Source organism: Paraburkholderia phosphatilytica, from assembly GCF_003443895.1.
Taxonomy (GTDB): Bacteria; Pseudomonadota; Gammaproteobacteria; order Burkholderiales; family Burkholderiaceae; genus Paraburkholderia; species Paraburkholderia phosphatilytica.
In genome coordinates, this window is the sequence record NZ_QQOA01000045.1 from 1 (window position 1) to 57,671 (window position 57,671).

The following is a 57,671-nucleotide window of genomic DNA, read 5'->3' on the forward strand; positions in this document are numbered from 1 at the left end:
CGAGACGAGCGTGCCGATATAGCCGCCATCGGTTGCCGATTTCCGGATCTGCGCGACGATTGCCGGCGTCAGCTGCGGCGGCGTGATCGTGCCGTCAATCACAGGATCGGCGCGAAAACCGTCTTCGGTGATCTCGTTGACGAACGCGTTCGGCGTCCACAGCGACTGCACGCCCTGCCGGTCGACGTTGGGCAGAAACATCACCGCCTGGGTCGCCTTGTAGAGCCGCGTCAGCCCCTCAGGCGTCCAGATGCTGCCGTTGCGCGCACGCACCACCACGGTAATGCGGTTCGCGCCGAACAGGTCGTTGCGGTACTGCTGGAAGGTCTTGATGTACTCGTGGCCGATCGGCATCTGCTTCTCGAAGCCGGCCTCCATACGCAACTGCACGGCGAACACGGCCATGACCGCGGTGAAGATGCCGATCGCGGCCAGCACGATCGCACGATGCCCGAAGAAGAGTTTCTCGAGACTGATGACAAAGCGATTCAACACGGCGCTATCCTTCAAGTAGATCGGCGGTGCGCATCAGTGCGCACCGCCTTGCTGCACTTGCGGCACTAGAAATTGCGCGTCGCGAACATGCCCACGAAATTCCGGTCCGCGTAAGGCTGCCCGACGGTCTGGTGACCGCCGAAGAACGCCGTGAAGTTGATGCCCGCCTGCCAGACCGTCGGGTTCTGGTTGAACAGCACGTAGAAGTTCAGTGACTTCGCGCCCTGCAGGTAGTTGGCCGTGAAGGTCGGCGTATAGCCGTACAGCGCATCGGCGAAGGTGATGCCCGGCGTCACCTGCCAGCCAGGAATCACCGTGCCGTCGTAGGTCCAGTTGAAGTCGACGGTCGCGCCCACCGAGCTCGCGGTCCCTTGCGCCTCGGCGATCGGATAGCCAAGGCCCGAGCTGTTGTTCAGCCACGCGTAGTAGCCCGCGGCAGGCACCTGCGTGACGCTCTGGCCGTTGACCGTGCGCGTCACGCCGCTCGAACTCAGGCCCGGGTAGTAGATCCACGTCAGTTCGGCCGTCAGCACCGCGAGATCGGCGTGCAGCAGCTTCAGGAACGGATACTGGCTTTGCGTGAGGTTCAACTGCCCGTTGATGTCGTACTGGAATTTCTTCCGGTCCACCCACTGCTGGCAATCGACACCCGACACACCGTTCGTGTTCGCATCGAGCGCACCGCCTGCGCCGTAGCAGCTCGACAGCGCCACGGCGTCGCGCGGCCGGTACGACAGCTCCGTGCCGATCGCCCAGTCGCCGAGGCCGAAATTCGCGCTGGCGCCGAACAGCTGCCGGTTCTGCAGATACGAAAACTGGTTCGAACCATTGGCCAGCGTCGACAGCACCGGCGACTTGTCCGTGTAGTTTTCGTAGTAGAAGCCGAAATTCACATCGAGGTTCTTCGGCCGGTAATTGAGCTTGAGACCGAATTCCGGCTTGAACTCGCTCGGCAGCCGGGTCGACACCGGAATGCCGAGCGAGTTGTACGGCGACCCCGCAAACTGCCCGTTCACGAGGCCCTGATTGATGCCCGACAGCGTGGCGGAATTGCCCGAACTGGCGCCCGCGATAGTGCCGGCATCCACGCCGGCCACGTTGAAGTTGTTCGTGCTCACCGTATACGGCACGGCGCCGCGCCCGAAATTGTTGCTCACCGACCAGTACGAGCCGACCGGCGGATAGCGGTTGCCGTTCCATTGAAACTGGTAGTAGCCCTCGGTGCTGAGGCCGCTTCCGAGCCCGGCCGCGAAACTCAGCATCGGCGCGGGTAACAGCGCCTGCTTGAGCTGCGTGCCCGGAATCAGCAGCTTCTGCACATCGACCGAGTTCGTCGCGTTGATGCCGTTCGTCGCGAAGTAGCTCTCGCCCCAGTTGATGACCTGATTGCCGAGCCGCACGTGCGCCGGTTCGCCGCCGATGTTGAAGTCCTTCTCGCCCCACAGATCGAGCAGCTGCGCGTTGTAGACCACCTGCGCCGACGCCGTGCTGGACAGCGGCGTGCGCGCGGTATCGCCGGCGAGGAAGTCGTACATGCCGGTGCCGCGGATCATGAACTTGTAGCCTTCGCTCGGCATCGTCAGCAGCAGCTCGCTGGTCGCGCTCAGATACGTACTGAACGGTTGCCCCTTCCGGTAGTTCAGGTCGCCCATGTCGCCGCCGCCCCACTGATTGACGTTGGCCGCGTCGCCACAGCCGTAGGCGTTCGGGTCGCCCGTCAGCGAACAGCTCGGACTCTTGGTGCGGATGCCGGCACCCGCTGTGAGATTCGATACCCACGAGCCGTTGAGATCGCCCAACCCCGTCGAAAAGTCGTAGCCCCAGGCGCTCGACGACGCGGCACCCAGTACGGCCAGCGACAGCGATACCGACTTGCTAACCCCTTTTGTTTTCATCTGGAATCCTTCACATTGTCGTCACACCGGGCGCGCGTCTCGCCGCGCGCCACGCCTGCATGGCCAGCTTCAGCGTTCGCTGATCGAGCGCAGGTTTTCCGAGGAGTAGTAGTTGGCCGAAAAACGCGGATCGCTCGAGCTCTCGAAGTAGTGCACGTCCTTGCCGGCGCCGATCACGGTCTGGTCGTCCACATAGCGGCCGTTGAGCAGGTTGTATTGCGCGAACGGCTCGATGTCGCAGGTGCCGCCCAGTTCCCAGATCGGAATCGGGTAGCCTTCCTTGGTCTTCCAGAGCTTGCCTTGCGCGTCGTAGTCTTCGCCGACCAGCGCGAGGTACGTGTCTTCGTCGAGGTACAGCACCTTCTTCTGCGACACGTGCCGCATGTTCGACTTCAGCGCCGCCTCGAGCACGTAGACGCGATGCAGCTCATATCGCCGTGCCGAAGGATCGACCTGGTCGTTCTTGAAGACGTCGCTGGTAGACTTCCTGAAGTCGTACATCGCGAAATCGTTGTACGGCACGTACAGTTCCTTCTTGCCGACCAGCTTCCAGTCGAACCGGTCGATGTCGCCGTTGAAGAGCCAGGGTTCGTCCACCGTGTACTGGTTTTCGAAGCCGATCTGCGGCGCGTCGTAGTTGTAGGACGGCATGCGGCGCACGCGGCGCTGGCCCGGGAAGTAGTAGTACGCTTCGGCCTGGTTGTCCGCGAAATGGAAGGTCTGCACCACCGCCTGGCCCGCCATCGCCGCCGGCGAGTCGTAGCCGTAGTAGATCGAGAACAGCGGATCCTTCGCGCCGAGCGTATTGGCGCCCTTCGCGCCCCACGGGAAATACAGCGTCTGGCGGCTCGTTACCGAAATCCAGTCGGTGCTGCCCGGGCGAGGCGACACCATCGTGTAGACCTTGTCCCACTCGGCGCCGACGCCGCGATAGCGCGTCAGATAATTCCAGATCGCCTGCTGCCCGCTTTTGGCTCCGGGGAACGGCAGACCGGGCAGCACCGCGCTTTGCAGGTGATCGCCGGTCGGATCGAGTTTCGCGCCCTCGGCATTCTTCTTGATGTTCTCCTGCACCCAGTCCGGATAGCCGCAATCGCGGTGGGTGGGATAGACGTCCATCCGGTAACCCTTGACCTGCTTGAAGAGCGCGATCTGGCCGGGCGAGAGCTTGTCCGTGTACTTGTCCACGTTCGACGCGTCGATCGAGAAGAGCGGCTTTTCGTTCTTGTACTTCCAGTAGTCGCCGCGGAACTTGCCGTAGCTCCAGCCCGCCTGCGGCGCATCGCGGCCCGCGAAGGCCGGAATCGCGCCGTCGGCACTCGCAGCGCCTTCCGCGCCGGTCGCCGTCGGCGAGCCCGACGATTGGGCGAGCACTCCGGCAGCGATCGCAGTCAGTGCCGCAAGGACACCCGCTCTAGCCAGTCGTTTCATCTCCAACTCCTTCATCGCACGTTTCGTTATGGATTCCGAATTAAACAGGTGTGACAAAGATCGCAGATCTGCTTCCTGTCATGCGCCTGGTTCGTTGGTGGAAATCTAGAGGTAACAAAAAGAACGCTTTAGCCGAAATTGGCAAACGGCATCGGCGAACGGCGGGTGAATACCCGAGTCGGGCGGCCAGCGGACACTGCAGGCAAAAAGAAAGCCCTTGCGATCCGCTCAGGACCGCAAGGGCGCGAGGATGCCGCGTTGCGAACCGCGGCAGTCTTTACGGACTGAAAGGCACTTTCTCGAAACCGGCAGCGAGGCCCTGCACGAGCGCGTCGATCTGCTCGCGCTGGATCACGAGCGGCGGCGACAGAATGATCTTGGTGCCGACCGGCCGCACGATCACGCCGGCTTCACGCGCGACTTCCGCGACGGCCTGCGCGTAGCCGGACGCGGGATCGACCGGTTCGCGCGTCGCGCGGTCGGCGACGAGGTCGAGCGCCACCATCAGCCCCTTGCCGCGCACTTCGCCGACTGCCTCGAAGCGCGCGGGGAAGTCCCGCAACTGCTCGAGCAGATAGCTGCCCTGGCGTTTCGCATTGCCAGGCAGGTCTTCGTCGACGACGATCTTCAGGTTCGCCAGCGCCGCCGCGCACGCCACCGGATGGCCCGCATACGTATAGCCGTGCATGATCGCGCCGGAAAAATCGCTGTTGTTCGCGAACGCCGCCTCGATGCGCGCATTGACGGTCGTGGCGCCGAGCGGCACATAACCGGACGAGATGCCTTTCGCGAGGCACATGATGTCGGGCTTCACGCCCCAGCCCCGGCTGCCGAACAGGTCGCCCGAACGGCCGAAGCCGGTCACGATTTCGTCCGCGATCAACAGCACGCCGTATCGATCGCAGACCTCGCGCACGAGCGGCCAGTAGTTCGCGGGCGGCACGATGACGCCGCCCGCACCCTGAATCGGCTCGGCAATGAATGCCGCGACCGTATCGGGGCTCTGGAACACGATCTCGCGCTCCAGCAGCATCGCGCAGATGCGGCCCAGTTCCTCCGGGTCCTGCGTGAACGGATTGCGATAGAGCCACGGTGTCTCGACGTGAAAGCAGCCAGGAAGGTTCGGTTCGTAGTTGCGCCGGAACACCGTGTTGCCGTTCACCGACGCGCCGCCAAAGTGCGTGCCGTGATAGCCCTGTTTCAGCGAAATGAACTTGGTGCGATCCGGCTGTCCTTCGAGGCGCCAGTATTGGCGTGCGAGCTTCAGCGCGGTTTCGACCGCATCCGAGCCGCCCGAGCTGTACACGACGCGCCGCATCCCCTCCTGTTCGAGCAGACCGGTCAGCACCGACGACAGCTCTTCGGCGCGTGGATGCGAAATGCCGTCGAAGAGCTGGAAATATTCGAGCTCGTCCAGCTGCTTCGTGATCGCTTCCTTCACTTCGCGCCGGTTGTGGCCCACGTTCACATTCCACAACCCCGCCACACCGTCGACGAGCTTGCGGCCGCGGTCGTCGAACACATGGCAGCCGTCGCCGCGCACGATCCGGATCGGTTCGCGCGCCTTCATCTCGTTCGGATGCAGCATTGGATGCCAGAAGCGGGACTCCTGGTAACTCATCGTGACCTCCTTCGTTCGAAACATTCGCGGCACCGCGCCCTGCGATTCACTGCTTCGGGGCTGCGGCGTCGCACGATCAATGCGCGATACAGACCGACTTCAGCTCGGTGAAGCCATCGATCGCCTGGCGGCCGAACTCGCGGCCGATGCCGGACTGCTTGAAACCGCCGAACGGCATGCCCGGATCGAGCGGAATATGGCAATTCACCCACACGGTGCCCGCCTGGATCTCGGGAATCAGGTTGAGCGCGGCCTTCAGGTCGTTGGTCCAGAGGCTGGCCGTGAGACCGTACGGTGTATCGTTCGCCATCCTGATCGCATCGGCGGTGTCGTCGAACGGAATCGCGACGAGCACCGGGCCGAAGATTTCCTCGCGAGCCACGGTGGCGTCCTGGGCGACGCCGGTGATCACGGCCGGCTTCACGTAGTAGCCGTCGCGATCCGGCGTGTCGCCGCCGCATAGCAGCGTCGCGCCTTCGGCACGGCCGCGGGCGATGCTGGCCGCGACGGCGTCGCGATGCCGCGCGGACACGAGCGGGTTGATCTGCGCGGCGGGATCGAGTCCCGGTCCGAGCGTCATCGAACCCGCCGCCGCGGCGAGCGCGTCGGTGATCTGCGCGAAGCGGCTGCGATGCACGTAGAGACGCGATGCCGCGGCGCACACCTGCCCCTGGTTGAAGAACGCGCCGGCCAGCACGCCCTGCACGACCTGGTCGGCGTCGACGTCGTCCAGCATCACGATCGGATTCTTGCCGCCGAGTTCGAGCGAGAAACGCGTCATGTTCTGCACGGCCGCGGTGCCGACGAGCTTGCCGGTGCGCGTCGAACCGGTGAACGAGATCTTGCTGACGACCGGATGCCGGACCAGCGCGTCGCCCGCAACGGCGCCGCCCGTCACGACGTTGAACACGCCCGGCGGCACGCCCGCTTCGCTCGCCACCCGCGCGAGCAGCAACGCTGTGAGCGGCGTTTCGGGCGACGGCTTGATCACGATCGAGCAGCCGCTCGCGAGCGCCGGAATCAGTTTCCAGACGGCGATCATCAGCGGGAAATTCCACGGCACGATGCCCGCGACCACGCCGACCGGCTCGCGCCGCGTGTACGCGGTAAAGCGTGCGCCGGGCGGAAACGGGATCGACACGTCCATCGTCTCGCCGGTGATCTTGGTCGCCCAGCCCGCCATATAGCGGATGTATTCGACCGTCGCGCCAACCTCGACCGCACGCGCGATATTGATCGACTTGCCCTGATTGAGCGTTTCCAGCTGGGCGAACGTTTCGCCGTTCGCCTCGAGCGCATCGGCGAGCTTCAGCAGGATCCGCTCGCGATCCGCGGGCCTCAGCTTGCGCCACACGCCGCTTTCGAACGCGCGCGCGGCGCTGCTGACGGCGGCATCGACATCCGCGGCATTCGCATCGATCACCTGCGCGATGCGGGTGCCGGTCGCCGGGCCGAACACGTCGAGCCGCGCCGACGATTGCCCGGCATGCCAGCCGCCATCGATAAAGAGACCATGTTCGCGCGCCACGAAAGACGCGACCTCGTCGCTGATCGCGACCATTCCACTGCCCTGGCTTTCCATATGCTCCTCGCTCTCCTCGTGCCGCCTTCGTTCGGGAGAACGTGGCGGTGCCAGGACATCATAGAAAGCACAGGAGCGGCGCCGTTAGCCCAAATCGGCACATCTGCGGGATGCATGGAAACGCCTGCGGGTCCGCGGGTTCATGCGTCCCGCGCAGGACTGCGGACAGGTGACAAAACGGGTTCAGGCCGTTGCAGGGATCGGAAAGAGAAGCCTAGTGAAACGTCGAGCGCAGGGACGCGCCGGAGGTTTCGAAACGCTTCGTATCGGAGGGCAGCTCGCCGAACAGCGACTTGTAGTCCGCGGTGAAGTGGCTCAGGTGAAAGAAGCCGAAGCGCGCGGCCGCGTCGCCGATCGACAGCGCCGCGCGCGTCGAGGTCATCAACGCGCGGCGCACCTCCGACAGGCGAATGGCGCGCAGATAACCCAGTGGCGTCGTATTCGCGACGCGCTGGAAGCTGTTCTGCAACGTACGGCGGCTCACGCGCAGCATGCGGCACAGATCGAGCACGGTGACCGGCTCGGTGCCGCCCGCCAGCACGATCTCGCGGCTCTTGCGCACGAGATCGCAACTCACCGCGTCGGTCAGGTCCGCCTTGCGGTCGGACGCGTCGTCGGTCAGCACGTCGAGCAGAATGCCGAGCATCGTATGCCGGAACATCTTCTGCGCGTGCAGCGACTCGAACATGGCCTCGTTCTGCGTCGCCGCGCCGAACGCATCGCCGAGACGTCTGACCGCGTTCGCATAGCACAGCGGATCGGTCGCCAACGGACGTCCACGGCAGCGCTGCGTGGACCACGCGAGCTGCATGCACTCGACCAGTTCGGCGAGTTCGTCGGCATCGAAGGTCAGGATCAGCGTGTCCATGCCTTCGGCGACATGAAACACGAAGTCCTCGCGGCTCGCGAGCGCATGCAGCGAGTTCTGCTCGAACCTGCGCCCTTGCAGCGTCGCGTCACCGGGCACGTGCAGCGGAACCGCGAAGCTCACCCCGCCGACGGGCGCGGCGCCGTATTGCGCGACGCGCTGATTGAAGACCTCGCGGAACACGTGCAGGCGATCGACGACGACCTGCGTCAGCAGGCATTGAATCCGGCCGGACGTAATCTGATAGTAAGACTGATCCCAGCCCGCCAGCGCATTCGCGTGGAGTTGAGCATCGTCGAACTGGGCGATCTGAACCGCCATCCCGAACCACCGTTGACAGGGCTCGCGCGCCATATCGGCACACGTCGCCAGTAAATGGAGCCGTCGAACGCGCGCACCTGCCGGCAGTGCACCGGCTCTGTGCGAACACGCGGACCCTTCAGCATAACGACCGCTGCTGGACGACAGCGTGCAATATCTGCGCCGGGTCGCCTATCGGGATTAATCCGGTTCCGCGGCTCCGCGGTGGGTGAACCAGGCGATGCGATGCGCTGCCGCGCCTTCAACGATGCGAGCGGTCGGTGTCGTGATCGCGATGGCTCTCAGACAAGCGCCGCCTTGTACGAAGCAGCCAGCTCCGCGGCCGCGCGGCTCAGCAACCCGGTATCGCTGCCGACCGCGACGAAGGTCGCGCCCGCCGCGAGATAGTCTTCGGCGATCGGCCGGTCGGCCGCTAGCACACCCGCCGCTTTTCCCGCGGCCCGCACCGCGCGGATACCCGCGCAGATCGCTTCGCGCACCGCCGCTTCGCCGGGCCTGCCGAGATACCCCATCGACGCACTCAGATCCGCCGGCCCGAAAAACACGCCGTCGATGCCGTCGACCCGCGCGATCTCCGCGAGATTCGACATCGCCGAGACCGTCTCGACCTGCACGAGCACGCAGAGTTCGTCCGCCGCGTTCTGCAGATAGCCCGGCACGCGGTTCCAGCGCGACGCGCGCGCTAGCGCGCTGCCCACACCGCGAATGCCGTGCGGCGGGTAACGCGTCGCGGCGACCGCTTCCGCGGCCTGCTCCACGGTGTCGATCATCGGCAGCAGCAGCGTCTGCACGCCGATGTCCAGCAGCTGCTTGACGATCGCGGGGTCGCTGCGCACCGGGCGTACGACCGGATGAGTCGGATAGGCGGCGACAGCCTGCAGTTGCGCGAGCGTGCTGCGCACGTCGTTGGGTGCGTGCTCGTTGTCGATCAGCAGCCAGTCGAAGCCGGTGGTCGCGAGCACTTCAGTCACATAGGCATCGGCCAGCGCGGCCCACAGACCGATCTGCGGTGTACCCGCGGCGAGTGCGCGTTTGAATGCGTTGTGCGGAGCGGACATGGCAATCACTCAGATGAAGTTCAACGCGATCCCGCCGAGCGGACCGTAGTCGACATGGAAGGTATCGCCGGCACGCGCGGCGATCGGACTCGTGAACGAACCACTCAGGATCACGTCGTTCGCGTTCAGGCTTTCGTCGTACGGCGCGATCTTGTTCGCGAGCCACGCGACGCCCGTCGCTGGGTGGTTCAGCACCGCGGCCGCCAGCCCGCTCTCCTCGACCGCGCCGTTCCGGTACAGCAGCGCGCCGACCCAGCGCAGATCGACGTCGAGCGGCCGTACCGGCCGACCGCCGAGCACCACGCCCGCATTTGCCGCGAAATCGGAGATCGTGTCGAACACCTTGCGGGGCGCCTTCGTTTCACGATCGAACTGCTCGATGCGCGCGTCGATGATCTCGATCGCGGGCGTCACGTAGGCGGTCGCATCGAGCACGTCGAACAGCGTGACGCCCGGCCCCTTCAGCGGCCTGCCCAGCACGAACGCCAGCTCGACCTCGACGCGCGGTGCGATGAAACGGTCGGCGCGGATATCCTGTCCGGCTTCGATGAACATGCTATCGAGCAGCGGCGCGTAATCGGGCTCGTCGATCTGCGACGAGCGCTGCATCGCGCGCGAGGTCAGGCCGATCTTGCGGCCCTTGATCACGCGGCCTTCCGCGAGCTTGAGCTTCACCCACTCGCGCTGGATCGCATAGCCATCCTGAATGGTCATCTCCGGATAGGCCGCCGAGAAATGCCGCAGCTGCGTGCGGGTCTTCTCCGCCTGATCGAGCTGCGCCGCGAGTTCGCGAATGGTCTTCTGGTCCAGCATGTTCACTCTCCCTGAAGCGCCCGCGACTTCAGCCGCGCGTGAAGACTGTTGTGCTTCCACGTACCGGCCTCGCTGAATTCGTTGATTTCGAGCGACAGCGCCAGCCCCTGTTGCTCGAACTCAAGTTCGAAGTGCTGTTTGATGATGCCGAACAGCGCGTCGCCCGTCGCTTTCTTGACCGCGTCCGACCGGCCTGCGCCGATCTTCAGGTTCGCGTGCAGGAATGCGGCGTCGGGACGCCCGTCGGCGACGCAGAACTGCTCGCAGCGCAGCGCGCGCACGCGGATACCGCCGGTCGGATAGACCCGTTCGTTGCCATTACGCTGCGCATCGAGGCTGCCCGCAAGCTTCGCGCACAGTTCGCCGATGCTGCGGTCGCCGGCGAGATTCGCGCTGTATTCAAGTGTCAGGTGCGGCACATCGGCTCCTTGTCGGTCGGTCAGGCGGGCAGCGGCATCACGGGGAAGATCGCATTGATCTGCCCCGTGCCGGAGCTGCCGAAATACGGCGTGACGACTTCGGCCTTGCCGGCGTAACGATCCCAGCCGAGCGCGCCCAGCAGCATCGCGGTGTCGTGCATGCCGCCTTCGCCCCAGCACTTCTCGTTGTAGAGCGGCAGCATCTTGCAGAAGGTCGACCAGTCGCCCTTTTCCCACAACGACACGACATGACGGTCGGTCTCTTCGAGAAACGGATCCCAGACCTTGTGCATGAACTGCTCGGCGGTGCCGTTGTTCGCGAAGTGGTGGCTGAGCGACCCGCTCGCGAGAATCGCGACCGTGCCGTCGTAGTGCTCCTCGATCGCGCGGCGCACCGCGAGTCCGAAGCGTGCGCTCGTCTCGAGGTCGTGCCACATGCACCAGCCCGCTACCGATACGGTGCGAAAATGCTGATCGGCATTCATGTAGCGCATCGGCACCAGAGTGCCGTATTCGAGTTCGAGCGTCGTGTCGCTGTGCGCGCGCGTCTTCACGCCGATTGCGTTCGCCGTTTCGGCGATCAGGTGACCGAGCGCGGGGTTGCCCGGAAACGCGTAGGGCATGTTCCGGATGAAGTGCGGCAACTCGTTGCTCGTGTACGTACCCGCGAACGTCGGCGCGCAGTTGATGTGATAGTCGCTGTTCACGAGCCAGTGCACGTCGAACACGACGATCGTGTCGACACCCAGCTCACGGCAGCGCCGGCCGATCTCGTGGTGGCCGTCGATCGCCGGCTGCCGGCAACCTTTGTGAGGTCCATCCAGTTCGGACAGATACAGCGAAGGAACGTGCGTCACCTTCGCTGCCAATGCCAGTTTGCCCATCGCTGTCTCCTTCATGTCTTCGCGCCGCGGCTCGCTTTGCACCGCGAGCTGCGCGTTTTTGCCTGCGGGCGTAGCCGGTCCCGCTCAGACGCCCCAGCGGGGGATGTGGTGCGAGCCGAGCGACACGCAGACGTTTTTCGGTTCGAGGAACACTTCGTAGCTCCACGTGCCGCCCTCGCGCCCGACGCCGGATGCCTTCGTGCCGCCGAACGGCTGACGCAGATCGCGTACGTTCTGGCTGTTGACGAAGCACATGCCCGCTTCGATCCCCGCCGCCAAGCGGTGCGCGCGGCCGGCGTTTTCGGTCCACACATAGCTCGACAGCCCATATGCGATGTCGTTCGCGATGCGGATGGCGTCCGCTTCGTCGTCGAATGGAATCAGGCACGCAACCGGCCCGAAGATCTCTTCCTGCGCGATCCGCATGCGATTGTCGACATCGACGAACACGGTCGGCGCGACGAAGTTGCCGTTGCGCATCGAATCCGGCAACGCGGGCAGATCGAGTCCGCCGCACGCGAGCGTCGCGCCTTCCTTCGGACCCAGTTCGATGTAGCTGCGCACCTTCGCAAGATGCCCCTGGCTGATCATCGGGCCGACGATCGTGCTGTCGCCAAGCGGGTCGCCGACGCTCAGGCGCTTCGCGCGCTCGACAAAGCGTTCCGCGAACGTCGCGTAGATCGACTTCTGCACGAGGATGCGCGAACCCGCCGTGCAACGCTCGCCGTTGTTCGAGAAGATCATGAATATCGCGGCATCGAGCGCGCGTTCGAAGTCGGCATCGTCGAAGATCACGAACGGCGACTTGCCGCCCAGTTCCATCGAGAACTTCTTCAGGCCGGCCGTCTGCACGATCCGGTTGCCCGTCGCGGTCGAACCGGTGAACGACACCGCGCGCACGTAGGGATGCGCGACGAGCGGCTCGCCCGTCTCCTTGCCGTACCCGTGCACGACGTTCAGCACGCCGGCCGGAATGCCCGCTTCCATGGCCAGCTGTCCGAGCATCGCCGCGGTCAGCGGCGACAGTTCGCTCATCTTCAGCACCGCCGTGTTGCCGAACGCGAGACACGGCGCCACCTTCCACGTGGCCGTCATGAACGGCACATTCCACGGCGAAATCAGCGCGCACACGCCGACCGGATGAAACAGCGTGTAGTTCAGATGCGTGTCGGTGGGATAGGTGTGGCCATCCACGCGCACGCACATCTCGGCGAAATAGGTGAAATTGTCCGCGGCGCGCGGCACCAGCTGCTTGCGCGTCTGCGAGATCGTCTGGCCGGTATCCTTCGTTTCGGTCTCGGAGAGTTCGGGCACGTTCTTCACGATCAGCTCGCCCAGCCGGCGGATCAGTTTCGCTCGCTCCGCAGCCGGCTTGTCGGCCCACGCCGGAAATGCCTCTTTCGCCGCCTGCACCGCGGCGGCGACATCCGCGGCCGTACCGCTCGCCACCTCGGCCAGGACTTCCTGAGTCGCGGGATTGACCGTTTCGAAGTAGTCGCGCGCCGCCGCCGGCTTGCCGTTGATCAGATGTTCAATTCGCATCGTGTTCTCCAGTCAGACACACGCCATCAGACGCGGCCAAAGTCCGCGTCCGAAGCAATCGTATTGACGAGACGCCCGAGACCGTCGATCTCGCAGACCACCTCGTCGCCCACCACGACATCGGCAACGCCTTCCGGCGTGCCGGTCAGGATCACGTCGCCGGGCGCGAGCGTCATGAAGCCGCTCAGATACTCGATAAGCGCCGGGATATCCGTGACCAGATCGCAGGTACTGCCGCGCTGCCGAAGCTCGCCGTTGACGTAGGTGCGCAGCTCCAGTTGCGTGACGTCGGCAACATCGGCGGCATCCACGAACCATGGGCCCAGCACCGTGCCGCCATCGCGATTCTTCACGCGCAGGTTCGGACGGTAGTAGTTCTCGAGATAGTCGCGGATCGCGTAGTCGTTCGCGATCATGTAGCCCGCGACATGCTGCATCGCGTCCGCGCGCGGCACGTTCCGCGCGGGCCGGCCGATCACGACCGCGAGCTCGCACTCGTAGTGCATAAACGTGACGTCCGACGGCCGTCGCGTGAAACCGCGATGACCGACCACCGAGCCCGGCCCCTTGAGAAACACGAGCGGCTCCTCCTGCTTGCCGAACTGCAACTCCTTCGCATGCTCCGCATAGTTCAGACCGAGCGCGAAGATCGTGCCGGTGTCGATCGGCGCGAGCCACACCACCTCGTCTTCACGACAGGTGCGGCCATCCGCAAGCCGCACGCCCTGCGCGTCCGGATACGCTTCATAAATCGCGCCCGCATACGCGATGCGTCCTCGTTTCATTGCGGCTCCCCATTGCGTTGAACGGCGCTGACAAACGAGACGCGCAACGGCGCCCAGCCGGCGATCGAGAACACCACCTCGTCTCCGGCGCGCACGATGGGCACGCCGTGCGGCACGCCGAGCGTCAGCACGTCGCCGGGTGCGAGCGTCATGAAGTCGGTTACGTCGGCCAGCAATTGCGCGACGCCGCGCACGGAGCTCGCGGTGCTCGCATGGAACGCTTCGCGCCCCTCGATGCACACGTCGATCGATAGCTCGTCAGGATTCCTGACATGACGACGCGCGACCAGCGCGGGCCCGACCACACAGAAGCCATCGCGCGCGCGAAACCGTACCGACGGCCGGTAGACGCTCGCATGCGGCACAGCGAGGTCCACGACCAGCGTATAGCCCGCGACGTAATCGAATGCGTCGCCGGGCGTGACGCGCGACGCGGTACGCCCGATCACGATGCCGAGCGATGCGCCTGCCTGCAGGCCTTCCGTGTCATCCGGCACCACGATTCGCGCGCCGTGCCCGGCCAGCGTATTGCGCGGCTTCAGATACAGCACCGGAGCCCGTGGCGGCGCCTTGTACGGCGCGGCATGCAACGCATCGCCGAGCGCGGCAAGCGCGGCACGGTCGTTGAGCAACGTGCCGTACACCGAACCGTGAACGGGCGGCTGGCACGCGACGCCTTCCGCCAGCAGCGTGCGCACGCCGGCCGCATCGACATCGCGCGGCAGCGGCTCGTCCGCAAGGTGCAGCCTGTGATCGCAGAGTGTGAACATCGCTGTACGTCTCCCGCTTAATTCACTAACATATTAGTATTATTCTGCCTGCTATGATTCGCCGTCAAGCATCTTCCGCTTTACAGCGGGTTTTCCCGCAGCCCTTTTCCCATTCAATCGATCAGCTTTCACCATGGGCGCTTCGACTGCCAAACGCGCGCTACACCGCAATCTGCCGATGCTGTTGCTGCAGGCACGGGAAAAACTGATGGAACGCTTCCGCCCGCTGCTGAACGCGCACGGGCTCACGGAACAGCAATGGCGCGTGATCCGCGCACTGCACGAGCACGGCCCGCTGGAACCGCGCCAGATTTCCATCCTCTGCACGATCTCGAGCCCCAGCATGGCGGGCGTGCTCGCGCGTATGGAAGCAATGGAACTCGTGACGAAGGAACGTTTCGAAGACGACCAGCGCCGCGTGCGCGTGTCGCTCACACCGGTCAGCGTCGGCATCGTCGAAAGCCTCTCCACCGACGTCGAGGCGAACTATCGCGAACTCGAACGCGATATCGGCAAGCACGTTCTCGAAGACGTCTACCAGGCAGTCGACCGGCTGCTCGCGGAACTCGACTCGAAGTGAGCGACAGGCGGTATCGCGGATCTCAGCTGCGTCATCTCGTCCGCAGCGAACGCTCGGACTCCCGGGTCCACTCTAGGTAAAGCGCGCCGCCCGCGTTAGCCCGAATCGGCAGTCCGTTGCAACGCACGGGGCGATGCTGTTCGAGACACCAGCTCAAGCGCGCCCGAGGCCGCGCCGCCGCAGCCGTTCGCAGGCAACCAGCAGCAGCGTCGAAAACAGCACCAGCACCGTCGCGAGCGCGACGATGGTCGGCGTAATGCTGTCGCGGATGCCGCTGAACATCTGGCGCGGAATCGTCGTTTGATCCGGTCCGGCGAGAAACAGCGTGATCACCACTTCGTCGAACGACGTCGCGAACGCGAACAGCGCGCCGGACAGCACGCCCGGCAGGATCAGCGGGAGCGTGACGCGCCGGAACGTTTCCACCTGCCCCGCCCCGAGACTCTGGCTCGCCCTGACGAGCGCGCCATCGAAGCCCTTCAGCACCGCACCGACGGTCGTCACGACGAACGGCGCGCCGAGCAGCGCATGCGCGACGATGAGGCCGGTGAACGTGCCGGCCAGATGCAGCTTCATGTAGAACAGGTACATCCCCACCGCGACCACCACCAGCGGCGCGACGAGCGGCGACAGGATCAACGCGGTCAGCGCCCGCTTGCCGGGAAACGTCGCACGGTCCAGGCCGAGCGCGCACAGCGTGCCGAGTACCGTCGCCAGCACGGTCGCGCTCGGCGCGACGATGAAGCTGTTGCGGATCGCGCGCCACCAGGTATCGGAGCCGAACAGCACGCGGTACCAGTGCAGCGACCAGTGTTCGACCGGATACACGAGGAACGCATCGGCCGAAAACGACAGCGGCATCAGCGCGACGATCGGCAGTACCAGGTATGCGAGCACGCCGTAGCACAGGATGCGTTGCGCGACGTACCAGGTTTTCTCCGGCCAGCGCGCGTAGGGTTCGAAGACGGGCGTTCGACGCATCTCAGATCTCCGCCGCGGCAGCCGGCCGCGAAGCGGCGAGCATCCGGTACACGATGAAGAGCAGCGCGGTTGCGCCAAGCAGCATGACGCTCAGTGCCGCTGCGAGCCCCCAGTTGATCGTCGTGTTCGTGAAGTACGCGATGTAGTAGCTGAGCATCTGGTCGCCGGCACCGCCGAGCAGCGCCGGCGCGATGTAGTAGCCGAGCGCGCTGATGAACACCAGCAGCGCGCCCGCCGTGACACCCGGGATCGTCTGCGGCACGTACACCCGCCAGAACGCGCCGAACGGATGGCTGCCGAGCGAGATCGCCGCGCGCTGATAGCTCGCCGGAATGCCGCGCATCACCGCGAACAGCGGCAACACCAGGAACGGAATCAGGATGTGCACCATCGAAACGATCACGCCGGTGCGGTTGTAGAGCAGGTTCAACGGTGTGTCGATCAGATGCAGCGACGCCGCGACCTTGTTGATCAGCCCTTCGCGCGGCAGCACCACCATCCACGCCGCGATCCGCACGAGGATCGACGTCCAGAACGGAATCAGCACCGCCATCAGCACCGCGCGCTGCCGGCGCTCGGGCAGCCCGGCAAGCCAGTAGGTCAGCGGATAGCCGAGCAGCACGACGATCGCGGTCACGACCGCGCTGATCCAGAACGTGCGGCCGAGGATCGGCAGGTAGACGCCTTCGTCGTTCGGCAACGGCACGATGGCGCCGTCCGGCGCCCGTGCGTGATCGACTGCGCGCAGCAGGTAGACCGATGTCAGCGGACGGATCGCGCGCGCGATGACCTGCCATGTTGCCTGGTCGCCCCAACGCGGGTCGACCGACAGCAGATCGCGCCGCGCGGTCTCGCCGTCGGGCTGTGCCGTGCCGCTTGCCTCGTCTTCGAGACGATGCCGCGTGCGCAGCAGCAGCACGCGCATGCCCGGCAGATCCTGGTTGAGCCGCGCGGACGCTTCACCAAGCGTGCCGGCGTCGTCTGCCGCGACGATATCGGCCGCGACGGCGGCAAACGCGCGCGGCGGCGGCTGGTTCGTGCCATCCCAGCCGGCGAGCGCGCGCGCCGTCTGCGGAAACGCGACGGCGACGACCGGGTCCCACACTGCACGCGTCAGCAACAGCGCGATCGGCACGATGAAGAACACCAGCATGAACACCGCGAGCGGCGCGATCAGCAGCGCCGCGCCCGCCGGATCGCCGTGCACGCGGCGCCTGCGCGCGGCACGCGGCCGCGCGCGGGACGACTGCGGCGTGGCCTCCGACGCCGATGCCACGCCCGCGCCCATTTGCGACGTACCCGACGGATTCGTCATCGCGCGCACCAAGGTTAGCGCGCGGCCCAGGCGGCGAAGCGCTGGTCGAGATCGTCGCCGTGCTCGTCCCAGAACTGGCGGTCGTTGACGACGCCGTTTTTCGCGTGCTCAGGCGTGTTCGGCAGGTTCTTCAGTTCGTCCGGCGACATCTTCGCGAGTGCCTGCGAGTTCGACGGGCCGCCGGGCTGCAGCGCCAGATACGCTGCCTGCTGGTCCGCGCCGATCGTGTAGTCGATGAACTTCATCGCGTCGTCCTTCATCGGCGAGCCTTTGGGGATGACCCAGTAGTCGTAGTCCGAGATCGCGCCGTTCCACACGATGTCGAGCGGCTGGCCCTGCTTCCGCGCGGTGATGATGCGGCCGCTGAACACGGTCGACATCGCCACGTCCCCCGATACCAGGAACTGCGCGGGCTGCGCGCCCGCGTCCCACCACTGGATGTCCGGCCGCAGTTCGTCGAGCTTTTTGAACGCACGGTCGACGCCCGCCGGCGTCGCCAGCACCTTGTAGACGTCGGCGGGCTTCACGCCGTCCGCCATCAGCGCGAACTCGAGATTGCCGCGCGCCGACTTGCGCATGCCGCGCTTGCCGGGAAACTTCTTCGTGTCCCAGAAATCCGCCCAGCTCACCGGCGCGGTTTTCAGCAGCTTCGCGTTGTACGCGAACACGTTGGCCCATGCGAACAGCCCCACCCCGCAGCGCGTTTTCGCGGCGGGCGCGAGGTGCGCCGCGTCCGGCACCTTCGACCAGTCGATCCGCTCGTACATGCCCGAATCGCAACCGCGGCCCACGTCGGTGGACTCGACCTCGACCACGTCCCAGTCGACCTGATGGCCATCCACCATCGCCTTCACCTTGGCCTGTTCGCCCGAATACGACACCGGCGTCACATCGATGCCGGTCGCCGCCTGGAACGGCTTGATGAACGCTGCCTGCTGCGCGTCGGCGAGCGTGCCGCCATAATTGACCACGGCGAGCGGACGTGCGAGCGCGCCGTGCGACATCTGAACCGCAAAAAGCGCCACCAGTGCGCCCAGCCACTTTTCCTTACGCATGATCCACCCCGTGTCGAATATCCAGCCGTTACGAAAAAATCCGCAGATGACGCTCGGCGAACTGCAGCACCAGTTCGTCGCCAGCGTGCCCCTGCACCCATCCCGCGTCGCCGAGCGGGACCTTGACGAAGCCGTTCTCCTGCCCGTGCAGCGCGAACCGCACGCGCACGTGATCGCCGAAATACAGCGTGCCCGCCGTGCGCGCCCGCACCACGTTGATCGACGGCGCCGGCGCGCAGGCCGCGCCGGACGGCGGCAGCACCATCCGTTCGGGGCGTACGCATGCGCGCACCGTATCGCCCACGTGCAGTTCGCCCACCACCCGGCCGGCGAGCACACCGCCGTCCGGCAGCCCGACTTCGCCGCGCTCGCCATCGAGCGACAGCAAGCGGCCGACGAACACGTTGTTGTCGCCGACGAAATTCGCTACGATGCCGTTGCCCGGCGTTTCGTACAGCGAATCGACGCGGTCGATCTGCTGGATGCGGCCGGCGTCGAACACCGCGACGCGGTCGGACATGGTCAGCGCCTCGCTCTGGTCGTGCGTCACATAGACGAAGGTCAGACCGAGCTTGCTGTGCAGGTCCTTCAGCTCGACCTGCATGTGCTCGCGCAGACGCTTGTCGAGCGCGCCGAGCGGCTCGTCCATCAGCACGAGGCGCGGGTTGAACACCAGCGCGCGCGCCAGTGCGACGCGCTGCTGCTGGCCACCTGACAGGCTCTTCGGCAGACGGTTCGCAAACTCGCTCATGCGTACCATGTCCAGTGCGCGCTTCACGGCGGCGGCCTTTTCCGCCGACGCGACGCGTCGCACCGTCAGTGCATACGCGACGTTCTGCGCGACCGTCATGTGCGGAAACAGCGCATAGCTCTGAAACACCATGCCGATGTCGCGCTTATGCGGCGGCGTGGTGTTGAGCAGCGTGTCGCCCAGCCAGATCTCACCCTCGGTCGGCGACTCGAAACCCGCGAGCATCATCAGGCAGGTGGTCTTGCCGGAACCCGACGGCCCCAGCAGCGACAGGAACTCGCCTTCGTAGATGTCGAGATCGAGCGCTTCGACGACGCGCGTGATGCCGTCGTAGCTCTTGCCCACCTGGCGAAAGCGCACGATCGGTTGGCGGACATCGTTCATTCGGACCTCCTTCTGCTGGAACCCGTGGGCCGGCGAGACGCGATGCCGCTCACGACAGCGCGGCAACCACGAGGTCGCCCATCTGCGACGTGCCGATCTGCTTCGTGCCCGGCTCGGCGATGTCCGCGGTCCGGTAGCCGGACGCGAGCACCCGCCGCACCGCGCGTTCGATCCGCGCCGCCGCATCGGGCTGGCCGAGACTCATGCGCAGCATCATCGCCGCCGACAGGATCGACGCGAGCGGATTCGCGATGTCCTGCCCCGCGATGTCGGGCGCGCAACCGTGCACCGGCTCGTACAGCCCCTTCGTCCCGTCGCCGAGCGAAGCCGAGGGCAGCATGCCGATCGAGCCGGTCAACATCGAGGCTTCGTCGGACAGGATGTCGCCGAACAGGTTGCCGGTCACGATCACGTCGAAGCGCCGCGGCGAATGCAGGAGCGACATCGCGGCGGCATCGACATACAGATGCTCGAGTTCGACGTCGGGATAGTCGCGCGCGACGTCGTCGACGATTTCGCGCCACAGCTCCATCGCTTCGAGCACGTTCGCCTTGTCGACCGAGCACACGCGGCGGCGACGAAGCCGCGCGGTGCGAAACGCGGCGTGCGCGATGCGGCGGATTTCCTCTTCGTCGTAGCGCATCGTGTTGATGCCGACGCGCACGCCGTTCTCAATATGCACGCCGCGCGGCTCGCCGAAATACAGATCGCCCGTCAGCTCGCGCAGGATCACGAGATCGAGCCCGTCGAGATGCGACGCCTTGAGCGGCGATGCACCCGCCAGCTCCGGATACGCGACCACCGGCCGGAAGTTCGCGAACAGCTGCAGCTCGCGCCGCACCGTGAGCAACGCGTCGCCCGGACGCAGTCCACGCGGCAGCGCTTCATAGTGAAATCCGCCTTCCGCGCCGAACAGGATCGCGTCCGCGTCGCGCGCCAACGCCAGCGTCTCGGGCGGCAGCGGATGACCGGTGGCGTCGTACGCGCAGCCACCGATCAATGCATGGTCGAACTCGAGCGCCATGCCTTCGCGCGCAAAGACGTCGAGCACCTTGAGCGCCTGTGCGGTCACTTCCGGGCCGATCCCGTCGCCTGGGAGTACTGCAATCTTCATGAGTTGTCCTGTGTGTGCAGCGTTGACTGGTCCGGCGCGACTGCAAAGCCGCCGTTCGCGCGTTCATAGGCGTCGATGGCCGTCGCATACCGGAGCGTCATGTCGATTTCGTCGCGGCCGAGCAGCAACGCTTCTTTCTGGAACGGGTCGATGTCGAATCCGCTGCGGCAGCCGTCCGGCGCAAAAACGCATTGATTGGGCAGATCGATCCGCACGCGCGCACCCGGCGCGGCTTCGAGCGCGGCGACGAGCGACGCGACGAACGCGGCGTCGGCATTCACCGGCAGCACGCCGTTCTTCAGGCAATTGCCGTGGAAGATGTCGCCGAAGCTCGTGCCGACGAGCGCACGGATACCGAAATCCACGAGCGTATGCACGGCCTGTTCGCGCGACGAGCCGCAACCGAAATTCGGCCCCACCACGAGAATCCGCGCGTCGCGATACGGTGGGCGATTCAGCACGAAGCGCGGGTTCGCCGCGCCGCTCTCCGCATCGAAACGCAGGTCATGGAACAGATAGCGACCGTAGTCCACGCGCTGCGCATGCATGAAACGCGCTGGCACGATCTGGTCGGTGTCGATGTCCGCGGCGGGCAATGGCGCCGCGATCGCATCAAGTTGCGTCAGCGGTTGCATCGCGCAGCAGCTCCCGATAGTCGATCAACCGGCCGGCGACCGCGGCGGCGGCGGCCATGCCGGGGCTCATCAGATGCGTGCGGACGCCGCGTCCCTGACGGCCGACAAAATTGCGGTTCGTCGTCGATGCGATGCGCTCACCCGGACGGCCTTCGTCGCCGTTGATCGCGAGACACATCGAGCAGCCTGGCTCGCGCCACTCGGCGCCCGCCGCGAGAAACACGCGGTCGAGTCCTTCTGCGGCGGCGGCGGTCTGCACGGCGCGGGAACCCGGCACGACGAGCGTCGGCACCTGTACGCGGCGGCCGTCGAGAATCTGCGCGGCCGCGCGAAGATCTTCCAGGCGCCCATTCGTGCACGAGCCGATGAACACACGGTCCACCGGCAGCCCTTCGATCGGCTGTCGACCCTGGATACCCATGTAGTCGAGCGCGTCGAGCACCCGCGCGCGCTGCGCCGGATCCGCGATATCGACCGCGTCCGCCACGCGGCCGTCGATCGGTGCGGACTGCGATGGATTGGTGCCCCATGTAACGATCGGTGCGACCCGTGTCGCGTCGAGCGTGACCTCGCGCGCGAACGCGGCATCCGGATCGCTGCGCAACGTACGCCACTGCGCGAGCGCGTCGTCCCATGCCGTGCCTTGCGGCGCGAACGGACGGCCGCGCAGATACGCGACCGTCGTGTCGTCCGGCGCGATCATGCCGGCGCGCGCGCCAGCCTCGATCGACAGATTGCACAGCGTCATGCGCGCCTCGACGCTGAGCGCGGCGATCGTGTCGCCCGTGTACTCGATCACGTGGCCGGCGCCGCCCGCGACGCCCACCTGCGCGATCATCGCGAGCGCAAGGTCCTTGGCGGTCACGCCGAACGCGGGTGCGCCGCTGAAGCGCGCGCGCATGGTCAGCGGACGCCGCTGCCACAGTGTCTGCGTGGCGAGCACGTGGCTCACTTCCGACGCGCCGATCCCGAACGCGAAGGCACCGAGCGCGCCGTGCGTCGACGTATGACTGTCGCCGCAGACCACCGTCATGCCAGGCAGCGTCAGCCCCTGCTCCGGGCCGCTCACGTGCACGATGCCGTGGCGCGCGTCGTCGAGCGCGAACATCCGCACGTGCTGCTCGCGGGTGAAATGGACGAGCTTTTCGACCAGCTCGCGTCGCTCTGCATCGACGACGTCCATGATCGAGCGGCCGCGCGAGGACGCGTAATGGTCCGCCATCGCGATGGTCGCGTCGGGCTGCCGCACGCGCAAACCCTTGCGGGCCAGCACGTCGAACGTATCGCGCGGCAGGTCGTCGCCGAGATAGTGCCGGTCGATGTAGATGAGGGTGTACCCGTCGTCGCGTTCGTGCGCGACATGCCGCTCCCACAGCTTGTCGAACAGCGTTCGCGGCAGGCTCGTGACTCGATTCACGCAGGCTCCGTCCAGACTGCCGCCTGGCCGGTACGCGCCGCGCCAGACGTTCAGGGTGAATGACTGGAATGCAGTCTGCGCGGATCAAAAATGCCGCTGAAGACGTATCTGGGAACGCTCGCTGCGTGAATCGCGATGGCAGAAACGCGTGGGGTCAATGACAGAGAAACTCGACGAGCAGACGCGTTGCGGCTGACATGTCGTCTTCGTCGCGAACGCACAGCTTGTGCAGACGGTTGGCCCAGGCCTCGTCGAGCGGCACTTCGGCGATATGCATCGCCGCCGCGCGGCCGGTCACGAAGTAGTCGGGCACGATACCGATGCCGAGCCCGGCCTGCGCCATCCGGCACACCGCGTCGAACCCGGCGACGCGGATCCGCGAGCGCAGCGTGCGGCCTGCCTCGGCCGCGAGCCGCTCGGTGAGATTCTGGATCGAGCTGTACGGCTCCTGAAGGATGATCGAATGGTCGAGCAGATCGACGAAACGCACGTTGCGCTGGCCGGCGAGCGGATGATGCTCCGGCACGACGACGACGAGCCGGTCGACGTAGCACGGCATGACCCGCAGCCCGTCCACCGGCTGATCGCCCCAGTAGATGCCGAGTTCGACCGCGCCTTCGCGGACGGCCTGCACGGCGCCCGTGCTCGTGTCAGGCTGCAGCTCGACGGTCACGTTCGGGTAATCGCGCATGAAGCGGCCGAGCGCATCGGGAAAGAAGCCGAACAGCGCGGATTCGTTCGCGGCGGCCCGGACGTGCCCCCGCGCCCCGTTCGATACGCACGAGAACTCGCTCATCTCGACTTCGAGCTGCGACAGGTCGCGCAGAATCCGCCGCGAGTGCCGCAACAACGCTTCGCCTGCAGGAGTCAGCGATACGCCGCGGCGATGCCGTTCGAGCAGCGGCACGCGCATCGCATGTTCGAGATCCGCGATCCGCTTGCTGACGGCGGACGGTGCAAGGTGTTCGCGCTCGGCCGCTTTCGCGATACTCCGTTCCTCGACGATCGCGATCAGCAGCTTCAGCGTGACGAGGTCGACACGCGCCGCAAGATGACTGCGAGAGTCGACGGTGTTGCCGGCTGCGGCAGCTTCGGACGGCGAAAGCATCATGTCCCTTCCCGGTCAGATCGACGCGCGCCGGACCGCGTCCGGTGTCGCGCCGCTTACGTAACGTCAGGCGTTGCGTATCGTAACCAGAAAACGGCAAGCGGGCCATCCGGGCAAACTGCATGGACGAAGCATGTCGCGATGCGTCGATGCGCAGCGCCGTTCATCACGGCGCCGCGCCGCTCAGAAGCGATGCACGATGCCCAGCTGGATGCCGCGCGCATTCGCGCCGTTGAAGGCCAGCGGCAAACCGGCGTTGGCCGCGCCTGCCAGCGTGTAGTCCGCGCGCCCGTGGTTCTGCAGGAACGAGACAGCGCCGTAGAGATTGGTCCGCTTCGACACCGTGTACGTGTACAGCACGCTGAACTGTCTTGCGCTGTCGCCCGCGGACGTGCGGTCGGTCAACTGCGCCCAGCCGGCAGCGACGTAGTTGGACGGGTTGATCTGATAGCCGACGGAAAGACCATACGTGTTCGCGTCGAGGGCCAGCTCATCCCACTTCGCCCACGTGTAGGCGCCGTAGAACGTGAACGATCCGAGTGCATACGACACGCCCGACAGGATGGTCCGGTCGGTCGCGACATTCGCGGTGTTGTGAAGTGCCTGACCGGCCACGAACGCGGAGAACGGTCCGTGATCGTAGGTCACGTCGAACTGGTAGCTGGAGCCCGCACTGCGCAGTCCGCCCGCATTGCCGAGACCGACGAAGACGCTGCCCTTCAACCCATAGAACGACGGCGAAATGTACGACACGGTGTTGCTGGTTCGAATGCCGTAGGTCGTGATGTTGTCGAGGCCCGACGCCTGCGTGACCGCGCCGAAGGCGTCCATGCGGCCTTCGTCGATGAAGAGCGGCGAGTTCTGCCGGCCGGCGCGGACTTGCCCCCAGTTGCCGGAGAGACCGACCCACGCCTGCCGGTTGAACAGCGAGCCCGACGTGGCGAACGCGCCGGTGGTCGGCAGGAAGCCGTTCTCCAGTACGAAATTGACTGCGTTGCCGCCGCCAATATCTTCCGAACCCTTGAGGCCGAAGCGGCTCGCCCACTGTCCGCTCGACCCCATCGCGGCCGTATAGCCCTTCCCCGTGTCGACGTACTGGACGAATTCGTCGACGATTCCGTAAAGCGTCAGGTTGGATTGCGCGTGAACGACATCTGCGTAGCCAGCAGCAGCAGCCGCAATACATATAGTAGTTCTAATCTTCATGATTTTACCGATTCAATGGGTTTAAAATTTCCGTTATGGTGCGGTCCTGCTTCTTTCCTTTCTCCTCCGGCGCGCGGACCTATTCGCCAACCTTGCGGCGCGCGAGGCGCTGCGCGACGATCAGTGCCGCGGTCGAAACCACGAGCAGCAGGGTCGAGATTGCCGCGATGGTCGGATCCTGCTGGTCCCGGATGTTCTCGAACATCAGGCGCGTCAGCGTGGACGTGTCGCCGCCCGAGACGAACAGCACGATCACGGTTTCGTCGAACGAAGTCATGAACGAAAACAGCAGCGACGAGTAGATCGACGGTGCGATCTGCGGCAGCGTGACCTGAACGAATGCCTTGAGCCGGCTCGCGCCGAGACTCCTCGCCACCCGCTCCTGGCTCATGTCGTACGTTTCGAGTCCACTCCCCACCGTGATCACCACATACGGCAGCGCGAGCAGCGTATGCGCCAGCACGAGGCCTTCGACCGAGTTGTTCAGGCCTAGCCGCGCATAGACGAAGAACACGCCGACCGCGATCAGGATGACCGGCGCGATCATCGGCAGCATGTAGATCGTGCGGATCGCCATCGCGAGCCGGCCGTCGAGTTGCCGGATCGCGTAGGCACCCGCGGTACCGAGCGACGTGGCGAGCACGACGGTCGCGAACGCGACCTCGATCGAGATGCGCGCGCCGTGCATCCAGTCTTCCGAACCGAGGAAGCTCCGATACCAGCGCAGACTCAGTTCACGCGGCGGAAAGTGCAGGAAGCTGTCGGCGGACAGCGACATCGGTATGACGAGCAGGCACGGCACCACGAGAAACGCGAGTACCGCGCCGCACAGCAGGTACAGCCACGCACGCTGCCAGTGCGTGATCTGCGTATCGGTCGCTATCATCTGCATGTTTATCTGCCTCCGTGCGGACGGCCGAACCGGACCAGCGCGTGAATGGACATGGACACCGCGAGCGCGATCAGGACCAGCACGACACCCGTCGCGCTGACGAGCCCCCAGTCCCCTTCCGTAGACAGCGTGGTCTGGATCTGCATGGCCATCACGTTGACGTTGCCGCCGCCCAGCAGGGCCGGCGTCACGTAGTAACCGAGCGAGATCACGAACACCATCACGATGCCCGCCGACAACCCCGGCAGCGTCTGCGGAAAGAACACCTGCCGGAACGCCTCGCGCGGCGTCGCGCCGCAGCCGGCCGCGGCCTTCATCAGCGCCGGGTCGATCGAACGCATGGCGCCGTAGAGCGGCATGATCAGCACGGGCGTCATCACGTGCGTCATCCCGATCACCACGCCCACCAGGTTGTTCACCAGATGCAGCGGCGACGACACGATGCCGTGGCTCACCAGGAAGGTATTGACGATCCCGTTGCGCTGCAACAGCACGAGCCACGCGTAGGTGCGCACGAGTGTCGAGGTCCAGTAAGGCAGCACCACCGCCACCAGCAGGATGCCGGCGATGCGGCGCGGCACCTGGCACAGCAGATACGCGACCGGATAGCCGATCAGCGCCGCGCCGAGCGTGACCATCGACGACACTTCGAGCGTCGTCGCGATCGAATGCAGGTACACGGCGCCGAGCAAGGTGCGGTAGTTGACGAGCGACCACTGACCGCCGTCATCGAGCAGCGACTTCGCCACGAGCCACGAAAACGGAATCAGCAGCAGCACGCCGACCAGCAGCAGGCCCGGCAGACTCAAACCGAATACGCGCGACCGGTCGGCGAGTTCGAGGCGCCGCAGCGCGGCTTCGTTCAGCGGCCGGTTCATGTCGACGAGGCGCACATCGTTCGTCGCGAACTTCATGCATCGTCTCCGACCAGCACGAGGTCTTCCCGCGCCAACGCAACCTTGACGCGATCGCCGCTTGCGTACGGCGAGCGCCCCGCCATCGCGGCGCCGGATGGAACCTGAATCCTCACTTCGTGCCCACCTTCCAGTTCGACATACACGACGTCCGTGTCGCCGCGATAGAGCCGGTCGCGCACTTTCGCATCGAAGCACAGCGCGCCGGATGCGGGCGCGTCGACGATGTCCAGCGTCTCGGGACGCAGCGCCATCCACAGGCCGCCCGGTCCCGCTCCGCGCGACACGGACGGCTGCACTTCGGTCTCGTGAAACCACGCGCCCTCGCCGACGCGCCGCAGCGGCACCATACAGGTCTCGCCCATGAACTCCGCGACGAAACGACTGCGCGGATAACGGTAGATTTCCGTCGGCGCCCCGACCTGGGCGATCGTTCCGCCGTTGACGATCGCGATACGGTCGGACATCGTCAGCGCCTCCTGCTGGTCGTGCGTGACATTGATCGTCGTGGTGCCGAAGCGTTCGTGCAGCCGGCGAATCTCGATCTGCATGCGGTCGCGCAGCTGCTTGTCGAGCGCCGACAGCGGCTCGTCGAGCAGCAGGATGCGCGGCTCGAAAATCAATGCGCGCGCCAGCGCGATGCGCTGACGCTGTCCGCCGGACAGCTCGTGAATGCCGCGCTGCCCGAAGCCCGACAACTGGACCACCTCCAGCATCTCGTCCACCCGCCTGCGCCGCGCCGCGCCCTCCACGCCGCGCAGCTTGAGCGGATAGCCGATGTTGTCCACGACACTCATGTGCGGAAACAGCGCGTAGTTCTGGAACACCATGCCGATATCGCGCCGATGCGGGGGCATCGTCAGCATCTCGACGCCGCCCACGGCGATGGAACCGGAACTGGCGCGCGTGAATCCCGCGAGCACCATCAGCAGCGTGGTCTTGCCGCTGCCCGAGGGTCCCAGCAGCGTCAGGAACTCGCCGGCGCCGATATCGAGCGACACGTTGTCGAGCGCCTTGAACGACCCGTAGGATTTGCTGACATTCCTGATCGCGACCGCCGCCTTCATGATCTGCCTCACGTCGTCTCGGTGACTGGTTACTGGGAAATGAGCGCCTTGTATCGCGCGGTAGCGGTCTTCTGGTTGTCGCCCTCGCCCCACCACCGGCCATCGATCCGGATCGACGTCTTCACGTTCTGCGGACTGGAGTTCAGATCGGCCAGCTCCTTCGCACTGAACTGCTTCACGTCGAACGCATGAGCGTTGGTCGGACCGTATCCTTCGAGGAACTGCGGAACATTCGCCTGAAGCTGCGGCGACACCATCAGCGCGATCATCTTCTGCGCCGCCGCCGCGTGTTTCGCACCCTTCGGGATCGCGAGGCAACCCATGCCGAGCACGTTGTCGACGCGGGAATACGCAACGGGGGCCTTGTCGCGCAGCACGGGAACGATCCGGCTACCCCAGATCATCTCCATGTCGACTTCGCCGCTCTCGATCAGTTGCGCCGACTGCGCGCCGCTCGACCACCAGACGCTGACGGCGGGCTTGAGCTTCTGCAGCGAGCGGATCGCGCGATCGACATCGAGTGGATAGAGTTTGTCCGGTTGCACGCCGTCGGCGAGCAGCGCGATCTCGAGCGATTCGATGGGTGCGTCGGACATCGCGCGGCGACCCGGGAACTTGACGACGTTCCAGAAATCCTGCCACGTACGCGGCGGGTTGCTGCCGTATTTGTCGGTGCGGTACGCAAGCAGCACGCTGTAGTAGTTGCTGGCGATCCAGTCCTTCGACCACGCGTTCGACGACAGCCCATCGGTCTTGATGACGTGGTAGTCGAGCGGTTCGAACAGTCCCTGCGCGCTGCCGGCCGCGCATTCGTCGGAACCGAGATTGACGATGTCCCAGGCCGGACTGCCGGACTGCACCTGAACGCGTACCGCGGTCAGACCCGGCGTCGTATTCTGGACGAGGGACAGTCCGAGTCGTTCAGCGGCCGGCTGCGCGAGCGCGTCCACCATGCCCTTCTGGTATGCACCGCCGTATCCGGCGAATGTCACCGTTTCGCCCGCCATCGCGGGACCGTGCATCCCCGCCAGCGCCAGGACTGCCGTGACCGCGATCCTGCTCCAGCTCATCCGTTGTTCCATGCCGAACTCCTGAAATCGAAAAGTAATCTGCATAACGAAACATTGACGTGGGACCTTGCACCATGAGTTGCCAGGCCCGCCTAAAACCATGCCCGCAGCACGCTCCGCAGGTTATCGCCCAGGTCTGGGGCCAGGTAACCGCCTTCCTGGACCAGCACGGTCGGCAGTTCGAGCCGGGCAAGTTCGGCGCCGATACGGCCAAAACCCTGCTCCGTGATCTGGAAGTAGGCGAACGGATCATGCCGCGATGCGTCCAGACCGAGCGCAACCACCAGCGCTCCCGGCCGGAAGTCGCGGACCCGGCTGCAGGCGATCTTCAACGTATCCAGGTACGCGTCGTCGCCCGTTCCTTTGGGCAGCGGAAAGTTGAGATTGCATCCCGGCGCGCCGGCGGCGCCCCGCTCGCTCGCGCTGCCCGTGAAGAACGGGTACGCGACGGCCGGGTCGACATGAAGCGACACGGTCAGCACGTCCGGGTCGGCGTAATAGATGCTCTGCTGGCCGTTGCCGTGGTGCACGTCCACATCGATCACGGCAACGCGTCCAAACCTCGTGCGCAGCCGCTCGACCGCAACCGCCACGTTGTTCACGTAGCAGAAGCCGCCGGCGCGTTCGCGCTCCGCGTGGTGTCCGGGCGGACGACACAGCGCATAGGCCACCCGATCGCCGCTCACCACGACATCGGCGGCATGATGCGCGGCATGCGCACTGCGCAGGATCGACTTCCAGCTGCCATCGGAAACGGGCGACGTGGTATCGGCAACGTGAAAACCGCAGCGCCCCACGATCGACTCCGGATACACGCTCGCCTGCCCCGACGGATGAAAGCTCGGCACCATCGGACCTGTTACGCCCGTCGCACGACGCCACGCGTCGAGACCGTGCTGCAGGAACTCGATATACCTCGCCGAATGGACCGGTTCGACCGACGCGAGCCCGAAATCGTCCGGCGTAACCGGCGTGCATCCGGCATCGAGCGCGGCGGCATGCAGCACCGCGGCACGCTGGGGATGCTCCGTGTAGTCGACCGCGCGCCCGTGCACGACGAACGATCCCGGATCGTGGTCGCGCTGGCTGTCGCAGTAGAAGACTTTCATCGGCGTCACCCTTACGCGATGTTCCGGCGAGCCGCCGGCGCACTTTGCATGCGGCCATCCACGCTTCTGCGCGTCGCCATCTGGAAGCGGCGAGCCGGCACGAGCAGCAAGGCCGCGATGCCCGCCACCTGCACCACGCACAGCACGTAGAAGCCCGGCGCGAACCCGCCCGCCAGCGTCCTCGCGTAACCGATCATGAACGGAATCGCGTAGCCGCCGATGTTCCCGCCGATCGTGACCATCGCGAGCGCGGTGCCGGCGGCGACCCCGGAGAACAGCGTGGCGGGCACCGACCACAGTACCCCCGACGCGGTCTGCGCGCCCACCATCGCCAGCGTCAGTCCGATCATGCCACCCAGCAGGCTGCCCGCCGTCGCGCCGGCAATTCCAAAGCCGGCGACGGAGAGCAGCATCGGCGCGATGGCGTGCCAGCGACGCTCCTGCACGCGATCCGAGCGCCGCGCGACGAGGATCATGCAGACGCCCGAGAACACATAGGGAACCGCCGACAGCACACCGACGCGCGACAGATTGGCTACGCCCGCGCTGCGAATCACTTGCGGGAGCCAGAAGCTGACGCCGTAGGCGCCGCCCAGCAAGGCGAAATTGGCGATCGCCATCAGCCAGATAGACGGACTGCTCAACGCGTTCGCGACGCGCGACGGCCGCACCATGTCGAGCATGCCCTCAGCGCTCTCTTGCGCCGATGCATGGACCCGGCGTCGTTCATCCATCGAGAGCCACGCGGCATCGAGCGGATCGTCCGGCAGCCAGCGAAACGTGAAGAGCGCGAGCACGATGGCCGGCACCGCTTCGACGATGAAGAGCCACTGCCAGCCACGCAGGCCCCATTGCTGCGGAACCGCCTGCAGTATCCATCCGGACAGCGGACCGCCGAACATGCCGCCGAAGGTCAGCCCAAGGAAGAAGATCGCGCAGACCTGCGAGCGAAGCCGGGGCGGGAACCAGTACGTCATGTACAGCATCACGCCCGGATAGCAGCCGGCTTCCGCGATACCGAGCAGCACGCGCATCACGTAAAACTGGGGCTGGTTGGCAATGAACGCCATGCCCGCGGAAACCGTCCCCCACGCGAGCATGATGATGCCGAGCCAGCGCCGTGCGCCGAGCCGCTGAAGGATCAGATTCGCGGGAATCTCGAACGCGCAGTAGCCGATGAAGAACAGCCCCGCGCCGGTGCCGTACGCCAGATCGCTCAAACCGATGTCGCCCGCCATCTGCAGCTTGGCGAAGCCGATGTTCACGCGGTCGACGAAGGAAACGACGAGCAGCAGCACCAGATACGGAAGCAGCCGCAGCGCGATGCGGTTGTAGAGCTCGTCGTCCCGCTCGTTGTCAAAACCCGTGCGACTCAGCAGTCTCATTGCAGTGGTATCCAGATTGAAGCGGTCCGCCGGGCATCGACACCCGGCATCCCGCAACTGCGTTTATGTTTCTTTATACGTAACGTCGTTTCGCTATAAGAACCATCGTGTCCAGCCAAAAACACCCTGTCAACCGGTTCTTGCCATAAGGCTAGCGCACGTGCGCGGTCGCCACTTCGTCGAGGCTTTCCGACAGCGCGGACAGCAGCATCTCCACGTCATCCGTCGACGAAATCAGCGGCGGCGCGCACAGGATCGAATTGCCCAACGCGCGCAGCATCACGCCGCGGCGAACCAGTGCGTCCGATACCCGTTGCGGGATCTGCAGCGCGGGATCGAACGGCGCGCGCGTGCGTTTGTCCGCGACGAGTTCGAGCGCGCCCATCAGGCCGATGCCGCGCGCCTCGCCGACGAGCGGGTGATCGGCGAGCCTGCGCAGGCCGGCCTGCAGGATCGGCGCGGTCGTGCCGACCCGCTCGAGAATCCGGTATTCGTCGTACAGCGCGAGCGTTTCGAGCGCGACGGCGGCCGCGACCGGATGCCCGCCGTACGTAAAGCCGTGGCCAAAGCCGCCCAGCGCATCCGTCTGGCTCGCGATCGTCTGATACAGCGTCTCGTTGACGAGCAGCGCGGAGATCGGCTGATACGCGGACGACAGCCCCTTCGCGCAGGTCAGCATGTCAGGCTCCAGGCCGAACGCCTGGGAACCCCAATAGTGCCCGGTACGCCCGAATCCGCAGATCACTTCGTCGACCACGAACAGAATGTCGTGACGGCGCAGAACCGCCTGAACCTTGTCGAAATACCCCGCCGGCGGCACGATCACGCCGCCGGTTCCCATCACCGGTTCGGCCACGAATGCGCCGATCGTGTCCGCGCCCTCCTTCAGGATCAGTTGTTCCAGTTCGTCGGCGAGCCGCGCGGAAAAGGCCTCCTGCGTCTCACCCTCGCGCCCTTCGCGATAGAAGTGCGGGCAGGTCACATGCAGCATCTCCGGCAGCGGCAGGCCCCAGCCAGTCTGCATGTTCGGCAATCCGGTCAGGCTCGCGGCCGCCACCGTCGTGCCGTGATAGCCGCGCCGGCGGCCGATGATCCGGCGTTTGCCCGGCCGCCCGCGCGCCGCCTGGTAATACCAGACGAGCTTGATCGCCGTATCGATCGCTTCCGAGCCGGAGCTCTGGAACATCACCTTCGACATCGGCGCCGGCGCGAGATCGAGCAGCCGCGTCGCCAGCTCGATCACCGGCCCGCTGCTGCGGTGCGCGAACGTTTGTTGATAGGGAAGCTTCAGCATCTGGCGGTACGCGGCCTCCGCGAGGCGTCGCTCGCTGAAGCCGAGCGACGCGCACCAGAGTCCGGACATGCCCTCGAAATAGCGGTTTCCGTCCGCATCGACGACCCACGGACCATCACCCGACTCGATGATCAAAGGTCCTTTTTCCTCATGGTGACGCAGGTTGGTCTGTGGATGCAGATGATGGGCGATGTCGAGCCTGGAAAGTGAATTCATGGTGTGCTCAGGTTGAACGTAAAAGTCGTGATGCAACATCACTTGTGTTTCGCATTACGTTACCATGTTTCTATATGCGGTACATAATCGTTTGTCCTGGGATCGCGTGTTTCGCAGCGGGAGCGCGCGACACCGACAGCGATCGCCGCGGATTCGCGGCGCCGGCTCGTGGCCGGAACCGCATTTGCGTGACGGTCCCGCCGCAGGCTGGACCGTTGTGATATATGTGCTCTGCGCCGGCGAGGCCGCAATCGCGGCCGGCGCGCAGAGTCGTTACCCATCGACGCGCACGCCGGCGCGTCGGGCAAGAGGACTGCGTGAAGATGGACGATGAAAAAAACAGAAGCGGCGTCAAATCCGTACAGATGACGTTCGACATACTCGAGAAGGTCGTGGGGGCCGCCGACGAGATCGGCGTGAGCGAACTCGCGGCGCAGTTGAACACCACGAAAGCCACCGCGTTTCGCCACGTGCAGACGCTGATGGAACTCGGCTATCTGGCACAGAACCCGGTGACGTCGCGCTACCGTCCTGGGGTCAAGGCCTATCTGCTCGGCCAGTCCGCGGGGTCGCGGATCGACCTGCTGGGCGCGGCCGAAGCCGCGATGCGCGACCTGCGCGAGGAGCTGGGGCTGTCCGTGGTGCTGTCGAGCCTCGGCACGCGCGAATTGACCGTGCTGGCCACCGTGATCGGCAAGGCCGCGCTCGAAATCGGTGTACGGCCCGGAACCAGTCTGGCCTTGCATGCGAACGCCCAGGGTTATGTCGCGCTGGCATTCGGTCATCCCGAACTGCACGCGCAACTGAAAAGACAGGAACTGATCCGCTACACGCGCTACACGGTCACCGACCTCGCACGCCTCGAGTCGATCGTTCGCAAAACCCGCGAGACCGGTTACGCAATCGCCTTCGAGGCCGAAACGCTCGGCATCAGCGCGGTCGCCGCGCCGATCCTCGACAGCAACGCCCAGGCGGTCGGCACGCTCGCGCTGGTCGGCAGCGTCCAGTACATTCCGAAAGATCCCGGCGAGGGCATCATCGCCCCGCTGCAACGGACCGCGCTGCGGATCTCGTGGAATCTCGGCTACAAGGGAGCCGATCTGCTGCCGGCCGGTCCGGAACGTCGGTAGCGCGGGCTCGCGGCGGTGGCCGGCGAATGGCGCTCCGGGTAACGATCGTCAGGTATCCCGACGATCGTCGCGCGAGGTCATGCTGCGTGAAGGCCGCCAGTTTTCCATCAGATGGGCGTGTCTCGCAGCGCACCGTCGTCCATCGCGCGCGGCCGCTGACGAAGCTGAGGCACGCAGGCCATCGCGATCGCACCCAGCAGGGTCACTGCGGCGAGCGCATAGAGCCCGCTTTCGAGGTGCCCGGTCCGGTCGCGCAACCAGCCGATCAGAAACGGGCTCGCGTAGCCGCCGAGGTTGCCGATCATCGCCATCAACGCGATCGCCGCGGCGGCGGCCTGCCCCGTCAGCAACACGCCGGGCAGCGCCCACAGCACGCAGAAGCCCGACAGACCGCCCGCCATGGCCACGCTGAGGCCGATCAGCGACAGGTACGGCTGTGAATGAAAGCAGGCGCTGAAGGCGAGCCCCGCGGCCGACAGCAACGTGCAGACGGTGCCGTGCCAGCGGCGCTCGCGGGTCCTGTCCGAATGGCGGCTGACCAACAGCATCACGACCGCGGCCACGGCAAACGGCACGGCCGCGAGCAGGCCCGTCACCGTCAGACTGCGGATGCCGAGATTCCTGACGATCTGCGGCATCCAGAACGACACGCCGTAGGTGCCGCACAACAGCGTGAAGTTCGTCACGATCAGACACCAGATGCCCGGATTCGAAAACGCCGCGCGAAAGTCGTGGCGAGCGCCGTCGAGTTCGCTCGCCCTGCGCTCGGCTGCGAGTTGCGCGGCGACCCGTGCGTTGTCGTCGGAACTCAACCAGCGGGCGTGCCCAGGTCCGTTATCCAGATAGCAGTACGTCACGATGCCGAACACGATGGCGGGCGCTCCCTCCAGCAGAAACAGCCATTGCCAGCCCGCCAGTCCGCCGACGCCCGCGAAGGTCTGCATGATCCAGCCCGACAGCGGACTGCCGAACACGCCGGCAAGCGCGATGCCGAGATTGAAATACGCCATCGCCTGCGAGCGCGCACAGGCCGGAAACCAGTAGGTCAGATACAGCACGATGCCCGGATAGAAGCCGGCTTCCGACACGCCGAGCAGAAAGCGCAGCAGGTAGAACGACCGCGGCGAGTGCGCGAACATCATGCACGCCGACACGATGCCCCATACGACCATGATGCGGGCGATCCAGAACTTCGCGCCGATACGCTGCAACATCAGGTTGCTCGGAATCTCGCACAGGCAATAGCCGATGAAGAACACGCCCGCGCCGAAGCCGAACGCCGTATCGTTCAGGCCGATGTCGGTGGCCATCTGCAGCTTGGCGAAACCGACGTTGACGCGATCCAGGAACGAAATGATGTAGAGGAAAAACAGGAACGGCAGGATGCGGCGCGCGATCCGGTTGTAAAGCGTCCAGTCGCGCGCGGACTCGAAGGTCGGGCGGGAAAGCAGATTCACGTTGTCTCCTGTGCGATGTTGTAGCACCGGATGCGCGGCTCTGCGGCCGGGTCGCATCCAGCGTCGTGTGTTCAGTGTCAGGCGGCCTGGCGCTCGCCCGCCTGCTGCCTGCCGAGCATGAAATCGGCGCACCGTTCGCCGATCATGATGCTCGGCGCGTTGGTGTTGCCGCTGACGATCCGCGGCATGACCGAAGCGTCGGCCACCCGCAGTCCTTCGAACCCGCGCACACGCAGTTCGGGCGAAACGACCGCGAGCGGATCGACGCCCATCCTGCAGGTGCCGACCGGATGGAACACCGTCTTCGCGACCGTGCGCACGTAGTCCTCGTACACCTGCTGCGGGATCGCATCTTCGTCGCCATCCGGCAGCATCAGCATGCCGTCGAGATGGCGCGCGAGCGACCGCGCGCGCATGATGCGTCGCGCGAGCCGGACGCCTGCGACCATCACGCGCAGGTCGTCCTCATGCGACAGGAAACCCGCATCGAGCGAAAAGCTCGCCTGCGGATCGGCGCTGCGCAGCCGCAGCGTGCCGCGCGACCTGGGACGCAGCGCGCACGGATTCAGCGAAATGCCGTGACCGCCCGGCGGCGCGCGATCGACGTCGCCGGTCAACGCCGGCACCACGTGGAACTGCACATTGGGACGACCGCAACCGGTCGCGTCGACGAACGCGCCGCTCTCGATCACGTTGGACGTCAGCAGTCCCCGCCGCGCCGCGACATATTGCAGCCCGTGACCCAGCGCCTTCACGCCCCGATCGTGCCCGAGCAGGCTGACCGGCCGGCGGGTCCGCGCGTACACGGATGCCGCGAGATGGTCCTGGAAATTGCGCCCCACACCGGGCAAATCGTGCCGCACGCCGATGCCGACCTCGCGCAGATGCACGCCATCGCCGACGCCGGAGAGCATCAGGATCTTCGGCGTGGCAAGCGCGCCCGCCGACAGCACGACCTCTTCGCGGCAGCGATATTCGTGCAGACTCCCGTCGTCGGCGCGCACCGCCACGCCAATCGCACGGCGCCCGTCGAACAACACGCGCTCGACCTGCATGCCGGTGCGCACGACCAGATTGCTTCGACCTCTTACCGGCCCCAGGTATGCGACCGCCGCGCTGCAGCGCCGGCCCGCATCGGTCGTAGTCTGGTAATAGCCGACACCTTCCTGGCGCGGTCCATTGAAGTCGTCGGTGAACGGCACGCCGCTTTCCATCGCGGCACGCACGAACGCCTGGCTCAACGGATGCCGGTACACGCCGTCGCTGACCTTGAGCGGACCTTGCGTACCGTGCAGCGGCGCTCCGAGACGACGATTGCCCTCCGCGCGCAGGAACACCGGCAGCACGTCGTCCCAGCTCCATCCCGTGCAACCGGCCGCGGCCCAGTCGTCGTAGTCCTGCTGCTGGCCGCGAATGTAGATCATCGCGTTCACCGAGCTGCCGCCGCCGAGCGTGCGGCCCTGCGGAATGAAGACTTCGCGGCCGTTCACATGCGCCTGCGCATCGGTGCGATACATCCAGGTACGCCGCGTGCCGTGCACCCGGATGAAGGTCCCGGGAATATGGATGAACGGATGGTTGTCGGGCGGTCCGGCTTCGAGCAGCAGCACACTCCGGCCGGCCTGCACCAGTCTTGCCGCGACGGTGCAGCCAGCCGAACCGGCGCCCGCGACGATGTAGTCGAAGGTGTCCATTCGCGCGTCCGTCAGAGGCCGATCTGGCTGACGAACTTCGGCTGAAGGTACGCGTCCAGTCCCTCGCTGCCGCCTTCGCTGCCGTAGCCGCTGTCCTTGACGCCGCCGAACGGCGTTTCCGGCGCGGCAAGACCGAAGTGATTGATCGACACCATCCCGCACTCCAGATCGTCCGCGAGGCGCGTCGCCGTCGAGATGGAGCGCGTGAACGCAAATGCGGCGAGCCCATACGGCAGCGCGTTCGCACGCGCGAGCACTTCGTCGAGCGTGTCGAAGCGCAGCATCGTCGCGATCGGACCGAACGGTTCGTCGCGCATCACGCGCGCGTGATCCGGCACATCGGCGAGCACGGTCGGCGGGTAGAAGAAGCCGCCCTTGCCGTCGAGCCGGCCGCCGCCGGTGCGTACCGACGCGCCAGCCGACTGCGCGTCTTCGACGAACGATGCCATTGCATCGACGCGGCGCGCGTGGGCAAGCGGACCCATCTGCGTGTCCGCGGCGGCGCCGCTGCCGGTCACGAGGCGCGCGGCGCGATTCGAGAACGCGTCGACGAATGCGTCGTACACGCCCGACTGCACGAAGAATCGCGTCGGCGACGCGCAGACCTGTCCGGCATTGCGGTACTTCAGGCCGACCCCGAGCGCGACCGCCGCATCGACGTCGGCGTCGTCGCAGACGATGAACGGCGCGTGACCGCCGAGTTCGAGCGTGCAGCGCTTCAGATGCTGCGCGGCCAGCGCGCCGAGCGCGCGGCCCACCGGCACCGAGCCGGTAAACGACACCTTGCGGATCACGTCGGAACGGATCAGGAACGACGAGACCTCCGCCGGCACGCCGAACAGCAGATTCAGCACGCCGTCCGGCACGCCCGCGTCCCGGAACGCGCGGCATAACTCGATGCACGACGACGGCGTTTCCTCGGGCCCCTTCGCGATGATCGAACAGCCCGCCGCCAGCGCGCCTGCGATCTTGCGCACCAGTTGTCCGACCGGGAAATTCCACGGGCTGAACGCCGCGACCGGGCCCACCGGCTCGCGCAGCACCACCTGTCGCGCGCCGCGCTGCCTCGGCGGAATCAATCGTCCATATGCGCGCCGTCCTTCTTCCGCGTACCAGTCGACATGGTCTCCCGCGCTCGCCGCTTCGAGTCGCGCTTCGGCGAGCGGCTTGCCCTGCTCCCGCGTGATCAGCGCGGCGATCGTGTCAGTCCGTTCGCGCAGCAGATCGGCCGCGCGGCCGAGCACTTTCGCGCGGTCGTACGCGGAGGTCTTGCGCCAGACCTCGAAACCGCGCCGCGCGGCCGCGAGCGCCAGTTCCATGTCGCGTTCGTCGGCGAGGCCGAGTTCGCCGAGCGCTTCGCCCGTCGCCGGATCGCGCACCGTCGCCCGCTGCGCATGCCGGCCGGCACGCCATTCGCCGTCAATCAACAAAGGGGTATTCAGAGTCATCTCGCTTCCTGGCTGGATCCTGGCGGATCCGGGTTGGATCCTGGTTGGAGGGGCCGACGGGTCGGCCTCGTCATCGCATTGTGTTTTCTTTATCGAAACACGGTTCTTTTACGCGACACATGCTAGACACTCGATCCGAGCCATGTCAAGCACTGGTTTCCAGGTATAAATCCCGACCCTTCGATTCGGCAGGATCGCTTGACCGCGGCGCGCGGTCCGCCCTAACATTCTTTTCATTGAAACATTGTTCTTTTGAAGAAAATAACACCGCATGGCGAAATGGCTTCCGCCATGCGGCCCGAACCTGCAGGAGAAAGCGTCAGATGAACCTTCAGAACCTGCTTCACAACTGGAATGACCTGCCTCGCGAAGTCGTACGCAAAGGCGTGGAACGCGTCGGCTTCCGCGGCGACGACGTCATGTGCGTGATGAACTGGCTGACCCCCGGCATGACCGTGTTCCCCCACAGTCACACCTTCGAGCAGCTGGTGATCATCGTGCAGGGCCGGGTGCGCTTCCATCTCGACGACGAGATCGTGGAAGGCGGTCCAGGCACGATGCTTCGGATTCCTCCTCATGTCGTGCACTATGCGGAACCGCTCGGCGACGAAGTCGTGCTGAACCTCGACGTGTTCGCGCCGCTGCGCGAGGACTACCGCCATCTGGTCGACTATCAGGCCGGCGAGTTCGCCGAAGCGGAGGCGTCGAAATGACGGCACGCACGTTCCGCCAGCGCCTGCTCGGCGGCGGCGCGCCGCTCGTGAGCTCGTTCATCAAGACCGGGCACTACCAGCCGGTCGAAGTGGCCGGCGTGGCCGGGCTGGACGCGGTCGTGATCGACGCGGAGCATGCCGCGTTCTCCGTGTCCGATCTCGATGCCTGTCTGATGGCGTGCCGCGCGGCCGGAGTCGCGGGTCTCGTGCGCGTGCCGGACACGCGGCCTGCGACACTCCTTCAGGTGCTCGACATGGGCGCGGAAGGCGTGCTGATGCCGCACGTGCGATCCGCGCGGGACGCGGCGGAGATCGTGGCCTGCACGCGCTATGCGACGGGTGTGCGCGGCTTCTCCAACTCCGCGCGCGCCGGCGCCTACGGTGGCGTGCCGATGCGCGAGCACATCGTCCGTCAGGACGAATCGGTCAGCGTGATCTGCCAGATCGAGGACGCGGACGCACTGGAGCAACTCGACGCGATCGCGGCGGTGGACGGCGTCGACTGCCTGTTCGTCGGGCGCGCGGATCTCGCTGTCTCGCTGCGCGCGTTCGATCTCGACCATCCGTCGGTCGCCGCCGGCACGCGCGCCGCCCTCGCGGCCGCCACGCGCGCGGGCAAGGCCGGCGGACTCTTTCTCGGCGACGGCCGCGACGTGCCCGCCTGGCTCGCCGCCGGCGCATCGCTGTTCGTCATTGGTTCGGACCAGTCCATGCTGCGCGCGGGATGGCGGCAAACCGTGGACGGCGTCCGAACCGCACATTCAGAGGAAATACGATGAACGACATCACACTCGAACGAACCACAACGCAGGAAGACGCCCAGGTCGACCGGCTCATGCAGGGTGCGATCGATCTGCATTGCCACAGCGGCCCGTCGGTAATGGCCCGCTATCTCGATCACGTCGAGGCGATCCGGGAGGCGTCCGCGTCGGGACTCAAGGCGGTGCTGCTGAAGGATCACTATTACTCGTGCACCCCCGTCTCGTATCTGCTCAACAAGCACTTCGCCGATCTCGGCGTGCATGTGATGTCGGGCGTTCCGCTGAATAACGCAGTCGGCGGCCTGAACGTTCACGCGGTCGAACACGGCCTCAAACTGGGTGCGAATCTCGTCTGGATGCCGACGTTCTCGTCGAAGAACCACATCGCGCATCATCACCAGGACAAGCAGTTCGACCAGAAATTCCCGCAGACCACCCAGCGCATGTTGCAGCCGATTCCGCTCACCGTGCTGAACGACGACGGCAAGCTGAAGGACGAGGTACTCGCGATCCTCGATCTGATCGCGGAAGCCGACGTCGTGCTGTCCGGTGGACATCTGAACATCGCGGAAATCTGGCCGCTCTTCGAGGAAGCGCGCAAGCGCGGCGTCAAGCGCCTGCTCGTCAACCATCCGACCTACGTCGTGGACGCGTCGCTCGACGACATGCGTCAACTGGCGAAGGAAGGCGTCTACATGGAGCACTCGATGTGCATGTGGGTACCGGGCTCCAAGTTCAAGTTCTACGATCCCGAATTCCTGGGCCAGGTGATCGAGGCGGGCACGGTCGATCTGACCATCCTCGGTTCCGACCTCGGCCAGAAAGGCAATCCGACCATCGGCGACGGTTTTCGCAGCGTGATCCGCACCGCGCTCGATATCGGTTACAGCGAGACGGACATACGTAAAATGACGTCCGGAAACGCTGCCCGGCTGATGAGAATCTGAACCGCGCCGGGCCTAAACGGGAGAGACAGGCAATGGCAACGCAAAAGGCGCGCGTTCAGGAGGCGGTGGAAGGTCCAGCCGTGCTGGAATCGGTCGGCATCGTATTCAGGCTGCTGGACGAAATGTCGTCGGCCCGACGCCCGATGGGTGTCACCGAGCTTGCGCAGATCGTCGAGGAACCGAAGCCGCGTGTCTATCGTCACCTCGCATCGTTGCGCCAGCTGGGTGTCGTCGAACAGGACCCCGTGAGCGAGAAGTACCGGCTCGGCGCCCGGCTCGTGATCTATGGTGCCGCCGCGAGCGAGCAGTTCGATCTACGTACGCTCGCCGATCCCTATCTCACGCAGATTCGCGACGCGACGGGGCAGACGGCGCTGCTGTCGGTGGCGACCAACGACACGGCGCTCGTGGTCGCCACGGTCGAGTCCAAGGCAAACGTCTGCATCTCCGTGAAACCCGGGAACCGCGTCCAGCCCTATTGCTCCGCGCAGGGGCGCATCGTCCTCGCTTTCTCGGACGAGGCCAGCCAGCAGCGCGTGATGCGCCGCAAGATGCCGCCGCTCACGCCGCTCACGATGACTGATCCGGACAAGCTCGCGGAGCGGCTCGACCTGATACGCGCGCGCCTCTACGACGATGCGGATGGCGAAGTGACCGTCGGCATCAACGCGCTGTGCTGTCCGATCTTCGGCATGAACAACGTGGTGCTCGGGACGATCGGTATCGTTGGCTCCAGTGGCGAAGTGGTGTCGCCGCCCGACCCGGGCATTCTCAAGCACATCCAGAGCGCCGCCGCAGCGTTGAGTGCCCGCCTGAATGGCGACGCGTACGAGCACACGCTGGCGGCGCACAGAAAAAAACAGAAATAGGGCTGATCGCCTCATGAACGACAGACTGCATACCCGCGTCGGCAACATCGCACTGAAGAACCCGGTCATCTGCGGTGCCGGCGAGCACACGATGACAGGCGACGCGATCCGCGCCGCGTTACGGCATGGTGCGGCAGCGGTCGTTGCGAAATCGACCAACGAGTCGCAGGCGGCGAAAGACCAGCTCGACCGGACCGACTATGCGTTGTTCGACGCGCACTGGAATCCTGTGCCGTGGCATACGGCGGAATCGAGAGACGCGACGTTGTTCTGCCGCTCGGGTCTCGTGCAACGCGAGTTCGACGGCTGGCTCGACGAACTCGCGGCGCTCGACCGCGAAGCCGCCGCCAGCGACGCGTACGTCATTCCAAGCCTGATCCTCAGCGATCTGGAGCAGTGCGCGCGTTACGCCGCGCAGATCGAACAGGCAGGGTTGCGCGTACTGGAAGTCAACATCGGCGCGCCACATGGCGAGGAAGCGTCGAAAGGCGCGATCCGACTCGAACGGGACGCGGCGCGGATCGCAACGATCGTGTCGCGCCTGCGCGCCAGCACGCGTCTGCCGTTATGGATCAAGCTGACCGGACAGAGCGAGGACGTCACGGGCATCGCAGCGGCAGCACAGGCTAGCGGCGCGGATGCGGTGGTGTTGATGGGGCGCTTCATGGGTTTTCTGCCGGACCTCGAATCGCAGGCACCGGTGCTTGGCACCAACGCGGCCATTGGCGGCGGATGGTCTCTGCCGCTCACCGCGCGATGGATTGCGCTCGCGCGACGGCGTCTCGGCGCTGCGTATCCGCTGATCGCGACCAATGGCGCGCGCAACGGTCTCGACGTCGCGCGCTTTCTGCTCGCCGGCGCGACGGCAACGGAGATGACGTCCGCGGTGTTCACAAGCGGATATGCTGCATTGAGCGATGCCATTGCGGAACTGAATGCCTATCTCGACTCGCGCGGGCAGTGTGCGAGCCGGATACTGGGGCGCGCGGCCGACCAGATCGAAAGCTATCAACAGCAGGAGGCTCGCCCGGGTCACTGGCGGTGTTTCGCTCCGGCGAGCGAATGACTGGTATCTCACTGCAAGACGCGAGTGCGGAAGCGGATGCCTGGCGGCTACCTGGCTTATATCAATTTTTGCCGCTCACTACCGTCACCAACCACGAGCCCTTGATGTACCCGCGATCCCGCATCACGCTGCCTGTAAATTATCGAGTCGCAATCGCGCATTCGACGCATACCGTCCGCCATACCGTCATTTTGCGGCACACAATGGCCCGGCCGCCTCCGGAATCTTCAAAAATTTTGCTTCTATATCAACGACTTAGAACGAAACGACCAACAAAAAAATCTTTACATCAATCATCGCAAGTCATTGATTTTATTGGGAATCTTTTACCACCCACTCCCGATCATCCGTTCAGTGCGCAGCCGCGACCGCGTCGCTTGAACCTCCCGCCTTGCCCGGCTTGGTGATCCAGATCAGCGGAATGATGATGATCATGATGATCGCGGCGCCGTAGAACACATCGTTCAGGCCCAGCATCGCGGATTGGGTCTGCACCGTGTGATCGAACAGCGCATACGACGCGTTGCTGTTCAGTCCGAGCAGCGAGTGATACGTGTCAAGTTGTGCGATGAACGCCGGGTTGGTCGGGCTCGATTGCTGCGTCAGGATTTCATGGTGCATGATGGTCCGGTTGTTCCACACCACGCCGGCAAGCGAGGTGCCGATACCACCGAAGAACATGCGCGCAAAGGTCGACAGGCCGGCCGCGGCGGGCACCTTTTCAGGCGGCTGCCCCGACAGGATGATCACCGTCAGTGGCGCGAAGAACAATGCCATGGGAATGCCCTGCAGCAGCGTCGGCAGGATGATGTAGCCTTCGCTGAGGTCCGTATAGAAGAACGTGCGCATGTAGTAGACCACCGCGAAGCCGATGAATGCGAGCGTGCCGATGATGCGCGCGTCCGAACGTGGCAGGATCTTGCCCATGATCGGCGCGCCGATCACCGCAAAGATGCCGAGCGGCGCAGTCGCGAGTCCCGCATCCACCGCGCGGTAACCCAGGTACTCCTGCATCCACTGCGGCAACAGTACCAGCGTGCCAAAGAAGATCGCATACGCAATGGCGATCGAAATCGTGCCGCCCAGAAAGTTGCGATCCTTGAAGAGCGTCAGGTCGACGACGGGGTTCTTCTCCGTCAACTCCCACACGATGAAGAACGCGAGCCCCACGACGGCGAAGATGCTCAGGATCACGATCGTGCTCGACGAGAACCAGTCGAGATCCTTGCCCTTGTCGAGCATCACCTGCAGCGACGCGACCCAGACGATCAACAGCCCCAGTCCGACGATGTCCACCGGCAACTTTCTGGTTGGCGTATCGCGATGCCGGTACAGGATCCATACCATCGCGGCCGCGAACAGCCCGACGGGAATGTTGATATAGAAAATCCACGACCAGCTGTAGCTGTCGGTCACCCAGCCGCCGAGGGACGGCCCGATGATCGGCCCGGTCACGACGATCATCGAAAAGAGCGACAGCGCGAGCGACGACTTCGCCTTCGGCCACGAACTGAGCAGCAGCGCCTGCGACATCGGAATCAGCGGCCCGGCCACGGCGCCCTGCAGTACGCGCGCCGCCAGGAGTACCGGCAGCGACGGCGCGATGCCGCACAGCCACGACGCGAACGTGAACAGCAGAATCGAGCCGACGAAGAGGCGCACCTGCCCGAGCCTCTGCGTGAGCCAGCCAGTCAGCGGAATCGAGACCGAATTGGCCGCAGCGAACACAGTGATCACCCACGTGCCTTCATCGACCGAGACGCCGAGATTGCCGGAGATGGTAGGAATCGCGACGTTGGCGATCGACGAATCGAGCACAGTCATGAAGCCCGCGAGGCCCACGACGAACGAGCCGAGCGCGAGGGTCGCCCCCGTCAGCGGGGGATGGGCCGGTTGGTTGGAGGTAGTCATGATCGTGGCCGCTCACTCGTTGGCCGCGATGATCTTCGCGATCGCGGTATCCGCTTCATCGCCGTACTTGGCGAACACATCGGTCTTGTAGGCCGAAACAGGCGTAGCCGTGTCGGGCGGATCGCCGGCGACGTCTTTCACGTCGACGTCCGCGTTCATCGAAAGGCCCACGCGCAGCGGATGCTTTTCGAGTTCCGCCGGCGGAATCTCGATGCGCACCGGCAACCGCTGCACGACCTTGATCCAGTTGCCCGTGGCGTTCTGCGCCGGCAGCAGCGCGAGCGCCGAGCCCGTGCCTGGCGTGAAGCCCGCCACCTTGCCGTGATAGATAACCCTCGAACCGTACACATCGGCGGTCAATGCGACTGGTTGCCCAATGCGGATATGGCGCAACTGCCACTCCTTGAAGTTCGCATCAACCCACACCTGATTGAGCGGCACCACTGACATCAGCGGCGTGCCCGGCGACACGCGCTGCCCGACCTGCACCGTGCGCTGCGCGACATAGCCGCTCACCGGCGCGGGCAGCGTGGTGCGCGCGTACGCGAGGTAGGCGTCGCGCACACGCGCGGCGCTCGCCTGCACGTCCGGATGGTTCGCGACCGACGTATTGGCGGTCAGCGCGCGATTCGCGCCGAGCTGCTGGCGCGCCGCGTCGAGCGCGGCCTGCGCCGAGCGCACGGCATCGCGCGCATGGGAGATCTCTTCGTCGGACACCGCGCCCGTCATGCCGGTCGCGAGGCGGCGCCGTAAGTCGTCTTGCGCTTTCGACAGGTCGGATTCGCGCTGCGCGATGTCCGCTCGATACTTGTCGTCGCCGACATAGAGGCCGTGGACCTGGCGCACGGTCTGGCCGAGATTCGCCTCCGCCTGCTGCAGCGCGATCTTTGCGTCGGCCGGGTCGATCTGCACGACCGGTTCGCCCTGCTTCACGATCCGCGTGTTGTCGGTGTTGACGGCGACCACGGTGCCTGAAATCTGCGGCGTGATCTGCACGACGTTGCCGTTCACGTAGGCGTCGTCGGTGTCCACGTGGTATTGGGCGTCCAGGTAGTAGTAGGCGCCGTAGGCAGCGCCCGCCATCGCAAGCGAGGCGGCGAGCAGCACAAGCAGCGCTTTGCGTTTTCCCGATTGTCTGGATTGCCTGGTCGGCGCATCGGCCGGCTTCGTTTGAGGTGCGTTCATCGATAACTCCAGCAAGGTTCGAGGTGAGCCTTCGCGCGGTTGTGCGCGGCGGCGGATGGGTGCATTCATTGGGTCGTGGTGCCGCTGGCAGGCGCGGGAATCGGCGTCGCGAGGCCTGCGCCCGATGCGTCGAAACCGCCACCGAGCGCCTTGATCAAACCGATCTGCGTACGGCGGCGGTCCATCTCGAGATCGACAACCGCGGACTCCGCGGCGAGCCGGTTGTCGTCCGCGTTCAGCACCTGCAGTTGCTCGTTCAGACCTGACCGGTAGCGGACCACTGCGAGCTGATACGCCTTGCTCTGCGCATCCAGCGCCTCGCGTGCGTAGACGAGCTGACGGTCGTCAGAATGGATCTGCGTGACCTGCGTTGCGACGTCGGACAGCGCGCCGATCAGCGTCTGGTTGTAGGTCGCGACGTCGTAGTCGAGGTCCGCATAGCGGCCCTTCAACTGCGCGCGCAACGCGCCAGCGTCGAAAATCGGCAGATGGATCGCGGGCGCCAGCTGGAACTCGCGGCTGCCAGCCGTCAGAAACCGTCCCCAGCCGAATGCATCCAGTCCCGCAGCGGCGGAAAGATTCACGTCCGGGAAGAACTCGGCCTTCGCTTCCTTCACATCCTGCGTGGCCGCGTCCACCTGCCAGTACGCCGCGACGATGTCCGGGCGGCGCGACAGCAGATCGGCCGGCAGGTCGTCGGGCAGCGCGACGTTGTTGCCCTCGCCGAGGGTCGGATTAGTGATCTTCAGGCCACTGTCCGGCCCCGCGCCGAGCAGCGCGGCGAGCTGGTAGCGCACGATCGTGATCTGTCCGTCGAGGTCGCCGACACTCGAGCGGCTCGTCGCGGTGTCACCGTTAGCGGTCTGCCGCTCAACGTCGGTGTCGAGTCCCGCGCTCACGCGTCCGGCCGTGATACGTCCGATGACCTCGCGGTTCTTCACTTCGCGAACCTGGATGTCGCGCAACGCGTAGAGCTGGGCCAGATGGTTGTACGTGCTCGCCACCGACGCCGCCAGCGTGATGCGCACCTCCTCGGCTTCGGCATCGGCAACCTTCTGTTGCGAGACCGCCTGGCGCAGGCGGTCCCGGTTCTTGCCCCACAGGTCGAGATCCCACGAAGCGCCCGCGAGCACCGTGTTTTCGGTCTGCCACGTGCCGCCGTACGGCGGCGGCACGATCGAATTGCCGCTGTAAAGCTGGCGTGTCGACGAAAAGCTGCCCGTCACATTCGGATAGAGCTTCGAATTGGCGCTACCCACGTAAGACGACGCCTTCTCGATGCGGGCGCGCGCCTGTTCGATGGTCGGATTGCCCTTCAACGCGTCGTCGATCAGCGCAGGCAACTGCGGGTCGCCGAACTGCTTCGCCCAGTCCATCGCTGGCCACTGGCCGCCCTGGGCAGGCAGGCTCTGCTGTGTCTCGAACTGCTCAGGGGGCGCAATGTGCTGGTCGCTCTTGATGCCGCCGTAGTTCACGCAGCCGGCGAGGCCAATCGCCGCGACCGCCGCGGCAATCGATGCCATCCATGCTTTGACGCGCGGCTGGTGTCGTTCGTGTTTCATCATGGTTTCCTTTTTCCTGTGGCGGATCGGGCCAATATCCGTGTCGTGCAATTGCAGTGCATATACACACAATAACGTCCGGGAATTCGCGTATCGATGCCTCAACATGAACCAGTTTGTTGCCGGGTTTGTTACCTGTCGGATACGTCGCCCGTCATCCGGAACAGCTCGCTGCGCAGATACGCGGCCTGCTGCTGCCCGAAGCTGCGCTCGAAGCTGGCCTGGGCCACCGCCCAGTGAGCAGCGGCTTCGTCGAGCTTCGCGCGCCCATCTGCAGTGAGCACGAACCGCAGGCGCCGGTTGCTCTGCCCTTTCGCCGGCGACGCCACGAAGCCGCGCCGCAGCAGCGGCTTGAGGAGCCGCACGATCGTCGTCCGGTCCATCACCATCGCATGCGCCAACTCAGCCATCGTCAGCGTCGAACAGCGCCCCAGCATGGCAAGCATGCTGAACTGCGCGGGTGTGATGCCGGCTTCGGACAGATGGCGCTCGTAAAGCTTCGAGATGTGCCGGGAAGCCTGGCGGAGCGCGAAACAGTCGTCGTTCTGGATGTCATCGGAGTGCATACGCACAAGATACGACCGGGAACGCCCGGATGCGATGACGGGCGGGAGATCAGACTGGTACCATTGCGGGCACCAATCCGCGAGGAAAGGTCAGCCGACGCTCGCGACGGACCGATAGGAGGTTGGTAGCGCGTCGAAAAAGGCGATCGCGTCGTCGATGAACGCGCGTACCTTGACGGGCTGCAAGGTGCGGTTGCTGTAAGCGAGCTGGATGTCGATGTTCGGGTCGACGAGCTGGAACGTGCCGAGCAGGCGCACGAGTTCGCCCGATGCGAGCTCGTTCTCGATGAGCGCCACGGGTGCGACGCCGATGCCGAAACTCCTCAGCACCATTTCCCGGTTGAACGCGGGACTGTTCGACGACACCTCGAAACGCAGCGGAACGATCAGGTCCTCCGCGCCGTCGCGAAAACCAATCGCGGGACGTCGGATGGACGGCGACATCGCAACGAACAGATGACTTGTCAGCTCCGATGGATGCTGCGGCGCGGCGTGCCTGCTCAGGTATTGCGGCGTTGCGACAATGACGACCGGAATCCGCTCAAGCAGGCGCACGACCGTGGTTTCGCTCGTCAGCATGTACGGCACGACGATGCCGAGGTCGTAGCCTTCGGCCACGAGATCGACCGGCCGCTCCGTCAGCATCACGTCGATCGCGACCTTTGGATGCGCGAGCTTGAACCGGGCGATCAGTGGCACGAGCCGGTTCATCGTCGCGGTCGTATGGGCGACGAGGCGAAGGACGCCGGTCGCTTCCCGAGTCTGGCTTCCCACGTCCGCTTCGAGCGCATCGAGATCATCGAGGATTCGCACGCAGCCTTCGTAGAAGCGCTCCGCCGCATCGGTAAGCGAGACCTGCCGGGTGGTGCGGTTCAGCAGCCGGCAACCCATCCGCGCTTCAAGCGCCGCGATGGTTCGCGACACCACCGGCCGCGCGATACCATGCGTATCCGCGGCACGGGTAAAGCTCTTCAGTTCGACCACGGACCGGAAAACACGCAGGCTATCGATATATTCCATGGCGAGGTCTCTTCGACGAACGGGAATGAGACGGGGGGCGGCAAGGTTTGCCGTCCGTAAGCCTGTGCCATTACGACCGCCGTGGACGACCTCTCCCGCTACCTGCTAGCGAAACGAAACCGATTCGATGTCGATCGCAACCAGCAGCGGCTCGGCAATCTTCTGGCCATCGGCGTCATGCGCAAACACGCGCCGGGTTGTCGGCACCATGATGCCGGCGAATTCCCGGTAGTTCGACGCGTAGTTTGCGCCGGTCGCGCCGCCCATGATATCGACAGTGTAATCATGACGCCGCAACAGGCCGTCCGGGCCGAAGTACGACACCTGCTCACGCGAATGCGTTTCGATGAAAGCAGGGAACGTCACTTTCAGGCGCCGCCACCGCTCGCCGTCTTCATGCCACGGCGACAGCTCCTCGGTCACGACACCGGGACACGTATAGACAAACGGCGTGCTGAGATACGTCCACAGCGCATAGCTGCAGAAATATGCGGCATGCAGATTGTCCCACGGCGTCTGCTGGCTATGACCGGCAAACGAGGACCGCGGATCGTCGCGGCTCTCGATCACGTGCCCTTCGATCGATTCGACGGCGACGTGGCCCGGGGTAAAGATGGAGCGCCGATCGGGTGCGGTGAAGGGCCGCAATTCGACGCGTTGCGCCTGGGTATCGATCGCGGCGACGATGTGCCCGAAAATATCCGGCTTGTGCTTCACATGCCAGATACCGCCGGTGATCGACATGTCCGCTTCGAGCGAGCGGATCGCATTCCAGCGCGCAAGACCGCCGTGGGCTTCGACGGCCAGCTTCAAAAGATCATTCGTCATGTCATGTCCTCGATTGACGGCTGCTGGTTGACCTGCCGGCAGCATCGCGCGGCCGGCGGGCCGCCGTTCAGCCGCCGAACACTTCCGCCATCTGCGTATTCAGGCCATTGACGAATGCGTGTTCGTCAGGACCCGGGTTGTCCCGGAACGGCTTCGCGATTTCCACCAGCACTTCGTCCGCATCGGTGCCGAGCACCACCATCGTTTCGTCGATGAAGGGCTCCAGCGGCATCGCCTGTTCGGCCTCGCGGCTGTTCATGAGATCCGTGCGCACCCAGGGCGGTGCGATCTCAAGGACGCGAACCTTCGTATTCCTTAGCATGAATCGTTGCGAAAGAATGTACGAATGCAGCGCCGCCTTGGTCGACGAATACACCGCCGTCATCGCCAGTGGAACGAACGCGAGCACCGAACTGGTATACGCGACGACGCCGTTGTCTTTGGTCTTGAGATGATCGATCAGCGCCGACGTCATACGGATCGGCCCCATCAGGTTCGTCGTGATGGTGGAGACCATCAGCGTGTCATCGACGTGGCCGGCCACCTGGTCGGGCAGCATGATGCCGGCATTGTTGATCAGCACGTTGAGGTCGGGATAGTCTGCGATCAGCTGCGCGGCTACCTTCTCAATGCTGGCCGGGTCGGTGATGTCGAGCTCGATGGCTGCCATGCCAGGATTTGCCGCCAGCACCTCGTCGAGATGGCTGCGCCGGCGGCCGCTGATGATGACCTTGTTGCCGCGCTCGTGAAGCGCTTCAGCCAACCCGCGTCCAATTCCCGAGCCGCCGCCCGTGATGAAGATCGTGTTTCCGGTGAGTTTCATGATGGTTTCCTGTCGATATCCAGTGAAGGTGGAGAACAGCGCCGCTGTGGGCAAAGTCGGTGTGCTCAAGCAGGGAAGCGGTCGCCGAACATCGGCAGGCCGCTCTGGGATTCGGCCGCGGTTGCTTCGTCCTGAAGCACGTCCCAGTGCTCAGCGAGCTTTCCGTTCTCGAAGCGAACGACGTCGGCAGCAATCCAGGCAGCGGGTCGGCCGCTCCCGGAAAAGCGGCCATGCGCGATCACATGGTCGCTTTCGGCCAGGATCAGCTGGTTCTCGTAACGCAACGTGTCGGGAAGGCTGCGCACCAGGTCGAACAGACCGTCGCGTCCAGGCGCAATGTGCGCGCTGTGCTGGATGTAACGGTCGGACCAGAAGCGCTCGGCCGCGGCGTAGTCGCGCTTGTTGAACAGGGTGTCGAATGCCTTCAGCACCAGCGCCTTGTTTTGCTCGGGAGTGGTCTTCGTCATGTCGGGACTCGCTTGAAAGTTTCAGGGACCGGCACGCTCGGGCGCCGGTTGCCGTTGTGCTTTCCGCCGCGTGAATGGTCAGGGAAAGCAGGCTACACTTAAGACAATGTCGATTGACATTGTCATTGGGATGGATTGTGGTTGGCCGGCCCAGCAATGTCAATGGTGATCGACATTGTATTTTTCGATGGGTCTGATTGGCCGTTTGCGGCCGAAGGGAGTGGGAAATGGGTGTTTCCAGACAGCAGGCGGCGGAAAACCGGGGCGCGATCGTGGCCGCCGCCGAAAAACTGTTCCGCGAACGCGGCGTCGACGCAGTCGGGCTGGCCGAACTGATGAAGGCCGCGGGATTCACGCAGGGCGGCTTCTACAACCACTTCAAATCAAAGGATGCGCTGGTCGCGGCGGTGATAGACAAGGCAATGACCGAAGGTGGAGAGACTTTCGACACCCTCATCGAGCACGCCAGGTCCGCGCAACTCAACCCGGTCCGTCGGCGGATCGAGTGGTACCTCTCGCCTGAACACCGCACGGATATCGAAGCGGGTTGCGCGCTGTCGGGTTTTGCAGGTGACGCGCGCCGGCTTGGCGATGCGGCACGAGCAACTTACGTGGAAGGTCTGGCGGCGAACCTCGAACAGTTCGCCAAGGTCATTGAAGAAACAGAAGGCGTCAGCGAAGGCAGCCGCCGGAAGGCGATCACCTTGTTCAGCCAGATGGTGGGTACCCTGCTGCTTTCGCGAGCGACTGCAGACGTCGATCCGGTGCTGGCGGACGAGATTCTTGACACTGGCCGCCAACATTTGTTCGCGGCCGTGGACACTCCAGGCGAAAAGCGCCCGGGTGGACATTCGCGCCGAAAGTAAGCGTCGTGAGAGCCTGCAATGGCCAGGTAAATTCGTGCCCGCATACGGAATGAATGTACTCAACTCGCTGCGACCATCGACGATCGAGGAACTTGTGTCGAACGACCGGTACTGGGCCGAATCCCGCCCTACGGGAAATGAGCGTTGTTCGACCCGAAGCCCTCCAGTCGAGACTCACAAAAATCAGCAGCCGGCTTCCGCTGTACCATCCGCGGTGAAAATCTGGGTGGATCCGTTCGTCTGCGAAGCACTCGCTGCAACCGATATGCCGGACCGAAGCGACTGGTCGTTTTGCCACGTCCGGCTCATTACCCTTCGGTCTGAATGAGAACGATAACAGAGATCATCGTGAGATTTTTGGCCATCATCACTGCGCTCGTGAGCCTCGTTGCGACACCTGCCCTTGCGACCGACATCGGTTTCGAGGAGGTCAAGATACCGAATGGCACCGAGCCGCCGCTCATTGCCGGCATCTGGTATCCGACCAACATGCAGGCAACGCCGCACACCCTCGGCGATTTCAGCCAGACCGTAGCGCCCCACGCTTCGATTGTCGGCAATCAACTGCCACTGGTGGTGATGTCGCACGGCGGTGCGGGCTGGTACGACGGCCATTACGATACGGCCCTCGCTCTGGCTCGCGCGGGGTTCGTTGCGGCCGCAGTCAGTCACGCCGGGGACACTTTCGACGACCAGAGCCGAGTGCTGCAAATCTGGCGCCGCCCCGCCCAGCTTCATCGGCTGGTCGATTACATGGTCGACGAGTGGCGTGGACACGGGAGACTGGACGCGACCCGAATCGGTGCGTTTGGCTTTTCGAACGGCGGTTTCACCGTGCTGGTGGCCGCCGGTGGCATCCCGGATCTTTCGAAAATCGCCCCGTTCTGCGAAGCCCACCCGGATCACGATCTGTGTGAGGCTCTGCAGCATGCCGGCGTCGACCTCAAGTCCACTGCGAGCGTTCCCGCCGACGTCTGGATTCACGATCCACGCATCAAGGCCATCGCCATCGCCGCGCCTTCGTTCGGGTTTACTTTCGGCCCCGTGGGACTAAGCGGCGTTCGCGCCCCGGTCCAGCTCTGGAGCGCTGCCAATGACCGTCATCAGCCGCATCCCTACTATGATGAGCCGGTACGCGACGATTTGCCTCGCGCATCCGAGTATCACGTCGTTGACAACGCGGGCCACTACGACTTCCTGCCACCGTGCGGCGTGCGACTGTCGCGGGTGCGCCCGGAGATCTGCAACAGTCTGCCGGGTTTTAATCGCGCCGGGTTTCATGAACAATTCAACGCCGACGTTGTAAGGTTCTTTCAGGCAACGCTGCCATAGAAAATGGCTTCACCTTTCGTGTGCAGGCACAACAAACCGGCTACCCGACCTTCACCCGATTACGGCCCGAATCTTTCGCCGCATAGAGCGCCCGGTCCGCCCGCCGCATCAACGCGTCGACATCGCGCTCGCCCGCTTCCCGTGTGACGACACCGATACTGACGGTAAACGGGATCGGCTTCACACGCCACGCGTGCTCGAAATCCTGTTCCTCGAAACGGCGTCGCAGCGTCTCTGCGATCCGATGCACGAGCGCGGCGTCCGCGCCCGGCAAGGCAGCAACGAATTCCTCGCCTCCCCAGCGCGCGAACAAGCCGGACTCGTGCGGGATCGACATACCGACCTTCGCCAGCACCCGCAGCACTTCGTCGCCGATATCGTGGCCGTAGCTGTCGTTGATCTTCTTGAAGTAGTCGATGTCGAGGATAAACGCAGACAGGAGGTCGTCGGTGTCGAGCACCTTGTCGACGAAATCCAGAAACTCACGGCGATTCGGCAAACCTGTCAGAGCGTCGGTCACGGCCTGCTTCTTCAGCAGATCGATGAGCTCAGCGCGCTCGCTGATATCGCGAACAACTGCCGTGAATTCGATCACGCCATCCACTTTTATCTTTGAAATCGCGATTTCGACAGGGATGACCGTGCCATCGCGATGCCGGCCATACACGCTGTTGCTTTCGTCCATGCGAGGCGGTGTGATCGACCGCAGGCTCATCTGCACCGAGTCCGCGAACTGCTTGACGTTCCGGAAGTGATTCGCGCGAAACTTTTCCGGCAACAGGATTTCGATCCTCTGCCCCAGCACGTCCACCGACTTGTAGCCGAACAGGTTTTCCGCCGCGCGATTGAAGAACGTGATGTTGTGCTGTTCGTTGATCGTGACGATCGCGTCGTAAGCCGAGTCGACCACTGCGCGAAACCGGGAGGCGCTCACTTCCAGGTCATGTGCCAGCTGCACCTTCGCGGCGGTATCGAAACCCGTCACGAGGACTTCGTGCACGGCCGCACCACTGCTCATATGTCTGAGCGGTTTCAGCGAGAGACGCCACGGGTGCACGCCGTCATGCAGTGTGAAAGACTGCCGAAGTTCCTGCGCCGCCCCAGACGTAAAGCACGCAAGGAGTTGCTCGCGCAACGCGACTCCCGCCTGATCCGGAAGCAGCGCGTCGAATGGAATGGGGAACGCGTGCCAATCCGCGGGCATCCCACCCGCCATCTCGATGAACGGGTCGTTGCAGGCACTGATGACGAACCCGCCGTGAGCATCGCGCCCGACGACAGCGAAGCTGACCAGCGCGCCGTCCACGTACTACTGCGATCTGTTACTCAAATCCGACATCGCCTTACCTTACGACACGTTGATGCGGCAGCAATTCGGATGATGAATGGTGTTGGTGAAACCGCCGCGTCGACTGTTGATATCGGCAAGGCGTCAGGAGTCTTGAGGGTGAATCGTGGCAACCGATCGGTATCGACCACGCGTCTCAACGGCTTCCATGACGATTCTCCTTTCGACGGAAGGAGAATCCGTCTGCGCCTCGCGCCGCAGGACGACGAGCGACGCTTAGCTTCCGTACACCACCGTCAACTCCAGCGACCGCTTCCGCCTGGGAAAGCGGCCACCTGCAGACACTCACATGAGCCTAAATCTCACCGACGAGATTTGCTGTCGCAATCATTGCTATATTTCAATATTACTTGAATCATTGAATCGATGGATCTATGATGCCGCCATGGACTCGAACCTCGTCGTACGCGCGCTCGGCGCTCTCGCCCATGAATCACGGCTGGCCATCTTCCGTGCACTCGTCGTTGCCGGTCCGGACGGCATGCCTGCGGGCGAGATCGCGCAGCGGCTCGGCCTTTCACCGTCGAGTCTTTCCTTTCACCTGAAGGACCTGTCACACGCCTGCCTGGTCATCGGCAACCAGCAGGGCCGGTTCATTTTCTATTCGGCCAACTTTGACGCGATGAACGGACTGGTCGGCTTTCTGACCGAGAACTGCTGCGCGGGCGCAACGTGCGCGGTCAATGCTACCCCGCCATGTTGTGGAGACCCGAAATGAAGCGCATGCACGTCCACGTCGCCGTGGAAGATCTCGAAGCGAGCACCCGTTTCTACACCGCGATGTTTGGCGGGATCGAGCCGACCGTCTCGAGACAGGACTATCGCAAATGGGAACTTGTCGACCCCACGGTGAACTTCGCCATCTCGCAGCGTGGCGTGAAGCCCGGTGTCGATCACCTTGGCATTCAGGTTGAGACCGACGCGGAGCTTGCCGAGATGCGAGAACGCTTCGCCCGCGCGGAACTGCCGGTTGCCAACCAGACTACCACCACCTGCTGCTACGCAAAATCAGACAAGACGTGGACAGTGGACCCACAGGGCGTGGCGTGGGAAACGTTCCGGACGCTTGAACAGACGCCGGTCTATGGCGAGTCCCGCGATCGCACGCGAGAAGCCAGCAGTTCCCAGGTCGCCTGCTGCGCAGGTGCTATCAACATGCGGAGCGGTGCATGAACGACAGGACCTACAACATTCTCGTGCTGTGCACGGGCAACAGCGCCCGCAGCATCATGGCCGAGGCGCTGTTCAACACGCTGGGCAAAGGCAGATTCCACGCGTTCAGCGCGGGCAGCCATCCGTCCGGCACGGTCAATCCATTTGCCCTTGAGCGCTGTGAGGCCCTTGGCTATGACACCGCCGGAATGCGCAGCAAGAGCTGGGACGAATTCGGCATGCCAGACGCGCCGCAGATGGATTTCGTCATCACAGTGTGCGATCAGGCCGCTGGCGAAGTCTGCCCGATCTGGCCGGGCAAGCCGATCACCGGGCATTGGGGTTTCGAGGATCCCGCTGCCTTCACAGGCACGGATGAAGCGAAACGCGCAGTGTTCACGAAGGTCTACCGGCAGATCATGACCCGCGTGAGCCAGTTCGTGAATCTGCCGCTGCACGTGCTCGATCGCAACGCAATCCAGAAGGAGGTTCGCGCAATCGGCGAGCGCCCCGCCGAGGAATCCGATGAGCAGCACTGATTCACTGTCGCACGCTGCGCGTCCTGCCATTGGCTTCTTCGAGCGGTATCTGACCGTATGGGTCGCGCTCTGCATCGTCGCGGGCATTGCGCTGGGCCAATGGCTCCCGGCGGTTTTTCAGGCAATCGGCCGGATGGAAGTGGCTCAGGTCAACCTGCCGGTCGGCGTGCTGATCTGGATCATGATCATCCCCATGCTGATCAAGATCGACTTCGGCGCGATGTCGCAGGTCAAAGGCCACTGGCGCGGCATCGGTGTCACGCTGTTCGTGAACTGGCTCGTCAAACCGTTCTCGATGGCGTTGCTCGGCTGGATTTTCGTGCGTCACGTGTTCGCTGCATGGCTGCCCGCGGCACAACTGGACAGCTACGTTGCCGGGCTGATCCTGCTCGCGGCTGCACCCTGCACGGCAATGGTGTTTGTCTGGTCGCAGCTGTGCAAGGGTGATCCGTATTTCACACTGTCCCAGGTTGCGCTGAACGACGCGATCATGATTGTCGCGTTCGCGCCCATCGTGGCTTTGCTGCTGGGCCTCTCGGCCATCACCGTGCCGTGGAACACGCTCATCGCGTCGGTCGGGCTCTATATCGTCATCCCTGTTGTGATCGCGCAGATCCTGCGCCGTGTGCTGCTTGCACGAGGCGATGCGCATTTCAGGCACGTGGTCTCCCGGCTTGGCCCGTACTCCATCTGCGCGCTGCTCGCCACGCTCGTGCTGCTGTTTGCGTTTCAGGGGCAAGCCATCGTCCATGAACCTCTCGTAATCGCCATGCTCGCCGTGCCGATCCTGATCCAGGTGTTTCTCAACTCGGGCCTCGCGTACCTGCTGAACCGCAGGCTTGGTGTCGCACATTGCGTCGCAGGTCCGTCCAGCCTGATCGGCGCAAGTAACTTCTTCGAGCTGGCTGTGGCCACTGCCATCAGCCTGTTCGGGCTCCAGTCGGGCGCAGCACTCGCGACGGTTGTTGGCGTGCTGATCGAAGTGCCGGTCATGCTACTCGTCGTCGGCG

Annotated in this window: 53 protein-coding genes and 1 pseudogene (1 of these 54 running past the window's edge); 13 read left to right on the plus strand and 41 right to left on the minus strand. The window is 64.7% G+C overall.

The window, feature by feature from the left end:
* The 13 genes and pseudogenes from DVS29_RS31035 to DVS29_RS31095 all read right to left on the minus strand — a co-directional run.
* Window positions 1–495: pseudogene (locus tag DVS29_RS31035) on the minus strand (RND family transporter); the annotation flags it as partial.
* 65 nt (window positions 496–560) lie between these two features.
* Window positions 561–2,390, minus strand: a complete 1,830-nt coding sequence (locus DVS29_RS31040) for a DUF1302 domain-containing protein (RefSeq protein ID WP_118184361.1) — start codon at window positions 2,388–2,390, stop codon at window positions 561–563.
* 69 nt (window positions 2,391–2,459) lie between these two features.
* Window positions 2,460–3,821, minus strand: a complete 1,362-nt coding sequence (locus DVS29_RS31045) for a DUF1329 domain-containing protein (RefSeq protein ID WP_240655881.1) — start codon at window positions 3,819–3,821, stop codon at window positions 2,460–2,462.
* A gap of 277 nt (window positions 3,822–4,098) precedes the next feature.
* Window positions 4,099–5,442, minus strand: coding sequence for an aspartate aminotransferase family protein (locus DVS29_RS31050; RefSeq protein WP_118184363.1), 1,344 nt, complete (start codon window positions 5,440–5,442; stop codon window positions 4,099–4,101).
* A gap of 76 nt (window positions 5,443–5,518) precedes the next feature.
* Window positions 5,519–7,024, minus strand: coding sequence for an aldehyde dehydrogenase family protein (locus DVS29_RS31055; RefSeq protein WP_118184364.1), 1,506 nt, complete (start codon window positions 7,022–7,024; stop codon window positions 5,519–5,521).
* A gap of 214 nt (window positions 7,025–7,238) precedes the next feature.
* The gene (locus DVS29_RS31060) at window positions 7,239–8,213 is read right to left on the minus strand and encodes a helix-turn-helix domain-containing protein (RefSeq protein WP_164708028.1); all 975 of its coding nucleotides are present in this window, start codon (window positions 8,211–8,213) and stop codon (window positions 7,239–7,241) included.
* Between the two features lie 281 nt (window positions 8,214–8,494).
* A complete protein-coding gene (gene hpaI, locus DVS29_RS31065) occupies window positions 8,495–9,271 on the minus strand; it encodes a 4-hydroxy-2-oxoheptanedioate aldolase (RefSeq protein WP_118184366.1) in 777 nt (258 codons plus the stop codon).
* A gap of 9 nt (window positions 9,272–9,280) precedes the next feature.
* Window positions 9,281–10,084 carry a 2-oxo-hept-4-ene-1,7-dioate hydratase gene (hpaH, locus tag DVS29_RS31070; protein WP_118184367.1) on the minus strand — a complete coding sequence of 268 codons (804 nt, stop codon included), beginning with the start codon at window positions 10,082–10,084 and terminating at the stop codon, window positions 9,281–9,283.
* A 2-nt stretch (window positions 10,085–10,086) separates the two neighbouring features.
* Window positions 10,087–10,503: a 5-carboxymethyl-2-hydroxymuconate Delta-isomerase gene (locus tag DVS29_RS31075; RefSeq protein ID WP_118184368.1), complete on the minus strand. Its 417-nt coding sequence runs from the start codon at window positions 10,501–10,503 to the stop codon at window positions 10,087–10,089.
* 20 nt (window positions 10,504–10,523) lie between these two features.
* Complete coding sequence (gene hpaD / locus DVS29_RS31080; protein ID WP_118184369.1) at window positions 10,524–11,387, minus strand: 3,4-dihydroxyphenylacetate 2,3-dioxygenase; 864 nt, start codon at window positions 11,385–11,387, stop codon at window positions 10,524–10,526.
* An 84-nt stretch (window positions 11,388–11,471) separates the two neighbouring features.
* Window positions 11,472–12,929: a 5-carboxymethyl-2-hydroxymuconate semialdehyde dehydrogenase gene (hpaE, locus tag DVS29_RS31085; RefSeq protein ID WP_118184370.1), complete on the minus strand. Its 1,458-nt coding sequence runs from the start codon at window positions 12,927–12,929 to the stop codon at window positions 11,472–11,474.
* 26 nt (window positions 12,930–12,955) lie between these two features.
* The gene (locus DVS29_RS31090; protein WP_118184371.1) at window positions 12,956–13,714 is read right to left on the minus strand and encodes a fumarylacetoacetate hydrolase family protein; all 759 of its coding nucleotides are present in this window, start codon (window positions 13,712–13,714) and stop codon (window positions 12,956–12,958) included.
* On the minus strand, window positions 13,711–14,484 hold the full coding sequence (locus tag DVS29_RS31095; RefSeq protein ID WP_118184372.1) for a fumarylacetoacetate hydrolase family protein: 774 nt from the start codon (window positions 14,482–14,484) through the stop codon (window positions 13,711–13,713). Before DVS29_RS31095 ends, DVS29_RS31090 begins: the two co-directional genes overlap by 4 nt.
* Before the next feature lie 133 nt (window positions 14,485–14,617).
* Between DVS29_RS31095 and hpaR the strand changes: the two genes are divergently transcribed.
* The gene (hpaR, locus tag DVS29_RS31100; protein WP_240655883.1) at window positions 14,618–15,064 is read left to right on the plus strand and encodes a homoprotocatechuate degradation operon regulator HpaR; all 447 of its coding nucleotides are present in this window, start codon (window positions 14,618–14,620) and stop codon (window positions 15,062–15,064) included.
* Window positions 15,065–15,217: 153 nt separating this feature from the next.
* Here the strand turns inward: hpaR and DVS29_RS31105 are convergent, their stop codons facing one another.
* The 16 genes from DVS29_RS31105 to DVS29_RS31180 form a co-directional block, all read right to left on the minus strand.
* Complete coding sequence (locus DVS29_RS31105; protein WP_118184373.1) at window positions 15,218–16,045, minus strand: ABC transporter permease; 828 nt, start codon at window positions 16,043–16,045, stop codon at window positions 15,218–15,220.
* A 1-nt stretch (window position 16,046) separates the two neighbouring features.
* Entirely contained in the window at window positions 16,047–17,360 is a 1,314-nt protein-coding gene (locus DVS29_RS31110) for an ABC transporter permease (protein ID WP_240655885.1), read from the minus strand.
* Window positions 17,361–17,374: 14 nt separating this feature from the next.
* A complete protein-coding gene (locus tag DVS29_RS31115) occupies window positions 17,375–18,415 on the minus strand; it encodes an ABC transporter substrate-binding protein (RefSeq protein WP_118184374.1) in 1,041 nt (346 codons plus the stop codon).
* A gap of 28 nt (window positions 18,416–18,443) precedes the next feature.
* Window positions 18,444–19,550, minus strand: a complete 1,107-nt coding sequence (locus DVS29_RS31120) for an ABC transporter ATP-binding protein (protein WP_118184375.1) — start codon at window positions 19,548–19,550, stop codon at window positions 18,444–18,446.
* A 49-nt stretch (window positions 19,551–19,599) separates the two neighbouring features.
* Window positions 19,600–20,664, minus strand: a complete 1,065-nt coding sequence (gene leuB / locus DVS29_RS31125) for a 3-isopropylmalate dehydrogenase (RefSeq protein WP_118184376.1) — start codon at window positions 20,662–20,664, stop codon at window positions 19,600–19,602.
* Complete coding sequence (gene leuD, locus DVS29_RS31130; RefSeq protein WP_118184377.1) at window positions 20,661–21,299, minus strand: 3-isopropylmalate dehydratase small subunit; 639 nt, start codon at window positions 21,297–21,299, stop codon at window positions 20,661–20,663. The genes leuB and leuD overlap by 4 nt, the downstream gene beginning before the upstream one ends.
* Window positions 21,277–22,716 (minus strand): 3-isopropylmalate dehydratase large subunit, encoded by a 1,440-nt coding sequence (gene leuC / locus DVS29_RS31135; RefSeq protein ID WP_164708029.1) that lies wholly within the window; start codon window positions 22,714–22,716, stop codon window positions 21,277–21,279. Before leuC ends, leuD begins: the two co-directional genes overlap by 23 nt.
* 154 nt (window positions 22,717–22,870) lie before the next feature.
* Entirely contained in the window at window positions 22,871–23,827 is a 957-nt protein-coding gene (locus DVS29_RS31140; protein WP_240655887.1) for a LysR family transcriptional regulator, read from the minus strand.
* Between the two features lie 180 nt (window positions 23,828–24,007).
* Window positions 24,008–25,030: a porin gene (locus DVS29_RS31145; protein ID WP_118184379.1), complete on the minus strand. Its 1,023-nt coding sequence runs from the start codon at window positions 25,028–25,030 to the stop codon at window positions 24,008–24,010.
* A gap of 79 nt (window positions 25,031–25,109) precedes the next feature.
* Entirely contained in the window at window positions 25,110–25,922 is an 813-nt protein-coding gene (locus DVS29_RS31150) for an ABC transporter permease (RefSeq protein WP_240655888.1), read from the minus strand.
* 2 nt (window positions 25,923–25,924) lie between these two features.
* Window positions 25,925–26,836 carry an ABC transporter permease gene (locus DVS29_RS31155; protein WP_205962549.1) on the minus strand — a complete coding sequence of 304 codons (912 nt, stop codon included), beginning with the start codon at window positions 26,834–26,836 and terminating at the stop codon, window positions 25,925–25,927.
* A complete protein-coding gene (locus tag DVS29_RS31160) occupies window positions 26,833–27,915 on the minus strand; it encodes an ABC transporter ATP-binding protein (protein ID WP_205962550.1) in 1,083 nt (360 codons plus the stop codon). Before DVS29_RS31160 ends, DVS29_RS31155 begins: the two co-directional genes overlap by 4 nt.
* Before the next feature lie 17 nt (window positions 27,916–27,932).
* Window positions 27,933–28,985, minus strand: a complete 1,053-nt coding sequence (locus DVS29_RS31165; RefSeq protein WP_164708030.1) for an ABC transporter substrate-binding protein — start codon at window positions 28,983–28,985, stop codon at window positions 27,933–27,935.
* An 80-nt stretch (window positions 28,986–29,065) separates the two neighbouring features.
* Complete coding sequence (locus tag DVS29_RS31170) at window positions 29,066–30,082, minus strand: histone deacetylase family protein (protein ID WP_118184415.1); 1,017 nt, start codon at window positions 30,080–30,082, stop codon at window positions 29,066–29,068.
* Window positions 30,083–30,093: 11 nt separating this feature from the next.
* Window positions 30,094–31,467, minus strand: a complete 1,374-nt coding sequence (locus tag DVS29_RS31175; protein ID WP_118184382.1) for an MFS transporter — start codon at window positions 31,465–31,467, stop codon at window positions 30,094–30,096.
* 151 nt (window positions 31,468–31,618) lie between these two features.
* Complete coding sequence (locus DVS29_RS31180) at window positions 31,619–32,977, minus strand: aminotransferase (protein WP_118184383.1); 1,359 nt, start codon at window positions 32,975–32,977, stop codon at window positions 31,619–31,621.
* A gap of 323 nt (window positions 32,978–33,300) precedes the next feature.
* On the opposite strand from DVS29_RS31180, the gene DVS29_RS31185 reads away from it, so the two are divergent.
* Entirely contained in the window at window positions 33,301–34,107 is an 807-nt protein-coding gene (locus tag DVS29_RS31185; RefSeq protein WP_118184384.1) for an IclR family transcriptional regulator, read from the plus strand.
* A 107-nt stretch (window positions 34,108–34,214) separates the two neighbouring features.
* On the opposite strand, the gene DVS29_RS31190 is transcribed toward DVS29_RS31185, so the two are convergent.
* From DVS29_RS31190 to DVS29_RS31200, 3 genes are all read right to left on the minus strand, one after another.
* On the minus strand, window positions 34,215–35,564 hold the full coding sequence (locus DVS29_RS31190; protein ID WP_118184385.1) for an MFS transporter: 1,350 nt from the start codon (window positions 35,562–35,564) through the stop codon (window positions 34,215–34,217).
* A 77-nt stretch (window positions 35,565–35,641) separates the two neighbouring features.
* Complete coding sequence (locus DVS29_RS31195; RefSeq protein ID WP_118184386.1) at window positions 35,642–37,258, minus strand: GMC family oxidoreductase; 1,617 nt, start codon at window positions 37,256–37,258, stop codon at window positions 35,642–35,644.
* Between the two features lie 11 nt (window positions 37,259–37,269).
* The gene (locus DVS29_RS31200) at window positions 37,270–38,706 is read right to left on the minus strand and encodes an NAD-dependent succinate-semialdehyde dehydrogenase (RefSeq protein WP_118184387.1); all 1,437 of its coding nucleotides are present in this window, start codon (window positions 38,704–38,706) and stop codon (window positions 37,270–37,272) included.
* 323 nt (window positions 38,707–39,029) lie between these two features.
* Between DVS29_RS31200 and DVS29_RS31205 the strand changes: the two genes are divergently transcribed.
* The 5 genes from DVS29_RS31205 to DVS29_RS31225 are packed head-to-tail and all read left to right on the plus strand — an operon-like array spanning window position 39,030 to window position 43,062.
* On the plus strand, window positions 39,030–39,419 hold the full coding sequence (locus tag DVS29_RS31205; protein ID WP_118184388.1) for a cupin domain-containing protein: 390 nt from the start codon (window positions 39,030–39,032) through the stop codon (window positions 39,417–39,419).
* Window positions 39,416–40,198, plus strand: coding sequence for an HpcH/HpaI aldolase family protein (locus DVS29_RS31210; RefSeq protein ID WP_118184389.1), 783 nt, complete (start codon window positions 39,416–39,418; stop codon window positions 40,196–40,198). The genes DVS29_RS31205 and DVS29_RS31210 overlap by 4 nt, the downstream gene beginning before the upstream one ends.
* Entirely contained in the window at window positions 40,195–41,127 is a 933-nt protein-coding gene (locus DVS29_RS31215; RefSeq protein ID WP_118184390.1) for a DUF6282 family protein, read from the plus strand. Before DVS29_RS31210 ends, DVS29_RS31215 begins: the two co-directional genes overlap by 4 nt.
* A gap of 32 nt (window positions 41,128–41,159) precedes the next feature.
* A complete protein-coding gene (locus tag DVS29_RS31220) occupies window positions 41,160–41,996 on the plus strand; it encodes an IclR family transcriptional regulator (protein WP_118184391.1) in 837 nt (278 codons plus the stop codon).
* A gap of 13 nt (window positions 41,997–42,009) precedes the next feature.
* Window positions 42,010–43,062: a beta/alpha barrel domain-containing protein gene (locus tag DVS29_RS31225; protein WP_118184392.1), complete on the plus strand. Its 1,053-nt coding sequence runs from the start codon at window positions 42,010–42,012 to the stop codon at window positions 43,060–43,062.
* Between the two features lie 351 nt (window positions 43,063–43,413).
* On the opposite strand, the gene DVS29_RS31230 is transcribed toward DVS29_RS31225, so the two are convergent.
* The 8 genes from DVS29_RS31230 to DVS29_RS31265 form a co-directional block, all read right to left on the minus strand.
* Entirely contained in the window at window positions 43,414–44,973 is a 1,560-nt protein-coding gene (locus tag DVS29_RS31230) for a DHA2 family efflux MFS transporter permease subunit (RefSeq protein ID WP_118184393.1), read from the minus strand.
* Window positions 44,974–44,985: 12 nt separating this feature from the next.
* Window positions 44,986–46,158, minus strand: coding sequence for an HlyD/EmrA/EmrK family protein (locus DVS29_RS31235; RefSeq protein ID WP_118184394.1), 1,173 nt, complete (start codon window positions 46,156–46,158; stop codon window positions 44,986–44,988).
* 65 nt (window positions 46,159–46,223) lie between these two features.
* Window positions 46,224–47,720, minus strand: a complete 1,497-nt coding sequence (locus tag DVS29_RS31240) for an efflux transporter outer membrane subunit (RefSeq protein ID WP_118184395.1) — start codon at window positions 47,718–47,720, stop codon at window positions 46,224–46,226.
* A 131-nt stretch (window positions 47,721–47,851) separates the two neighbouring features.
* A complete protein-coding gene (locus tag DVS29_RS31245; protein WP_118184396.1) occupies window positions 47,852–48,286 on the minus strand; it encodes a MarR family winged helix-turn-helix transcriptional regulator in 435 nt (144 codons plus the stop codon).
* Between the two features lie 90 nt (window positions 48,287–48,376).
* Window positions 48,377–49,306, minus strand: coding sequence for a LysR family transcriptional regulator (locus DVS29_RS31250; RefSeq protein ID WP_118184397.1), 930 nt, complete (start codon window positions 49,304–49,306; stop codon window positions 48,377–48,379).
* A gap of 105 nt (window positions 49,307–49,411) precedes the next feature.
* Window positions 49,412–50,134, minus strand: coding sequence for a hypothetical protein (locus DVS29_RS31255; protein WP_118184398.1), 723 nt, complete (start codon window positions 50,132–50,134; stop codon window positions 49,412–49,414).
* Between the two features lie 67 nt (window positions 50,135–50,201).
* The gene (locus DVS29_RS31260) at window positions 50,202–50,957 is read right to left on the minus strand and encodes an SDR family oxidoreductase (RefSeq protein WP_118184399.1); all 756 of its coding nucleotides are present in this window, start codon (window positions 50,955–50,957) and stop codon (window positions 50,202–50,204) included.
* 65 nt (window positions 50,958–51,022) lie between these two features.
* Window positions 51,023–51,388: a nuclear transport factor 2 family protein gene (locus DVS29_RS31265; protein ID WP_240655889.1), complete on the minus strand. Its 366-nt coding sequence runs from the start codon at window positions 51,386–51,388 to the stop codon at window positions 51,023–51,025.
* A gap of 263 nt (window positions 51,389–51,651) precedes the next feature.
* Between DVS29_RS31265 and DVS29_RS31270 the strand changes: the two genes are divergently transcribed.
* Both DVS29_RS31270 and DVS29_RS31275 read left to right on the plus strand, forming a co-directional pair.
* Window positions 51,652–52,290, plus strand: a complete 639-nt coding sequence (locus DVS29_RS31270; protein WP_118184401.1) for a TetR/AcrR family transcriptional regulator — start codon at window positions 51,652–51,654, stop codon at window positions 52,288–52,290.
* 348 nt (window positions 52,291–52,638) lie between these two features.
* On the plus strand, window positions 52,639–53,622 hold the full coding sequence (locus tag DVS29_RS31275) for an alpha/beta hydrolase family protein (protein WP_240655891.1): 984 nt from the start codon (window positions 52,639–52,641) through the stop codon (window positions 53,620–53,622).
* Between the two features lie 40 nt (window positions 53,623–53,662).
* Here DVS29_RS31275 and DVS29_RS31280 read toward each other — a convergent pair whose 3' ends face one another.
* Window positions 53,663–54,928, minus strand: coding sequence for a sensor domain-containing diguanylate cyclase (locus DVS29_RS31280; protein ID WP_240655892.1), 1,266 nt, complete (start codon window positions 54,926–54,928; stop codon window positions 53,663–53,665).
* Between the two features lie 427 nt (window positions 54,929–55,355).
* On the opposite strand from DVS29_RS31280, the gene DVS29_RS31285 reads away from it, so the two are divergent.
* The 4 genes in view from DVS29_RS31285 to arsB are tightly spaced (each overlapping or abutting the next) and all read left to right on the plus strand, a layout consistent with a single transcriptional unit that may run on beyond the window.
* Window positions 55,356–55,688: an ArsR/SmtB family transcription factor gene (locus DVS29_RS31285; RefSeq protein WP_118184403.1), complete on the plus strand. Its 333-nt coding sequence runs from the start codon at window positions 55,356–55,358 to the stop codon at window positions 55,686–55,688.
* Complete coding sequence (locus DVS29_RS31290) at window positions 55,685–56,143, plus strand: ArsI/CadI family heavy metal resistance metalloenzyme (protein ID WP_118184404.1); 459 nt, start codon at window positions 55,685–55,687, stop codon at window positions 56,141–56,143. The genes DVS29_RS31285 and DVS29_RS31290 overlap by 4 nt, the downstream gene beginning before the upstream one ends.
* Entirely contained in the window at window positions 56,140–56,661 is a 522-nt protein-coding gene (locus tag DVS29_RS31295) for an arsenate reductase ArsC (protein ID WP_118184405.1), read from the plus strand. The genes DVS29_RS31290 and DVS29_RS31295 overlap by 4 nt, the downstream gene beginning before the upstream one ends.
* Window positions 56,648–57,671, plus strand: partial view of an ACR3 family arsenite efflux transporter gene (arsB, locus tag DVS29_RS31300; RefSeq protein WP_118184406.1) — the 5' portion only. Its footprint extends 38 nt past the window's final position; the window shows 1,024 of its 1,062 coding nt (coding positions 1–1,024); the start codon lies at window positions 56,648–56,650; its stop codon lies off the right edge, out of view. Before DVS29_RS31295 ends, arsB begins: the two co-directional genes overlap by 14 nt.

Coding starts and splice junctions, on each gene's coding strand:
- DVS29_RS31120 (WP_118184375.1), bottom strand. CDS start 19,550: ATGAACGATGTCCGCCAACCGATCGTGCGCTTTCGCCAGGTGGGCAAG.
- DVS29_RS31045 (WP_240655881.1), bottom strand. CDS start 3,821: ATGAAACGACTGGCTAGAGCGGGTGTCCTTGCGGCACTGACTGCGATC.
- DVS29_RS31140 (WP_240655887.1), bottom strand. CDS start 23,827: ATGATGCTTTCGCCGTCCGAAGCTGCCGCAGCCGGCAACACCGTCGAC.
- DVS29_RS31260 (WP_118184399.1), bottom strand. CDS start 50,957: ATGAAACTCACCGGAAACACGATCTTCATCACGGGCGGCGGCTCGGGA.
- DVS29_RS31250 (WP_118184397.1), bottom strand. CDS start 49,306: ATGGAATATATCGATAGCCTGCGTGTTTTCCGGTCCGTGGTCGAACTG.
- DVS29_RS31095 (WP_118184372.1), bottom strand. CDS start 14,484: ATGTTCACACTCTGCGATCACAGGCTGCACCTTGCGGACGAGCCGCTG.
- DVS29_RS31285 (WP_118184403.1), top strand. CDS start 55,356: ATGGACTCGAACCTCGTCGTACGCGCGCTCGGCGCTCTCGCCCATGAA.
- DVS29_RS31230 (WP_118184393.1), bottom strand. CDS start 44,973: ATGACTACCTCCAACCAACCGGCCCATCCCCCGCTGACGGGGGCGACC.
- DVS29_RS31050 (WP_118184363.1), bottom strand. CDS start 5,442: ATGAGTTACCAGGAGTCCCGCTTCTGGCATCCAATGCTGCATCCGAAC.
- DVS29_RS31290 (WP_118184404.1), top strand. CDS start 55,685: ATGAAGCGCATGCACGTCCACGTCGCCGTGGAAGATCTCGAAGCGAGC.
- DVS29_RS31185 (WP_118184384.1), top strand. CDS start 33,301: ATGGACGATGAAAAAAACAGAAGCGGCGTCAAATCCGTACAGATGACG.
- DVS29_RS31255 (WP_118184398.1), bottom strand. CDS start 50,134: ATGACGAATGATCTTTTGAAGCTGGCCGTCGAAGCCCACGGCGGTCTT.
- DVS29_RS31245 (WP_118184396.1), bottom strand. CDS start 48,286: ATGCACTCCGATGACATCCAGAACGACGACTGTTTCGCGCTCCGCCAG.
- DVS29_RS31215 (WP_118184390.1), top strand. CDS start 40,195: ATGAACGACATCACACTCGAACGAACCACAACGCAGGAAGACGCCCAG.
- DVS29_RS31165 (WP_164708030.1), bottom strand. CDS start 28,985: ATGGAACAACGGATGAGCTGGAGCAGGATCGCGGTCACGGCAGTCCTG.
- DVS29_RS31055 (WP_118184364.1), bottom strand. CDS start 7,024: ATGGAAAGCCAGGGCAGTGGAATGGTCGCGATCAGCGACGAGGTCGCG.
- hpaR (WP_240655883.1), top strand. CDS start 14,618: ATGGGCGCTTCGACTGCCAAACGCGCGCTACACCGCAATCTGCCGATG.
- DVS29_RS31040 (WP_118184361.1), bottom strand. CDS start 2,390: ATGAAAACAAAAGGGGTTAGCAAGTCGGTATCGCTGTCGCTGGCCGTA.
- DVS29_RS31175 (WP_118184382.1), bottom strand. CDS start 31,467: ATGAGACTGCTGAGTCGCACGGGTTTTGACAACGAGCGGGACGACGAG.
- DVS29_RS31060 (WP_164708028.1), bottom strand. CDS start 8,213: ATGGCGGTTCAGATCGCCCAGTTCGACGATGCTCAACTCCACGCGAAT.
- DVS29_RS31150 (WP_240655888.1), bottom strand. CDS start 25,922: ATGCAGATGATAGCGACCGATACGCAGATCACGCACTGGCAGCGTGCG.
- DVS29_RS31180 (WP_118184383.1), bottom strand. CDS start 32,977: ATGAATTCACTTTCCAGGCTCGACATCGCCCATCATCTGCATCCACAG.
- leuD (WP_118184377.1), bottom strand. CDS start 21,299: ATGCAACCGCTGACGCAACTTGATGCGATCGCGGCGCCATTGCCCGCC.
- DVS29_RS31225 (WP_118184392.1), top strand. CDS start 42,010: ATGAACGACAGACTGCATACCCGCGTCGGCAACATCGCACTGAAGAAC.
- DVS29_RS31105 (WP_118184373.1), bottom strand. CDS start 16,045: ATGCGTCGAACGCCCGTCTTCGAACCCTACGCGCGCTGGCCGGAGAAA.
- DVS29_RS31240 (WP_118184395.1), bottom strand. CDS start 47,720: ATGAAACACGAACGACACCAGCCGCGCGTCAAAGCATGGATGGCATCG.
- DVS29_RS31090 (WP_118184371.1), bottom strand. CDS start 13,714: ATGAAACGAGGACGCATCGCGTATGCGGGCGCGATTTATGAAGCGTAT.
- DVS29_RS31235 (WP_118184394.1), bottom strand. CDS start 46,158: ATGAACGCACCTCAAACGAAGCCGGCCGATGCGCCGACCAGGCAATCC.
- DVS29_RS31270 (WP_118184401.1), top strand. CDS start 51,652: ATGGGTGTTTCCAGACAGCAGGCGGCGGAAAACCGGGGCGCGATCGTG.
- leuB (WP_118184376.1), bottom strand. CDS start 20,664: ATGAAGATTGCAGTACTCCCAGGCGACGGGATCGGCCCGGAAGTGACC.
- hpaE (WP_118184370.1), bottom strand. CDS start 12,929: ATGCGAATTGAACATCTGATCAACGGCAAGCCGGCGGCGGCGCGCGAC.
- hpaH (WP_118184367.1), bottom strand. CDS start 10,084: ATGCTGGACCAGAAGACCATTCGCGAACTCGCGGCGCAGCTCGATCAG.
- DVS29_RS31210 (WP_118184389.1), top strand. CDS start 39,416: ATGACGGCACGCACGTTCCGCCAGCGCCTGCTCGGCGGCGGCGCGCCG.
- hpaI (WP_118184366.1), bottom strand. CDS start 9,271: ATGTCCGCTCCGCACAACGCATTCAAACGCGCACTCGCCGCGGGTACA.
- hpaD (WP_118184369.1), bottom strand. CDS start 11,387: ATGGGCAAACTGGCATTGGCAGCGAAGGTGACGCACGTTCCTTCGCTG.
- DVS29_RS31205 (WP_118184388.1), top strand. CDS start 39,030: ATGAACCTTCAGAACCTGCTTCACAACTGGAATGACCTGCCTCGCGAA.
- DVS29_RS31155 (WP_205962549.1), bottom strand. CDS start 26,836: ATGAAGTTCGCGACGAACGATGTGCGCCTCGTCGACATGAACCGGCCG.
- DVS29_RS31145 (WP_118184379.1), bottom strand. CDS start 25,030: ATGAAGATTAGAACTACTATATGTATTGCGGCTGCTGCTGCTGGCTAC.
- DVS29_RS31170 (WP_118184415.1), bottom strand. CDS start 30,082: ATGAAAGTCTTCTACTGCGACAGCCAGCGCGACCACGATCCGGGATCG.
- DVS29_RS31110 (WP_240655885.1), bottom strand. CDS start 17,360: ATGACGAATCCGTCGGGTACGTCGCAAATGGGCGCGGGCGTGGCATCG.
- DVS29_RS31220 (WP_118184391.1), top strand. CDS start 41,160: ATGGCAACGCAAAAGGCGCGCGTTCAGGAGGCGGTGGAAGGTCCAGCC.
- DVS29_RS31115 (WP_118184374.1), bottom strand. CDS start 18,415: ATGCGTAAGGAAAAGTGGCTGGGCGCACTGGTGGCGCTTTTTGCGGTT.
- DVS29_RS31195 (WP_118184386.1), bottom strand. CDS start 37,258: ATGGACACCTTCGACTACATCGTCGCGGGCGCCGGTTCGGCTGGCTGC.
- DVS29_RS31295 (WP_118184405.1), top strand. CDS start 56,140: ATGAACGACAGGACCTACAACATTCTCGTGCTGTGCACGGGCAACAGC.
- DVS29_RS31200 (WP_118184387.1), bottom strand. CDS start 38,706: ATGACTCTGAATACCCCTTTGTTGATTGACGGCGAATGGCGTGCCGGC.